This is a genomic window from Streptomyces sp. NPDC006309, from assembly GCF_040613095.1.
Lineage (GTDB): Bacteria > Actinomycetota > Actinomycetes > Streptomycetales > Streptomycetaceae > Streptomyces.
Genome location: NZ_JBEXRO010000004.1, coordinates 170790 through 227584, shown reverse-complemented (window position 1 = coordinate 227584; position 56795 = coordinate 170790). Strand labels below are relative to the sequence as shown.

Annotated in this window: 53 protein-coding genes (1 of these 53 only partly in view); 29 read left to right on the top strand and 24 right to left on the bottom strand. The window is 72.7% G+C overall.

Annotation, left to right across the window (positions count from 1 at the left end; genetic code table 11):
• The 6 genes from ABZ117_RS08075 to ABZ117_RS08050 form a co-directional block, all read right to left on the bottom strand.
• On the bottom strand, positions 1–77 hold the start of the coding sequence (locus ABZ117_RS08075; protein WP_356818524.1) for an FG-GAP and VCBS repeat-containing protein. The gene continues 1297 nt to the left of window position 1, outside the view; only the first 77 of its 1374 coding nucleotides appear in the window; its start codon is at positions 75–77; its stop codon lies off the left edge, out of view.
• Between the two features lie 125 nt (positions 78–202).
• Positions 203–982, bottom strand: a complete 780-nt coding sequence (locus ABZ117_RS08070; protein WP_356818522.1) for a succinate dehydrogenase iron-sulfur subunit — start codon at positions 980–982, stop codon at positions 203–205.
• Positions 982–2736 carry a succinate dehydrogenase flavoprotein subunit gene (sdhA, locus tag ABZ117_RS08065; protein WP_356818520.1) on the bottom strand — a complete coding sequence of 585 codons (1755 nt, stop codon included), beginning with the start codon at positions 2734–2736 and terminating at the stop codon, positions 982–984. Before sdhA ends, ABZ117_RS08070 begins: the two co-directional genes overlap by 1 nt.
• A 19-nt stretch (positions 2737–2755) precedes the next feature.
• On the bottom strand, positions 2756–3250 hold the full coding sequence (locus ABZ117_RS08060; RefSeq protein WP_121787255.1) for a succinate dehydrogenase hydrophobic membrane anchor subunit: 495 nt from the start codon (positions 3248–3250) through the stop codon (positions 2756–2758).
• Between the two features lie 8 nt (positions 3251–3258).
• Positions 3259–3639 (bottom strand): succinate dehydrogenase, cytochrome b556 subunit, encoded by a 381-nt coding sequence (gene sdhC, locus ABZ117_RS08055; protein WP_356818519.1) that lies wholly within the window; start codon positions 3637–3639, stop codon positions 3259–3261.
• Between the two features lie 189 nt (positions 3640–3828).
• Complete coding sequence (locus ABZ117_RS08050; protein WP_356818517.1) at positions 3829–4377, bottom strand: 2-oxo-4-hydroxy-4-carboxy-5-ureidoimidazoline decarboxylase; 549 nt, start codon at positions 4375–4377, stop codon at positions 3829–3831.
• 208 nt (positions 4378–4585) lie between these two features.
• Here ABZ117_RS08050 and ABZ117_RS08045 point away from each other — a divergent pair, with 208 nt between their 5' ends.
• The 9 genes from ABZ117_RS08045 (at position 4586) to leuE (ending at position 14058) form a co-directional block, all read left to right on the top strand.
• Positions 4586–6202: a family 20 glycosylhydrolase gene (locus ABZ117_RS08045; RefSeq protein WP_356818824.1), complete on the top strand. Its 1617-nt coding sequence runs from the start codon at positions 4586–4588 to the stop codon at positions 6200–6202.
• A gap of 155 nt (positions 6203–6357) precedes the next feature.
• Complete coding sequence (locus ABZ117_RS08040; RefSeq protein ID WP_356818515.1) at positions 6358–6993, top strand: hypothetical protein; 636 nt, start codon at positions 6358–6360, stop codon at positions 6991–6993.
• Between the two features lie 131 nt (positions 6994–7124).
• On the top strand, positions 7125–7550 hold the full coding sequence (locus tag ABZ117_RS08035) for a hypothetical protein (RefSeq protein WP_356818513.1): 426 nt from the start codon (positions 7125–7127) through the stop codon (positions 7548–7550).
• A gap of 136 nt (positions 7551–7686) precedes the next feature.
• Positions 7687–8328, top strand: coding sequence for an RNA polymerase sigma factor (locus ABZ117_RS08030; RefSeq protein ID WP_356818512.1), 642 nt, complete (start codon positions 7687–7689; stop codon positions 8326–8328).
• Positions 8329–8445: 117 nt separating this feature from the next.
• Positions 8446–9279: a hypothetical protein gene (locus tag ABZ117_RS08025; RefSeq protein WP_356818510.1), complete on the top strand. Its 834-nt coding sequence runs from the start codon at positions 8446–8448 to the stop codon at positions 9277–9279.
• A gap of 298 nt (positions 9280–9577) precedes the next feature.
• A complete protein-coding gene (locus ABZ117_RS08020) occupies positions 9578–10240 on the top strand; it encodes an RNA polymerase sigma factor (RefSeq protein WP_356818508.1) in 663 nt (220 codons plus the stop codon).
• A complete protein-coding gene (locus ABZ117_RS08015; protein WP_356818506.1) occupies positions 10240–11454 on the top strand; it encodes a hypothetical protein in 1215 nt (404 codons plus the stop codon). The genes ABZ117_RS08020 and ABZ117_RS08015 overlap by 1 nt, the downstream gene beginning before the upstream one ends.
• A 302-nt stretch (positions 11455–11756) precedes the next feature.
• Positions 11757–13337, top strand: a complete 1581-nt coding sequence (locus ABZ117_RS08010) for a methylmalonyl-CoA mutase family protein (protein WP_356818504.1) — start codon at positions 11757–11759, stop codon at positions 13335–13337.
• A 70-nt stretch (positions 13338–13407) separates the two neighbouring features.
• On the top strand, positions 13408–14058 hold the full coding sequence (leuE, locus tag ABZ117_RS08005; protein ID WP_356818502.1) for a leucine efflux protein LeuE: 651 nt from the start codon (positions 13408–13410) through the stop codon (positions 14056–14058).
• 42 nt (positions 14059–14100) lie between these two features.
• On the opposite strand, the gene ABZ117_RS08000 is transcribed toward leuE, so the two are convergent.
• The 3 genes from ABZ117_RS08000 to ABZ117_RS07990 all read right to left on the bottom strand — a co-directional run bounded on the left by ABZ117_RS08000 (position 14101) and on the right by ABZ117_RS07990 (position 17784).
• A complete protein-coding gene (locus ABZ117_RS08000) occupies positions 14101–15291 on the bottom strand; it encodes an acyltransferase (RefSeq protein WP_356818500.1) in 1191 nt (396 codons plus the stop codon).
• 184 nt (positions 15292–15475) lie between these two features.
• On the bottom strand, positions 15476–16810 hold the full coding sequence (locus tag ABZ117_RS07995; protein ID WP_356818499.1) for an alpha-2,8-polysialyltransferase family protein: 1335 nt from the start codon (positions 16808–16810) through the stop codon (positions 15476–15478).
• Positions 16807–17784: a glycosyltransferase family 2 protein gene (locus tag ABZ117_RS07990; protein ID WP_356818497.1), complete on the bottom strand. Its 978-nt coding sequence runs from the start codon at positions 17782–17784 to the stop codon at positions 16807–16809. Before ABZ117_RS07990 ends, ABZ117_RS07995 begins: the two co-directional genes overlap by 4 nt.
• A gap of 198 nt (positions 17785–17982) precedes the next feature.
• On the opposite strand from ABZ117_RS07990, the gene ABZ117_RS07985 reads away from it, so the two are divergent.
• The 12 genes from ABZ117_RS07985 (at position 17983) to ABZ117_RS07930 (ending at position 32063) form a co-directional block, all read left to right on the top strand.
• Complete coding sequence (locus tag ABZ117_RS07985) at positions 17983–19320, top strand: DUF6716 putative glycosyltransferase (RefSeq protein ID WP_356818495.1); 1338 nt, start codon at positions 17983–17985, stop codon at positions 19318–19320.
• Between the two features lie 23 nt (positions 19321–19343).
• The gene (locus ABZ117_RS07980; protein WP_356818493.1) at positions 19344–20588 is read left to right on the top strand and encodes an N-acylneuraminate cytidylyltransferase; all 1245 of its coding nucleotides are present in this window, start codon (positions 19344–19346) and stop codon (positions 20586–20588) included.
• Between the two features lie 11 nt (positions 20589–20599).
• On the top strand, positions 20600–21538 hold the full coding sequence (locus tag ABZ117_RS07975; RefSeq protein WP_356818491.1) for an N-acetylneuraminate synthase family protein: 939 nt from the start codon (positions 20600–20602) through the stop codon (positions 21536–21538).
• 46 nt (positions 21539–21584) lie between these two features.
• The gene (locus tag ABZ117_RS07970) at positions 21585–22763 is read left to right on the top strand and encodes a hypothetical protein (protein ID WP_356818489.1); all 1179 of its coding nucleotides are present in this window, start codon (positions 21585–21587) and stop codon (positions 22761–22763) included.
• Between the two features lie 346 nt (positions 22764–23109).
• Positions 23110–24345 carry an amidohydrolase gene (locus ABZ117_RS07965; RefSeq protein ID WP_356818487.1) on the top strand — a complete coding sequence of 412 codons (1236 nt, stop codon included), beginning with the start codon at positions 23110–23112 and terminating at the stop codon, positions 24343–24345.
• A gap of 290 nt (positions 24346–24635) precedes the next feature.
• Entirely contained in the window at positions 24636–25688 is a 1053-nt protein-coding gene (locus ABZ117_RS07960; protein WP_356818485.1) for a BMP family ABC transporter substrate-binding protein, read from the top strand.
• A 198-nt stretch (positions 25689–25886) separates the two neighbouring features.
• Entirely contained in the window at positions 25887–27413 is a 1527-nt protein-coding gene (locus ABZ117_RS07955) for an ABC transporter ATP-binding protein (protein ID WP_356818823.1), read from the top strand.
• Positions 27410–28534 (top strand): ABC transporter permease, encoded by a 1125-nt coding sequence (locus ABZ117_RS07950; RefSeq protein ID WP_356818484.1) that lies wholly within the window; start codon positions 27410–27412, stop codon positions 28532–28534. Before ABZ117_RS07955 ends, ABZ117_RS07950 begins: the two co-directional genes overlap by 4 nt.
• Positions 28534–29820, top strand: a complete 1287-nt coding sequence (locus ABZ117_RS07945; protein ID WP_356818482.1) for an ABC transporter permease — start codon at positions 28534–28536, stop codon at positions 29818–29820. The genes ABZ117_RS07950 and ABZ117_RS07945 overlap by 1 nt, the downstream gene beginning before the upstream one ends.
• Positions 29817–30224 (top strand): cytidine deaminase, encoded by a 408-nt coding sequence (locus ABZ117_RS07940; protein WP_121787236.1) that lies wholly within the window; start codon positions 29817–29819, stop codon positions 30222–30224. Before ABZ117_RS07945 ends, ABZ117_RS07940 begins: the two co-directional genes overlap by 4 nt.
• A 78-nt stretch (positions 30225–30302) precedes the next feature.
• Complete coding sequence (locus tag ABZ117_RS07935; protein WP_356818822.1) at positions 30303–31580, top strand: thymidine phosphorylase; 1278 nt, start codon at positions 30303–30305, stop codon at positions 31578–31580.
• Positions 31581–31673: 93 nt separating this feature from the next.
• Positions 31674–32063: an STAS domain-containing protein gene (locus ABZ117_RS07930; protein ID WP_356818480.1), complete on the top strand. Its 390-nt coding sequence runs from the start codon at positions 31674–31676 to the stop codon at positions 32061–32063.
• On the opposite strand, the gene ABZ117_RS07925 is transcribed toward ABZ117_RS07930, so the two are convergent.
• Positions 31947–32960, bottom strand: coding sequence for a sigma-70 family RNA polymerase sigma factor (locus ABZ117_RS07925; RefSeq protein WP_356818479.1), 1014 nt, complete (start codon positions 32958–32960; stop codon positions 31947–31949). The genes ABZ117_RS07930 and ABZ117_RS07925 overlap by 117 nt on opposite strands.
• 106 nt (positions 32961–33066) lie before the next feature.
• Entirely contained in the window at positions 33067–34356 is a 1290-nt protein-coding gene (locus tag ABZ117_RS07920) for an MFS transporter (protein ID WP_356818477.1), read from the bottom strand.
• Positions 34357–34418: 62 nt separating this feature from the next.
• Here ABZ117_RS07920 and ABZ117_RS07915 point away from each other — a divergent pair, with 62 nt between their 5' ends.
• Positions 34419–35378 (top strand): LysR family transcriptional regulator, encoded by a 960-nt coding sequence (locus ABZ117_RS07915; protein ID WP_356818475.1) that lies wholly within the window; start codon positions 34419–34421, stop codon positions 35376–35378.
• Positions 35379–35517: 139 nt separating this feature from the next.
• Here the strand turns inward: ABZ117_RS07915 and ABZ117_RS07910 are convergent, their stop codons facing one another.
• A complete protein-coding gene (locus tag ABZ117_RS07910; RefSeq protein WP_356818473.1) occupies positions 35518–36279 on the bottom strand; it encodes an alpha/beta hydrolase in 762 nt (253 codons plus the stop codon).
• Between the two features lie 133 nt (positions 36280–36412).
• On the opposite strand from ABZ117_RS07910, the gene ABZ117_RS07905 reads away from it, so the two are divergent.
• Both ABZ117_RS07905 and ABZ117_RS07900 read left to right on the top strand, forming a co-directional pair.
• Positions 36413–37600: an adenosine deaminase gene (locus ABZ117_RS07905; RefSeq protein WP_356818471.1), complete on the top strand. Its 1188-nt coding sequence runs from the start codon at positions 36413–36415 to the stop codon at positions 37598–37600.
• 150 nt (positions 37601–37750) lie between these two features.
• The gene (locus ABZ117_RS07900; RefSeq protein WP_356818470.1) at positions 37751–38134 is read left to right on the top strand and encodes an ATP-binding protein; all 384 of its coding nucleotides are present in this window, start codon (positions 37751–37753) and stop codon (positions 38132–38134) included.
• Between the two features lie 84 nt (positions 38135–38218).
• Here the strand turns inward: ABZ117_RS07900 and ABZ117_RS07895 are convergent, their stop codons facing one another.
• The 5 genes from ABZ117_RS07895 to afsQ1 form a co-directional block, all read right to left on the bottom strand.
• The gene (locus ABZ117_RS07895; protein ID WP_356818468.1) at positions 38219–38422 is read right to left on the bottom strand and encodes a PspC domain-containing protein; all 204 of its coding nucleotides are present in this window, start codon (positions 38420–38422) and stop codon (positions 38219–38221) included.
• Between the two features lie 110 nt (positions 38423–38532).
• On the bottom strand, positions 38533–39096 hold the full coding sequence (locus ABZ117_RS07890; protein ID WP_356818467.1) for a VanZ family protein: 564 nt from the start codon (positions 39094–39096) through the stop codon (positions 38533–38535).
• A gap of 938 nt (positions 39097–40034) precedes the next feature.
• A complete protein-coding gene (locus ABZ117_RS07885) occupies positions 40035–40637 on the bottom strand; it encodes a hypothetical protein (protein WP_356818466.1) in 603 nt (200 codons plus the stop codon).
• Positions 40634–42223, bottom strand: a complete 1590-nt coding sequence (locus ABZ117_RS07880; protein ID WP_356818465.1) for a HAMP domain-containing sensor histidine kinase — start codon at positions 42221–42223, stop codon at positions 40634–40636. The genes ABZ117_RS07885 and ABZ117_RS07880 overlap by 4 nt, the downstream gene beginning before the upstream one ends.
• Entirely contained in the window at positions 42220–42897 is a 678-nt protein-coding gene (afsQ1, locus tag ABZ117_RS07875) for a two-component system response regulator AfsQ1 (RefSeq protein WP_031024517.1), read from the bottom strand. The genes ABZ117_RS07880 and afsQ1 overlap by 4 nt, the downstream gene beginning before the upstream one ends.
• Positions 42898–43138: 241 nt before the next feature.
• Between afsQ1 and ABZ117_RS07870 the strand changes: the two genes are divergently transcribed.
• On the top strand, positions 43139–43918 hold the full coding sequence (locus ABZ117_RS07870; protein WP_356818464.1) for a SigE family RNA polymerase sigma factor: 780 nt from the start codon (positions 43139–43141) through the stop codon (positions 43916–43918).
• 148 nt (positions 43919–44066) lie between these two features.
• Here ABZ117_RS07870 and ABZ117_RS07865 read toward each other — a convergent pair whose 3' ends face one another.
• Complete coding sequence (locus ABZ117_RS07865) at positions 44067–44669, bottom strand: uridine kinase (protein ID WP_356818821.1); 603 nt, start codon at positions 44667–44669, stop codon at positions 44067–44069.
• Between the two features lie 159 nt (positions 44670–44828).
• On the opposite strand from ABZ117_RS07865, the gene ABZ117_RS07860 reads away from it, so the two are divergent.
• Entirely contained in the window at positions 44829–45230 is a 402-nt protein-coding gene (locus ABZ117_RS07860; RefSeq protein WP_356818462.1) for a hypothetical protein, read from the top strand.
• Between the two features lie 246 nt (positions 45231–45476).
• On the opposite strand, the gene ABZ117_RS07855 is transcribed toward ABZ117_RS07860, so the two are convergent.
• From ABZ117_RS07855 to deoC, 3 genes are read right to left on the bottom strand one after another with little or no spacing between them, the layout of a single operon-like run.
• Positions 45477–46367 carry an aldehyde dehydrogenase family protein gene (locus ABZ117_RS07855; protein WP_356818461.1) on the bottom strand — a complete coding sequence of 297 codons (891 nt, stop codon included), beginning with the start codon at positions 46365–46367 and terminating at the stop codon, positions 45477–45479.
• The gene (locus tag ABZ117_RS07850) at positions 46360–47811 is read right to left on the bottom strand and encodes an aldehyde dehydrogenase family protein (protein ID WP_356818459.1); all 1452 of its coding nucleotides are present in this window, start codon (positions 47809–47811) and stop codon (positions 46360–46362) included. The genes ABZ117_RS07855 and ABZ117_RS07850 overlap by 8 nt, the downstream gene beginning before the upstream one ends.
• A 5-nt stretch (positions 47812–47816) precedes the next feature.
• The gene (deoC, locus tag ABZ117_RS07845) at positions 47817–48806 is read right to left on the bottom strand and encodes a deoxyribose-phosphate aldolase (RefSeq protein WP_356818820.1); all 990 of its coding nucleotides are present in this window, start codon (positions 48804–48806) and stop codon (positions 47817–47819) included.
• A gap of 174 nt (positions 48807–48980) precedes the next feature.
• Between deoC and ABZ117_RS07840 the strand changes: the two genes are divergently transcribed.
• Positions 48981–49691, top strand: coding sequence for a PH domain-containing protein (locus ABZ117_RS07840; RefSeq protein WP_356818457.1), 711 nt, complete (start codon positions 48981–48983; stop codon positions 49689–49691).
• An 842-nt stretch (positions 49692–50533) separates the two neighbouring features.
• Here ABZ117_RS07840 and ABZ117_RS07835 read toward each other — a convergent pair.
• The 3 genes from ABZ117_RS07835 to ABZ117_RS07825 form a co-directional block, all read right to left on the bottom strand.
• Positions 50534–52180, bottom strand: coding sequence for a phospho-sugar mutase (locus ABZ117_RS07835; RefSeq protein WP_356818455.1), 1647 nt, complete (start codon positions 52178–52180; stop codon positions 50534–50536).
• A gap of 282 nt (positions 52181–52462) precedes the next feature.
• Positions 52463–53287, bottom strand: coding sequence for a purine-nucleoside phosphorylase (locus ABZ117_RS07830; RefSeq protein ID WP_356818453.1), 825 nt, complete (start codon positions 53285–53287; stop codon positions 52463–52465).
• A gap of 169 nt (positions 53288–53456) precedes the next feature.
• Positions 53457–53894, bottom strand: a complete 438-nt coding sequence (locus ABZ117_RS07825; protein ID WP_356818452.1) for a gamma-glutamylcyclotransferase — start codon at positions 53892–53894, stop codon at positions 53457–53459.
• A 96-nt stretch (positions 53895–53990) separates the two neighbouring features.
• On the opposite strand from ABZ117_RS07825, the gene ABZ117_RS07820 reads away from it, so the two are divergent.
• Together ABZ117_RS07820 and ABZ117_RS07815 are read left to right on the top strand one after the other, a co-directional pair.
• The gene (locus tag ABZ117_RS07820) at positions 53991–55439 is read left to right on the top strand and encodes an NAD(P)H-quinone dehydrogenase (protein ID WP_356818450.1); all 1449 of its coding nucleotides are present in this window, start codon (positions 53991–53993) and stop codon (positions 55437–55439) included.
• A gap of 167 nt (positions 55440–55606) precedes the next feature.
• Complete coding sequence (locus ABZ117_RS07815; protein WP_356818448.1) at positions 55607–56539, top strand: DeoR/GlpR family DNA-binding transcription regulator; 933 nt, start codon at positions 55607–55609, stop codon at positions 56537–56539.
• The last annotated feature ends 256 nt before the right edge of the window (positions 56540–56795 follow it).

Genomic DNA, 56795 nt, shown 5'->3' with positions numbered 1-56795 from the left:
AGGGCGAGCAGTCCGCCGGTCAGCGAGGCGGCCGTGGCCGTCGCGACGGCGATGACGAGCTTTCTGTGCGTGCGCATGTGTCTCCTTGATCGCGTACACACATGCAGACCCGCGACGGTGGGGAACGGTTGTACGGCGAGGGCCCCGCTCCGCGGTGCGTGACCGGGGGACGGGGCCCGAAGAGCCGCAGGCGTACGGCGGATCAGTAGCGACGCGTGATCAGCGCGCGCTTGACCTCCTGGATCGCCTTGGTGACCTCGATACCGCGCGGGCAGGCGTCCGTGCAGTTGAAGGTCGTGCGGCAGCGCCACACGCCGTCGCGGTCGTTGAGGATCTCCAGGCGCTGCTCGCCCGCCTCGTCACGGCTGTCGAAGATGAAGCGGTGGGCGTTCACGATCGCGGCCGGACCGAAGTACTGGCCGTCGTTCCAGAACACCGGGCAGGACGACGTGCACGCGGCGCACAGGATGCACTTGGTGGTGTCGTCGAAGCGCTCGCGGTCCTCGGCGGACTGCAACCGCTCCCGGGTCGGCTCGTTGGTGTCGTTCGTGATCAGGAACGGCATCACGTCCCGGTACGCCTGGAAGAACGGCTCCATGTCGACGACCAGGTCCTTCAGGACCGTGAGGCCCTTGATGGGCTCCACCGTGATCGGCTTCTCGGGGTTGATGTCCTTGATCAGCGTCTTGCAGGCGAGGCGGTTCTTGCCGTTGATCCGCATCGCGTCCGAGCCGCAGATGCCGTGCGCGCACGAGCGGCGGAACGTGAGACTGCCGTCGATGTCCCACTTGATCTTGTGGAGGGCGTCGAGGACACGTTCCTTCGGGTCGATCTCCAGCTGGAAGTCTTCCCAGGCCGCCTCGGCCGAGACCTCCGGGTTGTACCGGCGGACGCGGACGGTGACCGTGATGTAGGGGGAGTCGGCGAAGCCGGGCTCGGGCCGACCGGCCGCGTCCGCCTTGTCCAGAACAGGGGTAGCCATCAGTACTTACGCTCCATCGGCTGGTAGCGGGTCTGGACGACCGGCTTGTAGTCGAGACGGACGGTTTCCGAGCCGTCGGCGCCGACCTCGCGGTACGCCATGGTGTGGCGCATGAAGTTGACGTCGTCGCGGTTCGGGTAGTCCTCGCGGTAGTGACCGCCGCGGGACTCCTTGCGGGCCAGGGCCGACACCGCCATGACCTCGGCCAGGTCGAGCAGGTTGCCCAGCTCGATCGCCTCGAGGAGGTCGGTGTTGAACCGCTTGCCCTTGTCCTGGATCGCCACGTTGCGGTAGCGCTCCCGCAGCTCGGCGATCTTCTCGACGGCCGTCTTGATCGTCTGCTCGGTGCGGAAGACCATGACGTTGGCGTCCATGGTCTCCTGGAGCTCGCGGCGCAGCGTGGCCACCCGCTCGCTGCCCGTGGAGTTGCGCAGCCGCTCGATCTGCTCGACGACGAAGGACTCCGGGGCCTCCGGAAGCTCGGCGTAGTCGGCCTTCGCGGAGTACTCGGCGGCGGCGATGCCCGCGCGGCGGCCGAAGACGTTGATGTCCAGCAGCGAGTTGGTGCCCAGGCGGTTGGCGCCGTGCACGGAGACGCAGGCGACCTCGCCGGCCGCGTACAGACCCGGGACGACGGTGGTGTTGTCCGCCAGGACCTCACCCTCGACGTTCGTCGGGATGCCGCCCATCGCGTAGTGCGCGGTCGGCTGGATCGGGATCGGGTCCGTGTAGGGCTCGATGCCGAGGTACGTCCGCGCGAACTCCGTGATGTCCGGGAGCTTGGCGTCCAGCTGCTCCGGCGGCAGGTGGGTGAGGTCCAGGTAGACGTGGTCGCCCTCGGGACCGCAGCCGCGGCCCTCGCGGATCTCCGTGTAGATGGAGCGCGAGACGACGTCACGGGAGGCGAGGTCCTTCATGACCGGCGCGTACTTCTCCATGAAGCGCTCGCCGTCCTTGTTGCGCAGGATGCCGCCCTCACCGCGGGCGCCCTCCGTCAGCAGGATGCCCATGCGCCAGATGCCGGTCGGGTGGAACTGGAAGAACTCCATGTCCTCCAGCGGGAGCCCGCGCCGGTAGACCGCCGCCTGACCGTCACCGGTCAGCGTGTGGGCGTTCGACGTCACCTTGAAGAACTTGCCGGTGCCGCCGGAGGCGTAGATGACGGCCTTGGCCTGGAAGATGTGGATCTCCCCGGTGGCCAGCTCGTACGCCACCACACCGGCCGACCGCTTCACGCCGTCGACCTCGGTCATCAGCTGGTCGAGGACGTAGAACTCGTTGAAGAACTCCACGCCCTCCTTGACGCAGTTCTGGTACAGCGTCTGGAGGATCATGTGGCCGGTGCGGTCCGCGGCGTAGCAGGACCGGCGGACCGGGGCCTCGCCGTGGTTGCGGCTGTGACCGCCAAAGCGGCGCTGGTCGATGGTGCCGTCCGGGGTCCGGTTGAACGGCAGGCCCATCTTCTCCAGGTCGAGGACGGCGTCGATGGCCTCCTTCGCCAGGATCTCGGCGGCGTCCTGGTCGACCAGGTAGTCACCGCCCTTGACCGTGTCGAAGGTGTGCCACTCCCAGTTGTCCTCCTCCACGTTGGCCAGCGCGGCGGCCATGCCGCCCTGCGCGGCGCCCGTGTGGGAGCGGGTGGGGTAGAGCTTGGTCAGGACCGCGGTGCGGCTGCGCTTCGTCGCCTCGATGGCGGCGCGCATGCCCGCGCCGCCGGCGCCGACGATGACGGTGTCGTACTTGTGGATCTTCATATCTCTCGCAGCCCCGTGCCTAGCGGATGTTCGGGTCGAAGGTGAAGATCACCAGCGTGCCCAGCAGGATGGTGAACACCGTGGCGGTGTAGAGCAGGCCCTTGAGCCACAGGCGGCTGTTCGGCCGCTCGGCGTAGTCGTTGATGACCGTGCGCAGACCGTTGGCGCCGTGCAGCATCGCCAGCCACAGCATCAGCAGATCCCAGACCTGCCAGAACGGGGACGCCCAGCGGCCGGCCACGAAGGCGAAGCCGATCTTGGAGACACCGCCGTCCAGCACGAGCTGGATCAGCAGGTGGCCGAGGACGAGGACGACCAGCACGATGCCGGACAGGCGCATGAAGACCCACGCCGCCAGCTCGAAGTTGCCCCGGGTCGACTTCGGGGACTTCTTGGTCCGCTTGCGCGGCGCCTCGATCAGCGGGGCCGGGTTGTCGACGGTGTAGACGGGGGCACCCTCGACCGGGCCGACTCCGGACGCGGCGGTTTCAGTCGTGACTGAGTTGTTCGACATCGGCGGCGTCAGCTCCCAAAGAGGACACGGGCGGCGTGGCCGAGGACCGGGTACAGCGCCCCGGCCATCAGGACCAACCAGACGACCATCACGGCCCAGAACATCTGCTTCTGGTAGCGCGTGCCCTTCGACCAGAAGTCGACGGCGATGACACGCAGGCCGTTGAGCGCGTGGAAGAGGATGGCGGCGACGAGGCCGTACTCCAGCAGCGCGACGACCGGCGTCTTGTACGTGGCTACGACCTTGTCGTAGTCCTCGGGGGAGACACGCACGAGAGCGGTGTCCAGCACATGAACGAACAGGAAGAAGAAAATGAGGACGCCGGTGACTCGGTGAGCCACCCAGGACCACATTCCTTCCCGGCCGCGGTACAGCGTTCCAGCCGGCACGGAAGAACCCTCCGGGAGCGGGGATTAGGGCCGCGCCGGCTTCACTGTCGGTCGGGCCCGGCCGGGTACGGTCCACCGGCCCCCAGCATCGTAGCGAGGCGTCGCGCCGTGGCTGACGGGGGGCCCGGTTGTGTGATCGAACCGGCACGCGGTTGGGCTAGCGGGGCGCCACCGGCGCGAGTGATGTGGTCATTTGCCGGATAAGGGGGCGTTTGCGCTGGCCGCACAGCTTGCAGCGGTCCCGAGGAACTGGCCCAGACGCCCCCGGGCGAGGCGTCGCAGCTCCTCCGCCGCGATGACCCGCTCCTCCTCCGGATCGTTGGTCAATCGTGACCGGATCGCTTCGAGGATGCGGTCGAGCGCCTCGTCCGGGGGTGCGTCACCGAGATAGATCACGAACCCGTGTCCGAATCGAGCCTCGTAGGCCGCCTGTGCCGCGCTCAGCGCCATGTGGGCCGCCGAGTACGTGTCCTCGGGCAGCTCGGGGAGGGACTCGCCCGCCAGCGCCTCCGCCAGATCGCCCGGCGACAGGTCGTACGCCGCCTCGTCCGCCGCCGCCAGCAGGGCGTCCAGGTCGGGGTACGGGCGGTGGTCCGCGAGCCGGCGCGACCAGCGCGGGCTGCGCAGGCAGCGCAGGAGGAGGGCGTGGACCTCGTCGGCGGCGGCCGCGTTGAAGGCGTCGAGGGGCCTGGGGAGATACGGCAGGCGGTGGGCGGGCAGCGTGGGTCCTCGCGTCACAGGTGGTGTGGCAGGGGAGTTTGTGAAAGTTGTGGTCAGGTTATCGAGATCGGTGACGGTGTGTCCCTGCGATGCGTGAATTTCACTCGAACGGAAGAGTTTCCGAACACCTCGATGACCGGTGCGCCGGAGAGAGCCGTACGGTGGCAGGGTGACCCAGCACAGGCGCCGGGGATCGGCGCGGCAGGTGGTACCGAGACGCGCGGTGGTGGCCGCCGCGTTCGTCGGGACGGTCGCGCTCGGCACGGGTGTCGGCGTGTGGGCCTCCGACGGCGGCGGCGGGAAACCGGACGGGAGCGCGCCACGGCCGACGGCCGGGCGGGTGTCCGGCGCGGACCCCACCGGCCCCGGCGGCACGGCCACCCCGTCGGCGAGTCCGACGCCCAGCCGGTCCTACCCGCTGTCACAGGCGCCGCGCACGATACCCGCGGTGCGCTCCCACACCCCGGCGCGCGGCCCCGGCTGGCAGCCGCGGCACGGGGAGCGGGTCGTGGTGAGCGATCCCGCGCTGGCCGACGAGGGCCGGCTCATAGCCGGGGAACTGGGGCTGGCCTACGCGGGCCGGAAGAACGCGGGCGACGTACGGGCCGGGGACGTCCGGCTCACGCTCGGCGGCGGGGGCGGGAACCAGGAGTCCTACGCCCTCACCGTCCGCGGCGGGCGGGTCGACATCAGCGGGCCCGGCGAGGCCGGGGTCTTCTACGGCACCCGCACCCTGAAGCAGGAGGTCCACGGCGGCGGTACGGCGCCGGAGGGCGTCGTCCGGGACCGGCCGGCCAAGCCGGACCGCGGGTTCATGCTCGACATCGCGCGCAAACCGTTCTCCGAGACCTGGATCGAGGACCGGATACGCGAGCTGGGGGACCTGAAGTTCAACGAGCTGGGACTGCACTTCTCCGACGACCAGGCCTTCCGGATCGAGTCCCGCACCCACCCGGAGATCGTCTCCCCGGACCACCTGACCAAGGCGCAGGTCAGACGGATCGTGGACCTCGCGGCCGCCCGGCACATCACCGTCGTGCCGGAGATCGACTCGCCGGGGCACCTCGGGGCGGTCATCGCCGCCCACCCGGACCTCCAGCTGCGCAACGCGAGCGGGGTCCCCACCAAGGGCGCCGTCGACATCTCCAAGGACGCCTCCGCGCGGATCGTCGACGACCTGCTGAACGAGTACGCGGTGCTGTTCCCCGGCGGCCGGTGGCATCTGGGCGGTGACGAGTACCAGGCGCTCACGGTGAAGGACCCGCAGACCTCGTACCCGCAGCTGGCCGCCGCCGCCCGGCAGGCCCACGGCTCCGGCGGCACCGTCGCCGACCTCGCCACCGACTGGCTGAACGACCGCTACGCCACCGTCCGCGCCCACGGCAAGACCGTCCGCGCCTGGAACGACGGCTTCTTCCGGAACACCTCCGTCCAGCCCGAGCAGGGCCTCCAGGTCGCCTACTGGACCGGCAAGGAGATCGGCGCCCGGCAGCCGGCGGAGTACCTGGACGCGGGGCGGAAGGTCCTCAACTACAACGACGAGTTCCTCTACTACGTCCTCGGCCAGCCGCAGACCTTCGTCTACCCGACGGGACAGCGGATCTACGAGCAGTGGAACCCGCGGGTGCTGCGCGGCACGACCGCCGTACCGGCCCGCTACGACGCGCAGATCCTCGGCGGCTCGTTCGCGGTGTGGTGCGACATCGCCGGCGCGCAGACGGAGGCCCAGGTCGCCGCGGGGATCCGGATGCCGCTGCGGGCCACCGTGCAGAAGCTGTGGGACCCGGGCACGCCCGCGCTGTCCTGGACCGACTTCCGGAAGCTGGCCGACCGGCTGGGCTGAGGGCTGGGGGCCATCGCCGGCCCCCGCCGGCGCCGCCGCCCGGCACGGCTCGCCTTTGGCTGAAAATCTACTGATGTGACACTCCCGCGCCGTCGCACGCAGTAAGGGGAAGTGCGGGCTCCGTACCGGTCGGCGCCCTGGCGAGGGAGACATTCATGAGCCTGGTGGAACTGATCGCTCAGGCCGACGCACGCGGACTGGCCGCCAGCGGATTGGCTTGTATGGATCGGTGTCTGCCGCTGCTCGGCGGCGACGACGAACTGCTGCGCCCGCTCTGGGCGAGCCTCGCCGACGGCTCCGACTGGGGCGGGAGCCTGGAGAAGGCCCGCGCGGCGCTCGGCTCCGCCGTGGACGTCGGGTCCGCCCGGTCCGCCCGGTCCGCCGCGTCCGGGTCCGCCGGGGACGCCGGGTCCGGGTCCCCCCGGGCCGCCGGGGACGAGGCCGCGCGGCTTGCCCGCCGCATGCTGGACGCAGCCCCCGCCGAGTGGACCGCCGACGCCGTACGCCCCTGGGCCGACGCCTGCTCGGCCGCCTCGCTGCGCATCCACCGGCTGCTCGACCCCGCCGCGGACGCCGCCACGGACCCGGGCGCCGCGCCTGCGGGGGACACGGCGGACCTGTCCCCGCTCGTGGCCGCCGAGCTGCGCCGCCAGACGGCGGTGCTGGAACTCCTCGCCGGGCACGGCGTGAACGGGCTGCGCGGGGCGCTGGAGGTGTCCGTCGAGGGCCGGCGCGTGCTGCGCGCGGTGGTCTCCCGCCGGGCGCGGGGCGCCACCGGACCGGGGTCCTGAGAGGGTTTCGTGCCCGTACCGCGGTGGACCTGGGGCGGTTCCGTGACCGTCGGCGGGACACCGCCGGACCGGGTGACGGAAATCCCGCCCGGCTCGCTCTTCCCTATGTGACAGCCCATACGACAGACCACGTGACAGGCCAGGTGACGAAGCGGGCGACGGACCCGTACGCGACGACGCGACAGGAGACCAGGCCGCAGGCCGCGGCGAAGCCCGTGCGGTGGGCGGCGGACGCGGTGGCCACGATGCGCGAGGGCGCCCGTGTCCGGCTCGACTACTCGGCGCAGAGCCTGTGGCGCGTCGACCGGATGATCGAGGAGATACGCCGGGAGGAGCCGCCGTACGCGGCCGTCGAGAGCGTGCTGCGCGGCCTCGGCGCCTACGCCGGTGAGGTGATCGTCCGCCAGACCGGCGCCGAGTGGTGGGCGAGCGGCGGCGACCACTGGCTGCGCACTCCCGACGGCCGGCTGTGGGACCCCGTCGACGAGGCCCGCCGCTGCTTCGACGGCCACGGCTCGCTCCGGCTGCTGTGCCGCGACGCGACCGCCCGCGGCTGACCGGCCCCGCCCCGCTGTGACACTTCCGTCCGGACCGACGCTGATGATCGTGGAGGGCGGTGACACGGCCGGACGTGTCGGACCGTGAGGCAGGCGCCACGCAGTGGCCAGGAACTCGGCACGAACGAGGACGGTCTTGGGCCAGGGAGGGGAACCCCGCCGCCCGCAGCCGCGGGACGGGGAGCTGGGCGCGGCCGTGGCGCGGGCCCAGGACGGTGACGAGAGCGCTTTCGCGGTGGCCTACCGGATCGTGCAGCCCGGCCTGCTGGGCTATCTGCGCGGCCTGGTCGGCGAGGACGCGGAGGATGTCGCGTCCGACGCCTGGCTGGAGATCGCCCGGGACCTCGGCCGGTTCCGCGGCGACGGCGCCGGCTTCCGCGGCTGGACCGCGACGATCGCCCGGCACCGGGCCCTGGACCATCTGCGCCGGCAGCGGGTACGGCCCCGGGCGGCGCAGCTCGGAGCGGACGCCCCGGAGCTGCCCGGCCCGCACAGCACCCACGACCAGGCCCTGGAGTCGCTGTCCACCGCACGCGCGCTGGACCTGGTCCGGGCGCTGCCCCGGGACCAGGCCGAGGCGGTGCTGCTGCGGGTGGTCGTCGGCCTCGACGGACCGGCCGCCGCCCGCGTCCTGGGCAAGCGGCCCGGCGCGGTCCGCACGGCCGCCTACCGGGGCCTGCGCCGCCTGGCCCGCCGGCTCGGCCCGGCCCACCCGGCGGACGACACGGGCGGCGGTGTGACGGATGGCGATGCCCCGGCGCTGGGGGAGTCGGGATGAACGCCTCGGCACGCGGGACGTATGAACAGGCGTACGGCGTGTGCGGGCCGCTGTGCGGGTCTGCGGGCGGGCCGGACGAGCGCGGGAACGGCGACGGGAACAGGAACGGGAACGGGCATGGGTGAACGGCACAGCGGCGAGTGGCTGCCCGGCCGCGGGTCCGCGCACCCTCGCGCCGGCGCCACCGTCTCCGCGCCCGAGCGGACCGACGCGCCCCGGCCGGACCCCGGGTTCGAGACCTGGTTCGCCGCCGCGCTGCGCCCGGACGCCGTCGACCCCGAGGCCGAGCGCAGCGCCGTCGCCGCCTTCCGGGCCGCCCGTGCGGCGGGCGCGCACGGCGCGCGGACCCGGGCGCGGGACGACTGGCGGCCGGGCCGGCCGCACCGTACCCGCCGCTCGCTGCGGACCACGCTCTCGCTGGCGCTGGCGAGCCTGACGCTGGGCGGGGTCGCCGTCGCGGCGATCGGCTCCGGCGCGTCCGGCACGCACGCCGGCCGGGACGCCCCGCGCCCCGCGCACCCGTCACCGGCCGCCCCGCGCACCCCGGCCGCGTCGGGCGTGTCGGCCGACGGGTCGGCAGCCGGGCGGGCGGACACCGGATCCGGCGACCCCGCCACGCCACCCGGGCACCCGGCCACCGCCCGGGACACCCTGGCCCACTGCCGTGTCTACGCACAGGCCGGGAAGCGCGGCGGCGCCCTGGCGGCGACGGCCTGGCAGCGGCTGGTCACGGCCGCGGGCGGCCCGGGGAAGGTCGCGGCCTACTGCGCCGCCCGGACGGCACGCGCGCAGGAGGGGACGCCCGGGAAGGCGGGCGGTACGGGCGCCACCGGCAAGGACCGGAACCAGGGCCAGGGCCAGGATGCGGGCCAGAGACAGAACCGGAGCCGGGACGAGGGCGGGAACGGCGGCCGGGGGAAGCCGGCCGGCTCGGCGGGCGGCAGGCGGTAGGCACGGCCGGCCCCGCGAAGGCCGAAGGCAACGGCCGGGGCCGCCACCCCCCACAGGAGAGGCCCCGGCCGTCGCGCGGACGGGCCGCGCACGGCCCGTACTTTCTTCAGCGCCGTGCACACGGTTTCTGTCACACCCCGCCACACCTCGGGCACAGTCCGCCCCGGCCGGACCTCACCCTGCGCACACCCGGGCCCGGTCACGAGTTAGTTGCATCTTTCACAGACATGGACGAGAGACGGTTTCACGCCGTAACGTGCCATTCGCGCCGACCGAAGCCAGGCGTAAAGGGAGTGCGGTGCTGGGGGACGACGCGGAGCTGACCGCCGCGGTGCGTGCGGCGCAGACCGGGGACGAGACCGCGTTCCGCGCGGTGTACCGCGCGGTGCAGCCCCGGCTGCTGGGATACGTACGCACGCTGGTCGGTGATCCGGATGCCGAGGACGTGGCCTCCGAGGCCTGGCTCCAGATCGCCCGCGACCTGGACCGGTTCGAGGGTGACGCCGACCGGTTCCGCGGCTGGGCCGCCCGGATCGCCCGCAACCGTGCGCTGGACCACATACGCATGCGGGGCCGCCGCCCCGCCATCGGCGGTGACGAGACGGAGCTGACCGGCCGGGCCGCCGAGTCCGACACGGCCGGTGAGGCCATCGAGGCCCTGTCCACCGACAGCACCCTCTCCCTGATCGCCCGCCTCCCGCAGGACCAGGCCGAGGCGGTCGTCCTGCGCGTGGTCGTGGGCCTGGACGCCAAGACCGCCGCGGAGACGCTCGGCAAGCGCGCTGGTGCCGTCCGCACCGCGGCGCACCGCGGTCTGAAGCGCCTCGCGGAGCTGATCGGCGCGGATCCGGAATCGGCGGGCGGGCTCGACGCACTTCCGCCCCAGCGAGAACCACACCGTGGCGCGGTGACGTCCGCAACTGTGACGCATACGCGTGCGCGGACGCAGAAGGACATGTGATGGCCGACGAGCAGTACAGGTGGCTGAACCGTGCGACGGCGGAACGCCTACTGCGCGGTGAGTCCCCGGAAGCCGTCGACGCCTGCGCCCGTGACCAGGCAGAACGTCTCTCCCAGGCACTCGGCGCGCTGTCCGGGCTGTCCGCCGAGGCGGCCCCCGGCATCGGTGAGCTGCCCGGTGAACAAGCCGCCCTGGCCGCGTTCCGCAAGGCGCGCGAAGCCGCCGCCGCCGACCGGACCGCCGCCGCGCCTACGTCGGGCGGCGCCCGCGCGTCCGTGCCCTGCGCCGACGCGGGCCTGGTCCGCATCGGCCCGGGGAGCCGTACCGGAATTCCGTCCCGGCGCCCCCGCTGGGCCCGCCCGGTGCGCCTGGCGGTCGCCGCGGCCGTGGCCGCGGGCACGCTCGGCGGAGTGGCCGTGGCCGCCGGGAGCGGAGTGCTGCCCACGCCGTTCGGTGACGGGAAGCCCGGTCCCGCCGCGTCCGTCTCCGCCGACGAGACCTCCGAGGAGTCGCTCGCCCCGGCGGCCCCGCAGACCACCCCGGACTACGCGACGGGCCCGGGCACGAGTCCGGGCACGGGTACACCGGGCGGCAGTCCGGGAGACCGCCGCGCCGACGCCTCCGGCGGGTCGTCCGGTCCGGCCGGCGGTACCGGCCCGAGCGCCGCCCCGGGCTCCGCAGCGCCCTCAGCGACGTCCGGTACCGGCTGGGACGGCGCCGCCGCGGCCTGCCGGGCCCTGCGGGACGGCCGGGAACTGGACGCCGGCCGCAAGCGCGTGCTGGTGAACCTGGCGGGCGGCTCCGCCCGGGTGACCAAGTACTGCAAGGTCGTGCTGGGCGGTGCCGGCTCCGCCTCCGGCGGCACGGGCGGCGGGACCACGACCGGCGGCCAGGGCCAGGGCAACGGAAACGGCAACGGCAACGGCAGCGGCGGGGACAAAGGCGGGGACAAAGGCGGGGACAAGGACAAAGACGGGGACCAGGGCCACGGCAAGGGCGGCGGCGGTGGCAAGGACCACGGCGGCGGCAAGGGGCACGGCAAAGGCGCCGGCGGTGCGAGCGGCGGCAAGGGTGCCGGCGGTGCGAGCGGCGGCAAGGGCGGCCGGCACCGCGGCGCCGTCCCCGTCCCCTCCGGTCACGCCCCGGCGCACCCCGGCGAGCCGGGCAACGCCCCCGCGGCCCCGTCGCCGACTCCGACATACACCGCGCTCTGACCGACGCAACCCCACCTGACCTGCGATTTCGCAGGCGCCGAAAATTTTTCGGCGCGAGGTGTGACGTTTTTGGAGCGGCTTACGCAGTACTGAGTGAGCCGACTGGTCATCGGCCGTCGCACTGAGCCGGGGTTCCCCCCGTACCCACGGCTCGTGCACCTGGCGCGGGCGGGACACGTTCCCCCGGTCCCGCCCGCGCCCCGCAGCCTCCTCCCCTCCCTCCACCCCGCGACGCGCCCCGCGTGACCGGCGCCGGACCACGGTGCATGGTGAGGAGTAGCGGTCGTACTGCGGAGGCATCCATGGCGCGTGATTCTGAGTCGGGCCTGCCCATCGAGCCGGTCTACGGGCCGGCCGAGCTGACCGGCTGGGACCCGGGCGAGAAACTGGGTGACCCGGGCGCGTACCCCTTCACCCGCGGGGTGTACCCGACGATGTACACCGGCCGCCCCTGGACCATGCGCCAGTACGCGGGCTTCGGCACGGCCGCGGAGTCCAACGCCCGCTACCGCCGGCTGATCGACCACGGCACCACCGGCCTCTCCGTCGCCTTCGACCTGCCCACCCAGATGGGCCACGACTCCGACGCGCCCCTCGCGCACGGTGAGGTCGGCAGGGTCGGCGTCGCGATCGACTCGGTGGAGGACATGCGGATGCTGTTCGACGGCATCCCGCTGGACCGGGTCTCGACCTCCATGACGATCAACGCGCCCGCCGCGCTGCTCCTGCTCCTGTACCAGCTGGCGGCCGAGGAACAGGGAGTCCCGGCGGACCGGTTGACCGGCACCGTGCAGAACGACGTGCTGAAGGAGTACATCGCGCGGGGCACGTACATCTTCCCGCCCCGGCCCTCGCTGCGGCTGACGGCGGACATCTTCCGGTACTGCACCGCCGAGATCCCGAAGTGGAACATGATCTCGATCTCCGGCTACCACATGGCCGAGGCGGGCGCGAGCCCCGTCCAGGAGATCGCGTTCACCCTCGCCGACGGCATCGCGTACGTCCGTACGGCGGTGGCGGCGGGCATGGACGTCGACGACTTCGCGCCCCGCCTGTCCTTCTTCTTCGTGGCCCGCACGACCCTGCTGGAGGAGGTCGCCAAGTTCCGCGCGGCGCGGCGGATCTGGGCCCGGGTGATGAGGGAGGACTTCGGCGCGCGGAACCCCAGGTCACTGATGCTGCGCTTCCACACCCAGACGGCCGGGGTCCAGCTGACGGCCCAGCAGCCGGAGGTGAACCTGGCCCGCGTCACCGTCCAGGCCCTGGCCGCGGTCCTCGGCGGCACCCAGTCCCTCCACACCAACTCCCACGACGAGGCGCTCGCCCTGCCCACGGACAGGAGCGCCCGGCTGGCACTGCGGACGCAGCAGGTGCTCGCTTACGAGACGGACGTACCGGCGACGGTCGACCCCTTCGCCGGGTCCTACGCGGTCGAGCGGATGACGGACGACGTCGAGGCGGCCGCCCTGGACCTGATGCGGAAGGTCGAGGACCTGGGCGGCGCGGAAGCGGCGATCGAACGGGGTTTCCAGAAGGCCGAGATCGAACGCAACGCGTACCGCATCGCCCGGGAGACCGACTCCGGCGAGCGGGTGGTCGTCGGCGTCAACCGCTTCCGGCTGGACGAGGAGGAGCCGTACGAGCCCCTGCGGGTCGACCCGGCGATCGAGGCACGGCAGGCCGAGCGGCTCGCCGTACTGCGGGCCGGGCGGGACCAGGGGGCGGTGGACTCGGCGCTGGACGCGCTGAGGAAGGCGGCCGAGGGGGAGGACAACGTGCTGTACCCGATGAAGGAGGCGCTGCGGGGGCGGGCGACGGTCGGTGAGGTGTGCGGGGCACTCCGGCAGGTCTGGGGCACCCACACACCCCCCGACACCTTCTGAGCCGGACGGTTCCCCGAGCGCGGCACCCGCACCCGGACCGAGTGTCGTACCCCCGTGCGACACTCCTGCCATGTTCGGAGTCGTCGACCTTCCCACCTACCTGGCGGGCCTCGTCCTCATCGTTCTGCTGCCCGGTCCCAACTCCCTCTACGTCCTCTCCGTCGCCGCCCGCCGCGGGGTGCGGGCGGGTTACACGGCCGCCGCCGGGGTGTGGTGCGGCGACACCGTGCTGATGACGCTGTCCGCCGCCGGCGTCGCCTCGCTGCTCCGGGCGAACGCCCTGCTGTTCGGGATCGTGAAGTACGCCGGTGCCGGATATCTGACCTGGCTGGCGGTCGGGATGCTGCGGGCCGCGTGGCAGATGTGGCGGACCCGGCGGGAGCCCACCGTGGCGGACGCCGCGCCCGCGAAGCCCGCGGACGAGCGGCCCTTCCGGCGCGCCCTCGTCGTCAGTCTGTTCAACCCCAAGGCGATCCTCTTCTTCGTCGCCTTCTTCGTGCAGTTCGTGGACCCCGGCTACGCGCATCCCGCCCTGTCGTTCGTCGTCCTCGGCGCCTTCGCCCAGCTGGCCAGCTTCCTCTACCTCAGCGCGCTGATCATGGGCGGCACCCGCCTCGCCGCCGCCTTCCGGCGCCGCAGACGGCTGTCGGCGACGGCCACCTCGGCGGCGGGCGCCCTGTTCCTCGGATTCGCCGTGAAGCTGTCCCTGGCCGGGGCGTGATCACCGCACCGGAGCCGCGGGGCCTGGGCGCCCGGCGCCGCGTCAGCCGCGGGGCCTGCTGTCCGCCGGGGCGCTGGGTTCCCGGGGGAACGCCGGTGCGCCGGCCTTCTTCAGCGCCCTCCTCAGCCGTGGACCGAAAGGTTTCTCCACCCACCGGTGGATCAGCCACGCCAGCAGCAGCATGCCCAGCACGGTCAGGGCGAGCGCCGGCCACGGCGGCAGGCCGAGCCCCCGGTGCAGCACCCGGATGACGAACCAGCCCAGGTGCTCGTGCACCAGGTAGAAGGGGTACGTCAGCGCGCCCGCCGTGACCAGCCAGGGCCAGGAGGCCCACCGCGTCCAGCCCAGTGCCACGGCGGCCACCGCCCCGAAGGCGACGGTGACGATTCCCAGGATGACGTGCGGGTCCCGGTGGAAGTCGCCGTGCGCGCCGGCGTGCCACAGGGCGCTCGTGGCGGTGCTCTGCCCGAGCAGCCAGGACACCGCGACGATGCCCCACAGCAGCAGGTCGCTGCCGAAGCGGTGGATCAGGTACAGGGCCAGGCCGCCGATGAAGAAGGGGGCGTACTCCGGGATGAGCAGCTGGTCCGTGAGCGCGTTGCCGGAGGTGCGGCTGACCGCCGCCGCCAGCGTCCAGACGCAGCAGAACACCACGACCCGGCGGTAGGTGACACCGCGTGCGACGACGAACAGGGCGAACAGCGCGTAGAACCGGACCTCGGCCCAGAGCGTCCAGCACACGCCGAGGACGCGGGTGACGCCCATCGGTTGTTGCAGCATCGTCAGGTTGACGAGGAACTCGTCCGTCCGCACGGGATGGACGACGACGGGCAGGGCGACGGCCGCCGCGGTGACCAGTACCAGGGCGACCCAGTAGGCGGGGTACAGGCGGGAGACGCGGGAGCGGAAGAAGTCGCCGAGGGTGCGGCCCCAGCTGCTCATGCAGATGACGAAACCGCTGATGACGAAGAAGAACTGCACACCCAGACAGCCGTAGGCCGCCGCCTGGGACAGGGTCGGGAAGACGTGGGCCGGGCTCTGGTGCCAGGACGCCGAGACCGCGCCGCCGCGTCCGGCGTAGTGGTAGAGGCAGACCATCAGGGCGGCCACGAGCCGCAGGCCGTCCAGGGCGAGCAGGCGGCCCCGGTCCTGGCGGCGGCCGGGGACGGACGCGGCGGCGGCCGTCCCGGGCACCGGCGGGGCGTCGGTGAGCGTGGTGGGCGAAGGAGGCATGATGCTCGACATTTTCCCGAACAAACGTTGCCCGGCTCGGATATTCATGTGAATTTCCGTGGCGCGTCGAGCGGTATTTCCGTCTGCCGGGCATTGTTCGCCCGGTCACCCCTGTCCGTTAACCCGTTCTTCGTTTCTACTTCTTGTCTTCTCTCCCTGCCCGGCCGTGCCGGGCAGGGAGAATTCAGCGTCGTACGGACCGGCGCAGACTGCGCGCCTTGCGCGCCACCCGGCGGACCGTCGCATTGCGCGGGATGAACGCCAGCTGGGCGGGCACCCCGCCGGGCAGCGCCAGCGCCGTCAGCCGTTTGCGCTTGAAGTAGCGCAGTATCCGCTCGTTCAGGTTCCGCCCGAGCCAGCTCTCGGTCTCCGCGCGCAGCCCCGGCAGAATCTTCGGCTGCATGGCGAAGCCCACCGCACGCACCAGCGCGCCGAGCGTCTCCACGTCCATGCCCGGGCGCTGCCCGGCGACGGCCGCCCGGTCGGTCAGCTCGGGCAGCAGCGCGTCGACGACGGTGACCGGGACGCGGTTGCTGTTCTCGTACGGTGTCAGCCGCTCCAGCAGCAGTTCGGTGCCCACCCGGGCGACCGGCAGGCCGTACAGCGCGGAGGCCGTGAGCAGGGCGGTGGAGAAGCAGCCGACGACCAGCGCGGGACGCATCCGCTGGTACAGCACCTCCGCGAGGACCGGCGTGTCCAGGACGGTCAGCTCGACCTCCAGCCGCTCCGCCTCCGTCTCCAGGGAGCGGACGAAGCGGGCCGGAGCGGACGGGTGCGGCTTGAACACCACCCGCGTGTGCCCCAGCCCGGCCACCCCCCTCAGCATCCGCACGTGCAGGTCCTCCTCCTGCTCGGGCGTGAGGATGTCCAGCGCGGACAGGTACTGGCCGAGCAGCAGCGCGGGCTCCTCGGTCTCCGGCAGCTCCGCACCGGAGGAGGCCAGGGTGGCGAGGACCTTGGTGAAGGCCGGCGACGGCACGATCTCGCCGGGTACGCCGAACTCGGTGAGCAGCAGCGGCTCCAGGCCCGGCACCAGGTCCAGGTGCAGGACGCGGTCCACGCGGGTGCCGACCAGCGGGTCGATCTTGTTGCGGGTGGGGCCGTAGCTCATCAGGCCGTCGGCGTAGACGGTGACCGGGGCGCCGGTGAAGATCTGGGCGAGCGCCAGCGACGGACTGACCTGGATCGACTCGACCGCCAGCTCGACGTCGTCGGTGCCGAGCCGCCACTCGTGGCGCAGATACCGCTCCCACAGCGGCAGGTCGTCGCCGCGGGGAGTCCAGCCGCCCGGGTGGAACGGGAAGATCGCCGCGTTGTACGACACCACCTCGTCGAACCTGTCGCGCAGCCGCTCGAAGCCCGGCATCTCGTCCAGGGCGGGCGAGGTCTCGGGTGTGGCCGCGTTGTTGCAGACCAGGAGGATGCGCCGGTCGGCCGGGCGGAAGCAGCCGGAGTCCAGGGCGGCGGCGAGCGTGGCCGTGCCGTACAGCGTCGACGCCTGGAAGATCTGGGTGGTCACGCGGCGGCTCCCACGGGGGCGGGACGGCGGCGCAGCCGGCGCAGCCGGGTGGCGCGCTGGAGGTCCATGGAGTCCAGTGCCTCGTCCAGCACGTCCTGCGGCATGCGCCGCAGGGCGGCGGCGCTCAGGGACTTCAGTTGCTTGGCCACCGCCGGCTCGAACCTTTCGATGGATCCCAGGTGATGGGAGATGATCGCGCAGTAGGTGCGGACGGCCTTCGGCAGCAGCGCGCCGGCCTCCCGGTCGGCTGCGGTCTCCGCGACTACCTGGTCGAACGCGCGGATGAAGTCGAGCTGCCGGACATCACCGATCTGGGTGAGCGACGAGGCCACCCCGCGCCGGTAGAACACGCCGAGCATGCTCACCGCGGCGAAGGACTCCGCCTCCCGGTGCAGCTTCCAGATCCACGGCCGGTCCTCGGCCGTGCGCAACCCGTCGGTGAAGTGCAGCAGCCCCTTGTCCAGGAGCCGCCGGTGGTAGACGCCCGCCCAGGCGTAGGCGTAGTCCACGGAGGTGGAGCGGTCGGCGGGCAGGATCGCCTCCCGCGGGTCCAGCACCGTGTTCCGGCGGCCCACCGGCACCCGGTGCACGCTGCGCGACCGGGCGGTGCACTGCACATGGTCGGTGCGCAGGAAGTCGCAGCCCAGTTCCTCGATGGCCGTGACCAGCCGCGGGAGGTAACCGGCGGCGAGCCAGTCGTCGCCGTCCAGAAAAGTCAGGTACTCGCCGCGCGCCCGGTCGATACCGGTGTTGCGCGCGGTCGCCAGCCCTCCGTTCCGCTCGTGCCGGACCAGGACCGCGCCCGGCAGCTCGCGCTCGGCGTGCGCGAGGATCTCTGGTGTCCCGTCGCGGGAACAGTCGTCGACGAGAATGAATTCGAAGTCCTCACGCGCGTTCGCCCGCAGGCTCCTGAGCGTGTCGGGCGCGTATTGCTGCACGTTGTAGAACGGCACGATGACGGAGAGCTTGACCACGTCAGGGACGTTAGGGCGCGGCCCGTCATTCGTCTTGACCGTCTGCTTGATACCCGGTGAACGACACATGGCGAAGCTGTGAACCAGGCTTTTTCGACACCGGATCACGGCCCGATTCCCCATTCGGCGATGTGCTGTTAACCGTTTGTTGTGCCCGGGTTGGGCGGAACGGCGGAATGGCTTTCTAGCGTCCTCGGTGTGCCAGCAAGTGCAACGAAGTCTCTCCGGGTCGCCGTCCTCGCGGACTCCGACACCCGGTGGAAGTGGGGCGCGCTCACCGCGCGCCGGCTCACTCCACCGGCTGCCGAGGTCCGGCTCGACGGCTACCTCCTGCGAGGGCGCGCCACCCCCACCGCCCGCCAGCTGAACGAGATCGGCGTCCGGGCGGACTCCCTCCGTGAGGTCACCGCCGTCGAGTTCCTGCGGGCGATGACCGAGGACCCCGACGAGCGGTACGACGTCCTCGTCCTCGCCCTGGTCGGCGGCGGCGTGCAGGCCGTGCTGCACGGACTCAGGAACGCCTGGGGGGCCGGGAGGCGGCCCGTCGTCGTCACCGGTTACGTCGGCGTCGTCTACGAGAAGCTGACCGACGGACTGCTGCTGCGGCACGGCGCGGACCTCGTCCTCGCCAACTCCCGCCACGACGCGGACCGGTTCCGGGCCGTGTACGAGGGTGTGGGTGCCGACGCCGCGGCCGTCACGGAGGTGGCGCTGCCCTTCCTCGGCGGTGACCCCTACACCGGCGGACACGAGCCCCGCACCGTCGTGTTCGCCGCTCAGCCGTCCGTCCCGGACAACCGCCGGGACCGTACCTACCTGCTCGGCCGGCTCATCGAGCACGCCCGCAAGCACCCCGAACGGGAGGTGCTGCTGAAGCTGCGCTCCAAGCCCGGCGAACACACCACCCACATCGAGGAGCTGCCGTACCAGAAGCTGGTCCAGGGCATCGACCTGCCAGCCAATCTCCGCCTGGTGTACGGCCACATGGGCGACGTGCTGGACCGCACCGACCTGCTGGTCACGGTCAGTTCCACGGCCGCCCTGGAGGCCCTGCACCGCCGGATCCCCACGGCGATCCTCACCGACCTCGGGGTGCGCGAGACGCTCGGCAACCACCACTTCACCGGCTCCGGCTGCCTCGCCTCCTGGAACCAGCTCGACGCCGGCCACCAGCCGGTGCCGGACGAGGAGTGGGTGGCCCGGCAGGGCGTCGCCGCCGGCGGCACCTCCTGCGGCGCGGGGTCGTACGCCACCGCGTTCGACGCGGCCCGCGCGCGCATCGCCGAACTGCTGGAGCGGTCCGGGCACCTGCCGCCCCTGAACCCCTACTACACCCCCGAGACCGCGCCCGGCTACCTGCCCGGCATCCTCGCCCGCCACCACCTCGGCCCCGACGGCGCCCCGCTGCCCGGCGCGCCCACCGCCGACAGGGCGCCCGGACCCGTCCGCCAGATCGTGCGCCGCGCCGCGCGCGGCGCCTACCGGCACGGCGTCCAGCGGGTCGCCCCGGTGATCCGGCGCATGGGCGAGCTGTGACCTCTTCCCAAGGAGTAGACCCCATGTCCCACTCGGAAGCGGGCCCGGGCGCCCCGGTCCGCCGGGTGCTCGCGGTGATCCCCGCGCGCGGCGGCTCCAAGGGCGTGCCCGCGAAGAACCTGGCCCCCGTCGGCGGTGTCCCGCTGGTGGCGCGCGCGGTGCGCGAGTGCCGGGCGGCCCGGCTGGTGACCGACGTGGTCGTGTCCACCGACGACCAGGCCATCGCCGCCGCCGCCCGCGAGGCGGGCGCCGAGGTCGTGCTGCGGCCGGCCGTCATCGCCGGTGACACGGCCACCTCGGAGGCCGCCGTCCTGCACGCCATGGACACGCACGAGGCGCTGCACGGCGCCGCCGTCGACGTGGTGCTGCTCGTGCAGTGCACCAGCCCGTTCCTGGTCCGCGAGGACGTCGACGGGGTGGCCGCCGCCGTCGCCGAGGCCGGCGCCGACACCGCCGTCACCGTGGCCGCCTTCCACGGCTTCGTGTGGCGGGACGGCCAGGACACCGCGGACGCCGCCGGTGGCACGGGCGGCCACGGCGTCAACCATGACAAGTCCTTCCGCCCCCGCCGCCAGGACCGCCCCCAGGACCTGCTGGAGACCGGCGCCGCCTACGCGATGGACGCGGCCGGCTTCCGCACGCACCAGCACCGCTTCTTCGGCCGTACCGAGCTGGTCCGCACCGACCCGGCCCGGGTGCTGGAGATCGACGACCCGCACGACCTGGCCCGCGCCCGCGCCCTCGCCCCGCTCTTCGACGCGGACCGGCCCGGCGCGCTGCCCACCGCCGACGACATCGACGCGGTCGTGCTCGACTTCGACGGCACCCAGACCGACGACCGGGTGCTGATCGACTCCGACGGACGGGAGTTCGTCGCCGTGCACCGCGGCGACGGGCTCGGCGTCGCGGCCCTCCGCAGGAGCGGCCTGAAGCTGCTGATCCTGTCCACGGAACAGAACCCGGTCGTCGCCGCCCGCGCACGCAAGCTGCGCGTCCCCGTGCTGCACGGCATCGACCGCAAGGACCTCGCGCTGAAGCAGTGGTGCGAGGAGCAGGGCATCGCGCCGGAGCGCGTGCTCTACGTCGGCAACGACGTCAACGACCTCCCGTGCTTCGCCCTCGTCGGCTGGCCCGTGGCGGTCGCGAGCGCCCACGACGTCGTACGCGGCGCCGCACGCGCGGTCACCACCGTCCCCGGCGGTGACGGCGCGATCCGGGAGATCGCCAGCTGGATCCTCGGCCCCTCTCTCGATTCCCTCCCCAAGTAAGGACACCCCTGATGAGCAGCAACTCCCGTATCCGCACGTTCGGTCCGCGCGAGGCCGGCCCCGGCCGCCCCGTCTACATCACCGGTGAGATCGGCATCAACCACAACGGTGAGCTGGAGAACGCCCTCAAGCTGATCGACGTGGCCGCCGAGGCCGGCTGCGACGCCGTGAAGTTCCAGAAGCGCACCCCGGAGATCTGCACCCCGCGCGACCAGTGGGACATCGAGCGCGACACCCCCTGGGGCCGGATGACCTACATCGACTACCGCCACCGGGTGGAGTTCGGCGAGGACGAGTACCGCCGGATCGACGAGTACTGCAAGGAGAAGGGCATCGACTGGTTCGCCTCCCCGTGGGACACCGAGGCCGTCGCCTTCCTTGAGAAGTTCGACGTCCCCGCCCACAAGGTGGCCAGTGCCTCCCTGACCGACGACGAGCTGCTGCGCGCCCTGCGCGCGACCGGCCGCACCGTCATCCTCTCCACCGGCATGTCCACCCCGAAGCAGATCCGCCACGCGGTGGAGGTCCTGGGCTCGGACAACATCCTCCTCTGCCACGCCACCTCCACCTACCCGGCCAAGGCCGAGGAGCTGAACCTCCGCGTGATCAACACGCTGGAGAAGGAGTACCCGAACGTCCCGATCGGCTACTCCGGCCACGAGACCGGCCTCCAGACCACGCTGGCCGCCGTCGCCCTCGGCGCCGTCTTCGTCGAGCGCCACATCACCCTCGACCGCGCCATGTGGGGCTCCGACCAGGCCGCCTCCGTCGAACCCCAGGGCCTGACCCGGCTGGTCCGCGACATCCGCACCATCGAGGCCTCCCTCGGCGACGGCGTCAAGAAGGTCTACGACTCCGAGCTGGGCCCGATGAAGAAGCTGCGCCGCGTCGCCGGCGCCGTCGCCGAGGCGGAGATCGCCGCGGCGGCGGGCGAGCCGGTCTCGGTCTGAGCACCTTGACCGCCTTACTGCCCTACGACGGGACGGTCGTACCCCGATGAGCCCCCGCGCCGGTCACCCCGGCCACCCCGCCCACACGCTCGCCTTCGTGGAGAGCCCGGTACAGCTGCTGAACGTACTGGAGTGGGCGCACGCCCACGGCCTGCGCGGCACCGCCGAGCAGGCCCGGCCGGTCGTGCCAGCCCAGGCCCGGCCGACCGTGCCCGCCCGGGCCGGGCGGGCCGGACCGGCCGGCGAACCGGCGCCGCCGGCCGGCGCGCAGCTCACCCTCGTCGTCCTGTCCCCGACCGACCCCATGACCCGGGGCCAGCTGCGCCGCATGGCCGACCTGGCCCGGGACGAGGGGTACCGGGTGCGCTGGGAGGAGGCGCGGGGCGGTACGACGGCGCCCTTCCACACCATCGGCGGCCTGGCCGGCTCCCTGCGCCGGGCCGAGCGGATCGTGATGGGCGACCCCTTCTCCCGGTACGTACAGCTCCTGCTGACCATCACCCGCGCCCGCGACCTCGTGGTCGTGGACGACGGCACGGCGACGATGGAGTTCGTCGCCCAGCTGGCCCGCGGGGAACGCCTGGTCCGCTGGCACCGCAAGGGCGGCCGCCCCGGCGCCCGCGACCTGCTGTTCGCGCCGGTGTCCTCCTCGGCCCGCCGCCGCCTCACCCCCAGCGCGCGCCGCCGGGTCGAGGTGTTCTCCTCCATGCCGGTGACGGAGATCCCGGACGGCGTCACCGTCACCGCCAACGACTTCACCTGGACCCGCGCCCGCTTCGGCCCGCCCCGCATCACCAAGGGCGCGGACCTGGTCGGCACCTCCCTGGTGGAGACCGGCGTCGTGGACGGCGACCGCTATCTGACGGCCGTCCGAGACCTGGCCAAGGCGCACGGGGCCACCCGTTACTTCGCGCACCGCCGCGAGAGCGCCGAGAAACTGCACCGGCTGGCCGTCGAGACCGGCCTGGAGATCGTCCGCCCGGACCTCCCGCTGGAGCTGATCGCCCGCCGCGGCCCGATCGGCCGTACGGTCCTCAGCTTCCCCTCGACGGTCGTCCACACCCTCCCGCTGGCCCTGGCCGGCACCGGCGTCCGCGTGGCGGTCTGCGACATCGACCCCACCTGGCTCACGGACACCGCCTCGCCCCGGGCGCAGGGCTTCCTCTCCGGCGTCACCGGCACGGCCCGGGACATCCACCGCCTGACGGCGATCAGCCCGGCCTAGCACCGACACGGGGGCCGAAGAGTGCCCCCGCAAGGACGAGGACACCTGGATACCGCCGAAGCGGGACTGGAAGATCGTCGAGTACGGCCCGGACACCGGGCGGGAACGGGGTGGGCCGTCCGGGTGGGGGCCGCCTGGACGGGGCGGGGTCCGGTTCGTGGACATGGCGCGCGTGACACCGGTGATGCGTGGTATGCGTGGAGGGAGGAAACAGAGGTTTTACCCAACAGAGTCCGCCGCCATGCGTCCGACGGCCAGATTTTATTCCCCTGACGGGCTGAAGTTTTGTTGAACGAGGGGTAGTTGACCGGCCGGGCGTCCTACCCTTCAGAGGGTGAAGCAATTGATGTCCTCAGAGTCCGAGGCCGGCCTCCCGGGCGATGTGCTCCCCGGCGTGCTGAGCGAGTCCCTGCACGCCGAACTCGTCGCGTTCCGGCGCGACTTGCACATGCACCCGGAGCTGGGCAACCAGGAGTTCCGCACCACCGCCGCGATCAAGGAGCGGCTCGAGCGGGCCGGCCTCAAGCCGCGCGTCCTCGCCACCGGGACCGGACTCCTCTGTGACATCGGGCTCGCGGAGGGTGAGCAGCCGGCCGTACCGCTGCTCGCGCTGCGCGCCGACATCGACGCGCTGCCCATCCCGGACACCAAGGCGGACTGCCCGTACCGGTCGACCGTGCCCGACCGGGCGCACGCCTGCGGGCACGACGTCCACACGACCGTCGTCCTCGGCGCCGGCCTCGTCCTCGCCGACCTGCACGCCAAGGACCTGCTGCCCCGGCCGGTACGACTGATCTTCCAGCCCGCCGAGGAGGTCCTGCCCGGCGGTGCCCTGAGCGCCATCGAGGACGGCGCGCTGACCGGCGTGAGCCGGATCCTCGCCGTGCACTGCGACCCCCGGGTGGACGCCGGGCGGATCGGTCTGCGGCACGGCGCCATCACCAGCGCCTGCGACCGGCTGGAGATCGCCCTCGACGGGTCCGGCGGCCACACCGCCCGCCCCCACCTGACCACCGACCTGGTCACCGCCGCCGCCCGCGTCGCCGTCGACGTGCCCGCGCTGATCGCCCGCCGGGTCGACACCCGCGCCGGTCTCGCCCTCACCTGGGGCCGGATCGAGTCGGGGCACGCCCCGAACGTGATCCCGCAGCACGCCGAGCTGTCCGGGACCGTGCGCTGCCTGGACCTGGAGGCATGGCGGCACGCCCCCGACATCGTGCACGCGGCCATCGACGAGGTCGCCACGCTGCACCGGGCCAAGTCCGAGATCAACTACGTGCGCGGAGTGCCGCCCGTCGTCAACGACCGGGAGTCCACCGAGGTGCTGCGCCGCGCCATGGTCGCCCGGCGCGGCATGAAGTCCGTGGAGAGCACCGAGCAGAGCCTCGGCGGCGAGGACTTCTCCTGGTACCTGGAGCAGGTGCCCGGCGCGATGGCCCGCCTCGGCGTGCGCCGGCCCGGCGAGCGCACGGTGCGTGACCTGCACCAGGGCGATTTCGACGCCGACGAGTACGCGATCAAGGTGGGCGTGGAGATGTTCACCGCGGCGGCCTTCCTGGACACCGGCGTGGCCCGCGGCTGAGCCCGGGACCGGGCGGAGCGGCCCCCTCGGGGGCCGTCTCCGGCCCGGCGCAACACGGATACAAGCCATTCGTGCACAGCGCGCTACAGCGGCGCGACAAGGCCGGGAGCGCGAGTTCAGGCACTGTTTGCCTCGAATCGATAACGGCTTCGCGAGAGGTGTTTTTCTGACATCTACGCGCGTTACGATGCCGCGAAGCCGACGCCGAAGTGGCGTCCCGGCTCGAGCACCGACACGGTGCTCACATCAAGCGCCGACATGGCGCTCAGGTCAGGTGAAGGAGCCTTCCCGTGCGCCGGGTAGCCAAGCTTTCCGCTGCGTGTATCGCGTCCGCAGCACTCGCAATGACTGCCACTGCCTGTGGCAGCACCTCCTCCGACAACGGAAGCCCGTCGTCCTCCGGGAACGGCAAGGGCGTCAAGATCGGCCTCGCGTTCGACGTCGGCGGCCGTGGTGACCGCTCCTTCAACGACTCCGCCGCGCGCGGTGCCGACCAGGCCAAGAAGGAGTTCGGCGGTGACATCAAGGAGCTGACCGCCAAGACCTCCGACACCGAGGCCGACCGCGAGCAGCGCCTGTCGGACCTGGCGGACGCCGGCTACAACCCCGTCGTGGGTGTCGGCTACGCGTACGCCGCCTCGATGACCAAGGTCGCGGCGAAGTACCCGAAGACCAGCTTCGGCATCGTCGACTCGGTCGTGGACGCCAAGAACGTCGACAGCATCAACTTCACCGAGGAGCAGGGCTCCTACCTGGCCGGTGTCGCCGCCGCGCTGAAGACCAAGTCGAAGCACGTCGGCTTCGTCGGCGGTGTCGACGTCCCGCTGATCAAGAAGTTCGAGGCGGGCTACGTCCAGGGCGTCAAGGACACGAACTCCAAGATCAAGGTCGACACCCAGTACCTGTCCCACGGCTCGGACACCTCCGGCTTCGCCAGCCCCGACAAGGGCAAGGAGGCCGCGCAGGGCATGCTGGACAACGGCGCCGACGTCATCTACACGGCGGCCGGCTCCTCCGGCAACGGCGCGATCGAGGCCGTCAGCGGCAAGAAGGGCGCCTGGGCCATCGGCGTGGACTCGGACCAGTACAACATCCCGGGTCTGGCCAAGTACAAGAACGCGATCCTGACCTCCATGGTCAAGAACGTCGACGTCGGCGTCTACGACTTCATCAAGTCCGTGCACGACGGCAAGCCGCTGGCCGGCACCAACAGCTACTCGCTCGCCAAGGACGGCGTGAAGCTGGCCACCAGCGGTGGCTTCATCAGCGACATCCAGGCCAAGCTGGACGCCGCGAAGAAGAAGATCGTCGACGGCTCGATCAAGGTCAAGACCACCCCGTGACCTGACGGGTCCCACGGACCCAGGCTCGGCGCGGGGGCGCCTGTCGGAGCCCCCGGCCGAGCCATAACAATGTGTCAACTCTACGCGTGTAGCACGGAGTTGCCGCGCTAGCGTCGCCGACGCCTGCCCCCTCCCCGCAGCCCCTTTCCCCGAGGAGAGTGCGCCATCAACGCGTCCAGCCCTCCCGCTGCCGTCGAACTGCGCGGCATCACCAAGCGTTTCCCCGGCGTCGTCGCCAACCGCGACATCGACATCACGGTCCGCACGGGCACCGTCCATGCCCTGTGCGGTGAGAACGGCGCCGGCAAGTCCACCCTGATGAAGATCCTCTACGGCATGCAGCAGCCGGACGAGGGCACCATCACCGTCGCCGGCGAACAGGTCGTCCTGCACAACCCCGGCGACGCCATCGCCCGCGGCATCGGCATGGTGCACCAGCACTTCATGCTCGCCGACAACCTCACCGTGCTGGAGAACGTCGTCCTCGGCGCGGAGAAGCTGCACGGCATCGGGGGCAAGGCACGCGCCAGGATCAACGAGATCTCCGACGCCTACGGGCTCGGCGTCCGCCCCGACGCCCTGGTCGAGGAACTCGGTGTCGCCGACCGCCAGCGCGTGGAGATCCTCAAGGTCCTCTACCGCGGTGCCCGGACCCTCATCCTGGACGAGCCCACCGCCGTCCTGGTGCCGCAGGAGGTCGACGCCCTCTTCGCCAACCTGCGCGAGCTGAAGGCCGAGGGCCTCACCGTCATCTTCATCTCCCACAAGCTGGGCGAGGTGCTCTCCGTCGCCGACGAGATCACCGTCATCCGGCGCGGCACCACCGTCGGCACGGTCGAGCCGAAGGGCACCACGCCCAGGCAGCTCGCCGAACTGATGGTCGGCAGCGAACTGCCGACGCCCGAGACCGAGGAGTCCACGGTCACCGAGGTGCCGATGCTGACGCTGGACGGCGTGCATCTCACCCAGACCGACCTCGACGGCGTCGAGCGGGTCATCCTGGACGAGGTCTCCTTCACCATCCACAAGGGCGAGGTCCTGGGCATCGCCGGCGTGGAGGGCAACGGCCAGTCCGAGCTGGTCGAGGCGATCATGGGCATGCGCCGGCCCGACGCCGGCGTCGTCCGTCTCGACGGCACCGACATCTCGCAGGCCCCCACCCGCGACCGCCGCGAGGCCGGCATCGGCTACATCCCCGAGGACCGCCACCGCCACGGCCTGCTGCTGGAAGCACCGCTGTGGGAGAACCGCATCCTCGGCCACGTCACCGAGAAGCCCAACTCGCGCGGCGCGCTGCTCGACCCCAAGGCGGCGCGCGCCGACACCCAGCGCATCGTCGAGGCCTACGACGTCCGCACCCCCGGCATCGACGTCACCGCGGCCTCGCTGTCCGGCGGCAACCAGCAGAAGCTGATCGTCGGCCGCGAGATGAGCCACCACCCCAAGCTGCTCATCGCCGCCCACCCCACCCGTGGTGTGGACGTCGGCGCGCAGGCCGCGATCTGGGACTACATTCGCGAGGCCCGCCGCGACGGCCTGGCCGTGCTGCTCATCTCCGCCGACCTCGACGAGCTGATCGGGCTCTCCGACACCCTGCGGGTGATGTACCGCGGCCGCCTGGTCGCCGACGCCGACCCCGCCACGATCACCCCCGAAGAGCTGGGCTCCGCCATGACGGGTGCGGCCACCGGGCACCTGGAGCACACAGAGGACGACGCGCGATGAAGAAGCTGACCTCACGGATCGACAAGGAGCGGCTGCTCCTCGGGATCGCGGCGCCGCTGCTGGCGGTCGTCGCCGCGCTCGTCGTCACCGCCCTGGTGATCGCCGCGACCGGCAAGAACCCCGGCCCCGCCTTCCACGACATGGTGACCTACGGCTTCGCCAGCGACAGCCAGGTCTTCATCCTGAACAAGGCGACGACGTACTACCTGGCGGGTGTCGCGGTGGCCGTCGGCTTCCGCATGAACCTGTTCAACATCGGCGTCGACGGCCAGTACCGGCTCGCCGCGTTCGTCGCCGCCGTCCTCGGCGGGGCGCTCACCGTGCCCGGCTGGCTGGCCATCCCGCTGATCATCATCTGCGCCATGGCGACCGGCGCCCTGTGGGCGGCCATCGCCGGCGTCCTGAAGGTGACCCGCGGTGTCAGCGAGGTCATCGCGACCATCATGCTGAACTCGATCGCCACCGCGATCATCGGCTACCTGCTCCAGCCCGGAAAGCTCGGCCAGCTCGACGAGGCGGGCACCCTGGTGTCCACCAAGCCGCTGCCGTCGTCCGCGCACTTCTTCAACATCGACACCGGCCCGGCCGGTGTCCTGGACGGCTTCATCGTCGTCGCCGTGCTCGTCGGTGTCGCGTACTGGTTCGTGCTCGGCCGCACCAGGTTCGGCTTCGACCTGCGCACCGTGGGCCAGTCCGAGAGCGCCGCCTCCGCGAGCGGTGTCTCGGTGAAGAAGATGATCGCCACCAGCATGATCATCTCGGGTGCGGTGGCCGGCCTGATCGGCATGCCGACCCTGCTGAACGAGAGCCACCAGTACGACAACAGCTTCCCCAGCGGGATCGGCTTCACCGGCATCGCCATCGCGCTGCTCGGCCGCAACAACCCGATCGGCATAGCCCTCGGCGCGCTGCTGTGGGGCTTCCTGGAGCGCACCACCAACCACCTGGAGTTCCAGGGCTACGACAAGGAGATCCTCGGCGTCATCCAGGGCGTCATCGTCCTCTGCGTCGTGATCGCCTACGAGGTCGTACGGCGCTACGGCATCAAGCGCCAGCAGCAGAAGGTGGGCGCCGAACTCGCCGCCCAGGCCGCCGCGACGAAGAAGCAGGAGGTGGCGTGATGACTGCCACGATGACCGACGCGCCGCCGCCGGCGGCTCCCAGGGCACCGGGCGCCCCCCAGCGTTCCGGCCGCTCCCTGGGCCTGACCCTCATGATCGTCGCGGGCGCGCTGCTGCTCCTCGCCGCAGTCCGCGTGATCACCGGCGCCAACCAGCTCGACTCCGCCGGACAGGTCGCCGCCGCGCTGGCCCTCGCCGTCCCGATCGGCCTCGCCGGTCTCGCCGGCCTGTGGTCCGAGCGGGCCGGTGTCGTCAACATCGGCCTCGAGGGCATGATGATCCTCGGCACCTTCGGCGCCGGCTGGATCGGCTGGCAGTCCAGCCCCTGGCTCGGCCTGCTGTGCGGCATCGGCTTCGGTGTCCTCGGCGGTCTGGTGCACGCCGTCGCCACCGTGACGTTCGGCGTCGACCACATCGTCTCCGGTGTCGCCGTCAACCTGCTCGCGCTCGGCGCCACCCAGTACCTCGCCAAGCTGTTCTTCGCCGGCGGCTCGGCCGCGGAGGCGGGCGGCAACCCCAAGCAGTCCCCGCCCGTGAACTCGCTGCCCGACGTCACTCTCCCCGGTCTCTCGGACGCCCTCGCGTCGGTCGAGAAGCACCACTGGTTCCTCGTCTCCGACCTGGCCGGCATCATAGGCGGTCTGATCACCAACCTGTCCGTGGTGACGCTCCTGGCCGTGCTGCTGTTCGTCGGCAGCTGGTGGCTGCTGTGGCGCACCCCGTTCGGGCTGCGGCTGCGCTCCTGCGGTGAGAACCCGACCGCCGCGGAGTCGCTCGGCGTCAACGTCTACCGCTACAAGTACGCGGCCGTGGCCGTCTCCGGCGGTCTCGCCGGCCTCGGCGGCGCGTTCCTCGCGCTGGTCACCTCGCACACCTACCTGGAGGGCCAGACCGGAGGCCGCGGCTACATCGGCCTCGCGGCCATGATCTTCGGCAACTGGCGCCCCGGCGGCCTCGCGATGGGCGCGGGCCTGTTCGGCTACTCCGACGCGCTCCAGCTGCGCAACGGCGGCGTCACCGTCCACGCCCTGCTCCTGCTGCTGGTCGTCCTGCTCGCGCTGCTGGCCGGCTGGAAGCTGTACAAGAAGGCCCTGTGGCAGGGCGTGATCAGCGCCGTCATGGCCGCGCTGGTCCTGGTCTGGTACCTGGTCACCGACGAGGTCCCCAGCGACTTCGTGGGCGCCACCCCGTACGTCGTCACGCTGCTCGTGCTGTCGCTGTCCGCGCAGCGCCTGCGGATGCCGAAGGCGGACGGCATGCGCTACCGCAAGGGCCAGGGCAAGTGACGGCGACACCGGCGGACGGGTTCGACTGGGAGGCGCTGCGCGCCGAGGCGCGGGAGGCCATGTCCCACGCCTACGCCCCCTACTCCGGCTACCCGGTCGGCGTGGCGGCCCTGGTCGACGACGGCCGCACGGTCACCGGCTGCAACGTGGAGAACGCCTCCTACGGCCTCGGCCTGTGCGCCGAGTGCGGCCTGGTCTCGCAGCTCCAGCGCACCGGAGGCGGCCGGCTCACGCACTTCACCTGCGTGGACGGCACCGGCGCCCTGCTGGTCCCGTGCGGCCGCTGCCGCCAGCTGCTCTACGAGTTCGGCGGCCCGGACCTGCTGCTCGACACCCCCGCGGGCGTCCTCCCGCTCGCCGAGATGCTGCCCCAGGCCTTCGGCCCGGACCATCTCACCAAGTAACTCCCGTACGGCCCCCCTGAACCGCTCAGGGGGGCCGTGCACTTCGCACCTCCCGGAAGGAAGCCATCAGCCATGGCCATGGACGTCATCTCCGTCATCCGCACCAAGCGGGACCGCGGTGAGCTGAGCGACGAGCAGATCGACTGGGTCATCGACGCGTACACCCGCGGCGAGGTCGCCGACGAGCAGATGTCCGCGCTCGCCATGGCGATCCTGCTCAACGGCATGAACCGCCGCGAGATCGCCCGCTGGACCGCGGCCATGATCGCCTCCGGCGAGCGCATGGACTTCTCGGCGCTCTCCCGTCCGACGGCCGACAAGCACTCCACGGGCGGCGTCGGCGACAAGATCACGCTGCCCCTGGCCCCGCTGGTCGCGGCCTGCGGCGCCGCCGTGCCCCAGCTCTCCGGCCGCGGCCTCGGCCACACCGGCGGCACCCTGGACAAGCTGGAGTCCATCCCCGGCTGGCGCGCCCTGCTCTCCAACGAGGAGATGCTGCACGTCCTCGACACCACCGGCGCGGTGATCTGCGCGGCGGGCGACGGCCTGGCCCCCGCGGACAAGAAGCTGTACGCCCTGCGGGACGTGACCGGCACCGTCGAGGCGATCCCGCTGATCGCCTCCTCGATCATGTCGAAGAAGATCGCGGAAGGCACCGGCAGCCTGGTCCTGGACGTGAAGGTCGGCACCGGCGCCTTCATGAAGACGCTGGCCGACGCCCGCGAGCTGGCGTCCACGATGGTCGGCCTCGGCACGGACCACGGCGTGCGGACGGTGGCGCTCCTCACCGACATGTCCACCCCGCTCGGTCTCACGGCGGGCAACGCCCTGGAGGTCCGCGAGTCGGTCGAGGTCCTCGCGGGCGGCGGCCCGGCGGACGTCGTGGAGCTGACGGTCGCCCTGGCGCGCGAGATGCTCGACGCGGCCGGCATCAAGGACGCGGACCCCGCGAAGGCCCTGGCCGACGGCTCCGCGATGGACGTGTGGCGCCGGATGATCGCCGCCCAGGGCGGCGACCCGGACGCCGAGCTGCCCACGTCGAAGGAGCAGCACGTCATCAAGGCCCCCTCCTCCGGCGTGCTCACCCGCCTGGACGCCTACGGCATCGGCATCGCCGCGTGGCGCCTGGGCGCCGGCCGCGCCCGCAAGGAGGACCCGGTGCAGGCGGCGGCGGGCGTGGAACTGCACGCCAAGCCCGGCGACACGGTGACCGAGGGCCAGCCCCTGCTCACCCTGCACACAGACACCCCCGAGCGCTTCGACTACGCGCTCCAGGCGGTGACGGGCTCGTACGACATCGCGGCCCCCGGCACCGACTTCACGGCGACGCCGGTGGTGCTGGAGCGCATCGCCTGACGTTTGTCTCCCCCTGCGGGTGAACGGGACCGGTGACCTCCGCCGGTCCCGTTCGGCATGCTGGGACTCGACGGCCCTCGCCACGGCACGGCGATGAGTTCCGTCCGTCCCGTCGGTCTAACGGACGTGGATGCCGAGATTCCCGCCGTTCTTGTGCTGCCCTGGCCCGTCAGCCGTGACGAGGTGAGCGGGCTGTGCGACGGCGTGCGGGCGCTGCTGGAGGACGGCGGCGGGGGACGTGTCGTCGTCTGTGACGTCGGCCGGCTCGGGCCGCCGGGACTCGCGGCCGTCGACCTGCTGGCGCGGCTGGAGCTGGCCGCCCGCCGGGCCGGCGGGCGGATCCGGCTGCGGGGCGCCGGCCCCGCGCTACCCGCCCTGCTGGACCTCGTCGGCCTCCGCTTCCAGATGGAGGGGCAGCCCGAACAGGGGGAACCAGCGCTGGGTGTCGAGGAAGCAGTGGAAACCGGTGATCCGGCCGTCTGAGATCTCCAGCACCTGCACCGCCCACGGGCTGAACCCGCCGTTTCCCGGGTCCGGCTTGTAGTGCGCGAAGCCCGGCAGGCCGTTGGCCTGCACCGGGAGCAGGCGGGAACCGGCGCAGGAGGCACCGATGGTCGTCATGAAGCCGGTGATGTCGGCGGTGCCGCGCAGCCACAGGTCGAACGGCGGCATCGTCATGACGGCGTCCTCGTGGAGCAGCGCCGTCAGCGCCGTCATGTCGTACCCCTCGAACGCCTTGACGTAGCGCTCCAGGAGTCTCTGCTGCTCCTCGTCCAGCGGGTCGGACACCGCGCCCTCGGCGCCCGCGTCCGCGCGCTCCGCGAGCGTGGCCCGGGCCCGCTGCAGGGCGCTGTTCACCGAGGCGACCGTGGTGTCCAGCAGCTCGGCGACCTCGCTCGCCCGCCAGGCCAGCACCTCGCGCAGGATCAGCACCGCCCGCTGCTTGGCCGGCAGCTGCTGGAGGGCGGCCATGAAGGCGAGCCGGACGGATTCCTTCGCGACGGCGGCCTCCGCCGGATCGCCGGCCGTCGGCAGCACACGCGCGTCCGGCATCGGCTCCAGCCAGGTGTTGTCGGGGCGCGGCGTGAGCGCCGCACGGGCGAGGGGGGTCGACTCGGTCAGGTCCATGGGCAGCGCCCGTTTGCTGCCGGCCGTCAGCATGTCCAGGCACACGTTCGTCGCGATGCGGTACAGCCACGAGCGCAGGGAGGACCGGCCCTCGAACTTGTCGTGACTGCGCCAGGCCCGCACCAGGGTGTCCTGCACCGCGTCCTCTGCCTCGAAGGAGGAACCGAGCATCCGGTAGCAGTACCCGGTCAGCTCGGTCCGGTGCTTCTCCAGTGCGACGTCCAGGTCCGCCGTCGCCGTGCTGTCGCCCATCGTCCACCCACCCCTGTGGCCGTGCTTCCGCGCGTCTTCGCGCCCCACCACCTGGAAGCTACCGCAGCCCACTGACAACGGCCCCCCGAGTGCGAAAAGGGCCTGCTCAGTGGGCGCCCACCGGCTCCCGCCGGGCCGCCACCCGGGCCGCCCGGCTGCCGAGCACGGTGATCGCGACGACGCCGATGACCGCGAGGAGGCCGACACCGACCGTGCCGGACCAGCCGTTCGAGCGGAACGCCACCGCTCCGACGGTGCTGCCGACGCTGGAGCCGATGTAGTACGCGGACTGGTACAGCGCCGAAGCCTGCGCGCGGCCGTGGGTGGCCGTCCTGCTGACCGCCGAGGAGGCCACCGCGTGCCCGGCGAAGAACCCCGCCGTGATCAGCACCAGGCCCAGCAGCACCAGCGGCAGGGATGCCGCCAGGGAGAACAGCAGGCCCGCCGCCGTCGTGCCGCCCGCCAGGTAGAGCGCGCCCCGGCGGCCGAACCGGCCCACCAGCCGGCCCGCGGTGGACGCGGAGACCGTGCCCACCAGGTAGACCAGGAAGATCGAGCCCACGATCCCCTGCGGCAGCCCGAACGGCTCCGCCGTCAGCCGGTACCCGATCACCGTGTACACGCCGCCGAACACCGTCATGAACAGCGCGCCGATCGCGTACAGGCGGCGCAGCAGCGGGTCGGAGAGGTGGCCGCGGACCGTGCCGAGCAGGACCCGCGGGCGCAGTGAGCCCGCCGTGAAGTGCCGCGGGGCCGGCAGCAGCAGCCGGAACGCCACCGCGCACCCGACCGCGAGCGCGCCGATCACACCGACCGAGACCCGCCAGCCCCACTCCTGCGCGACCCAGCCGGTGATCACCCGGCCGCTCATCCCGCCGACGCTGTTGCCCGCCACGAACAGCCCGATCGCCGTGACCAGCGCCTTCGGCCGCACCTCCTCGGCCAGATAGGCCTGCGCCGAGGCCGGGACCCCGGCCAGCGCGGCGCCCTGCACCGCCCGCAGCACGACCAGCGCGCCCAGCGACGGCGCGAAGGGAACCAGCATGCCGACCGTGACGGCGACGGCCAGCGAGGCCGTCATCACCGTACGGCGGCCGAACCGCTCCGACAGGGCGCTCATCGGCAGCACGAACAGGGCCAGCCCGCCGGTCGCGGCGGCCACCGTCCAGCTCGCCTCGCTCGCCTGGACCCCGAACTCCCCGGAGATCAGCGGCAGCAGGGCCTGGGTGGAGTAGAGGAGGGCGAAGGTCGCGACTCCGGCAAGGAAGAGGGCGAGGCTCATCCGGCGGTAGCCGGGGCCGCCCGGAGTCAGCCGGGAGTCGGAGCCGTTGCCGGCGGGAGGGACGGGGGAGACGGCGCCCACGCTGGCGGACGCCGGGGTACTGGCGGGAGACATGCCTCGACCGTAGGACGACCCCCCTCATGCGTCCAATGCATGGAATCGTCATAATCGTTCCCATGGCGCATCAGCAGAGGTCACAGGGGCGGCTGTCACCGTCCGGTGACACAGAAGACATGGCGGAGACGGTACGGCTGCTGGCCCCCCGCCTCGCCTACTTCGCCGGTGTGGCCCGCACGGAGCACGTCACCCGGGCGGCGCAGGAGATGAACGTCCCGCAGTCCACGCTGTCCCGGGCGATGGCCCGGCTGGAGCGGGACCTGGGTGTCGACCTGTTCGCCCGCCACGGCCGTACGGTCTCCCTGACCACCGCCGGCCGTACCCTCCTCGCCTCCGTCGAGCGGGCGCTCGCCGAGGTCGGGCGCGCCGCCGGGGAGATCCGCGCGGACGCCGACCCGGCCACCGGCAAGGTCGCCTTCGGCTTCCTGCACACCATGGGCGCCGAGACCGTCCCCGGCCTGCTGCACGCCTTCCGCGCCGACCATCCGCGCGTCCGCTTCAGCCTCGTGCAGAACTACGGTGAGGCGATGCTGGAGGGGCTGCGCGCCGGGGAGCTGGACCTCTGCCTCACCTCGCCCGTCCCCGACGCCCCCGACCTGGTCGCCCGCCGCCTGGACGAGCAGAAACTGCGCCTGGTCGTCCCCGCCGACCACCGGCTGGCCGCCCGCCGCCGCGTCCGCCTGGCCGAGGCGGCCGACGACACCTTCGTCACCCTGGAGCCCGGCTACGGCCTCCGGCGGATCACGGACGACCTGTGCCGCGAGGCCGGCTTCAAACCCCGCGTCGCCTTCGAGGGCGAGGAGGCGGAGACGCTTCGAGGGCTGGTGGCGGCCGGGCTGGGAGTGGCGCTCCTGCCACCGCCGACCGTCCCCCGCCCCGGGGTGGTGGAACTGACGGTCACGGCCCCGAGGGCGGCCCGCGAGATCGGCGTGGCCTGGCTGGCGGACCGCCCGGACACCCCGCCCGTGGCGGCCTTCAAGAAGTTCCTGCTCTCCCGCCGGGGAAGCCTGCTTCCCTAGGCGGGTCGACAAAGGCCGAGGGAAGGGTGGGGCCAAGGCAAGGGAAGGTCAGGGCCAAGGCCGAGAGGAGGTCAGGGCCGAGGGAAGGCCGGGGCCAGGGACACGGCCAGGTGTCCCGACCCGCACCGCCCGCTCCGCCTCAGCGGTTCAGTGACCTGCCGAACCCCGCCGCCAGCGGCATTCGCAGGCCGATCGGCGGCGGCGCGGCCAGCGCGTCCTCCACCGGCCGCGACACCCGGCAGCCGAACAGGGCCCCGAGGACGAAGTCCACTCCCAGGTTCACCACTTCTGCCCGGTGTCCGTGCAACCCGTGGCCGTCGGAGTGCACTTCGAACCGGCACACCTCCCGGTTCACCTTCTTCGCCCGCGCCGCGAAGCGGAACGACAGCTCGGGATCGGTGCGTTCGTCGTTGGTGCCGTGCACGATCAGCACCCGGCGCCCGACCAGCTGCTTCACCGGTTCGGCGGACACGGCGACATCCTCCTCCGGCAGCCAGGGGGCCAGGGCCACCACGGAGTTGACGGCCTCGTGACCGCCGGCCCGCAGCGCCGCACGCCCGCCCATGTCCACGCCGACCAGGCAGACCGGCACGTCCCCGTACCGTCGTACGACCTCGTCGGCGGCCCAGCCGGCGTCCGCCGCGAGATGCGCCTCGCTGCCGTTCCACCCCCGGTAGCGGTAGTGGACGGGATGGACGGCCAGGCCCTCGGCCCGGCCCGCGCGGGCGAACGCGCGGCCCAGGGAGCGGATCAGGGTCAACGCCCGCACGGGGGACGGCCGGCGGGCGGAGACCTCCTCCCCGCCGGGGAGCAGCAGCACCGCTCCGCTCACCGACGTCGGCTCCGGGCCGACTGCCCTTCCCAGCCCGGCCGTTCGGACCGGAGTCGCTTGCTGTCCCATGACAGAACAGTGTCAGAAGGCGCGGTGTACGAAACCCGTACGTGCGGTCACCGTTGCGTATCGACGGAAAAGCGCCGGGAACCGGCTGTGCGCGCCCCCAGCGTTCTACGCGCGTAGGAGTTAGAGTGCGGAAATGACGAGCCAGACTGCACCGACGGGGGCCGTGCCGGCGGCCATCCCGGTCCATGTTCCGACGCCGGACCAGATCCGGCGGGCGCCCAAGGTGGTGCTGCACGATCATCTCGACGGCGGGCTGCGCCCGGGGACCGTCGTCGAACTCGCCCGGGAGACGGGCTACGACGGTCTTCCCGAGACCGACCCCGGCAAGCTGGGGATCTGGTTCCGTGAGGCCGCCGACTCCGGATCGCTGGAACGGTACCTGGAGACCTTCCGGCACACCGTCGGCGTCATGCAGACGCGGGACGCCCTGGTACGGGTCGCCCGGGAGTGCGCCGAGGACCTCGCCGAGGACGGGGTCGTCTACGCCGAGGTGCGGTACGCGCCCGAGCAGCACCTCGACGGGGGCCTGACCCTGGAGCAGGTCGTGCAGGCCGTGAACGAGGGATTCCGGCAGGGCGAGCGGCTCGCCCGGGAGAACGGCCACCGGATCCGGGTCGGCGCGCTGCTGACCGCGATGCGGCACGCGGCCCGCTCCCTGGAGATCGCCGAACTCGCCAACCGCCACCGGGACTTTGGCGTGGTCGGCTTCGACATCGCCGGTGCCGAGGCCGGCTACCCGCCCACCCGGCACCTGGACGCGTTCGAGTACCTGAAGCGGGAGAACAACCACTTCACCATCCACGCCGGCGAGGCGTTCGGGCTGCCGTCCATCTGGCAGGCGTTGCAGTGGTGCGGCGCCGACCGGCTCGGGCACGGGGTGCGGATCATCGACGACATCGAGGTCCGCGAGGACGGCTCGGTCGTCCTCGGCCGTCTCGCCTCCTACGTCCGGGACAAGCGCATCCCGCTGGAACTGTGCCCCAGCTCCAACCTCCAGACCGGGGCCGCCTCCTCCTACGCCGAGCACCCCATCGGGCTGCTCCGCCGGCTGCACTTCAGGGCCACCGTGAACACCGACAACCGGCTGATGTCGCACACCACGATGAGCCGGGAATTCGAGCACCTCGTCGAGGCGTTCGGTTACACGCTCGACGACCTCCAGTGGTTTTCCGTCAATGCGATGAAATCAGCGTTCATCCCTTTCGATGAACGACTCGCGATGATCAGTGACGTGATCAAGCCCGGATATGCCGAGCTGAAATCCGAATGGCTGTTCCAGCAGACCGCTTCCACCAGCGGTTCCGCCGGGGCGCAGGGGTAGCCGCGCGACACCCGTCGACCCGGAATGCGGACACGTCTCCATCAAGTGGCCGTATTTCGGTGTTTGCGGCGGGTGAGCCGGCGTGTTTAGGTCGGGGACCGCTCGGATCGTTTGTGATCTCCCGTCTCCGTATTCAAGGACGCATTCACCATGAAGCAGTCTGCTGCCAAGACTCTGGGCGTCGCCGCCCTCGGTGCCGCCGTCGCCGCCGTGGGCGCGGGTGCGGCCAACGCGGCCCCGGTCACCCCGGACGCCGGCCAGACCCTGAACACCGTCACCAAGGCGCTGCCGCCCGAGCAGGTCGTCGACGCCCTGCCCGACAGCGGCGCGATGAAGGTGCTCAAGCCCGTGGCCAAGCGCGGTGTCGCCGCCGCGCTCCCGGTCGTCGGCAAGGGCCTGGCCGCCGCCCAGCCGGTCGCCGAGAGCACCCTCAGCAAGGGCCCGGCCGGACCGGTCGGCGGACTGCTCGGCGGACTGCCGCTCAAGGGTCTGCCCACGCACGGTCTGCCGGTCAACGGCATCCCGCTCGGCTGACGCCGGCCTCCGCACGACGCGGGCGGGGCGCTCCGGCAGGCCCGGAAGCGCCCCCGTGGTGTGCCCGTCCGCTCCGGCCCCGACTCACCAGGCGGGGGTGCGAGAGCCGTCCTCCGAGGGCAGCAGGATCCACAGCGCTATGTAGAGCAGGAACTGCGGGCCGGGCAGCAGGCAGGACAGCAGGAAGATCACCCGCATCGTCGTCGCGGAGGTGCCGAAGCGCCGTGCCAGCGCGGCGCACACTCCGCCGATCACGCGGCCGTGGGTGGGACGGGCAAGGGCGCTCATGAGGGCTCCTCCGTGGTCGCCGGCCCGTTTCCGGGCCGGGGGCGGGGTCGCCCGGGTGGCGTCCCCAGCTGTCTTCCACGGTAGGTGGACCAAGGGGACGAAGCATCGCTCTACGGGGCGATCCCGACCCTGGGAATCGTCGGGGTACGCCCCTGAGACAGCCCGTCCTGGACGGTGACCGACGGCCCGGCCGCGCCCGGTTCCCGCACGCCGCGCCGCCGCAGCCAGGCGCGGGCCGCGGGGACGACGGCCAAGTGGGCCAGGGCGACCCCCGCCGTGTTCAGCAGCAGCGAGTCGACGTCGACGACCCGGCCCGGCACTCCCGTCTGGAGCAGGGCGATGCCGAGGGAGACCAGGGTGCCCGTCGCGGCCGTACGGACCGCGGACGCCGGCGGGGACACGGCCAGCCTGCCGTGCGCCATCGGCAGCAGCACGCCCAGCGGGGCGAGCAGAGCGAGGCCCTCCCCGAGCGGTCGCACGGCCCCCGGCCAGCCCAGCGCCAGGTCGGCACGGATGCCGGCCAGCGGGCGCAGGTTCGGGGGCATCACCCAGGGGACGTCCAGAGGGCGCAGCATCAGCCAGGCGACGAGAGCGAGGTGTGCGACGAGGAGGACACCTCCCGTCACACGGATGCGTATCGCGGCGCTGCCGCCGATGGAGCCTTGACGCTGCACGCCCCCCTAGACGCCGGGCCGGGTGCGCTTGGTTCCGCAACGAAACATCCCGCCGCGAACCCACCGCGCCGGTCCGGACCGGCGCCCGCCCCCGGACCCCCTGCCGGACGTCGAGGTCCCCCCGGCCCGGTACGGGGCCCCGGGCGGCCCGCCCCGGACCGACACCCGCGCCCGGCCGGTCACGGGCCCGGGGCACGCACCGAGCCGACCACGGCCCGGCTTCGAGCCCCGGTTGCCCCGCCACGGACCCACGCCCTGTGCCCGCTCGGCGACGGCGCCCGGTGGGTGTGGAGGTCACCACGGGCCGGTACTGGCCCGCCGGGTGGCCCCGCCCCGGACGGACGCCGGGCCCGGCCGGTCGCGGTCCTCAGTGGGCGTCGGGGATACCCCGGCCCAGTACAGGCCCGGTCGGTCCACCACGGACTTCGCCCCCGCCCGGCTGGTTCACGTGCCCCGGGTGGGCGTCGGGGTTGCCCCGGCCCAGTACAGGCCGGCGGTCCGCCATGGACGATGCCGCCCGGCTGGTTCACGCTCCCCGGGTGTGCGCCGGGCCCATCACCGACTGGCGGTGAGCCCCTGAGTGCCCGTCACGGACGCATGCCCATACCCGGCCGGCGACGGCCCCCGCTGGGCGCCCAGCCCACCGCGGACCGGCACTGGGCCTTCGGGCGGCCCGCCACGGAGTCATGCCCACCACCGGCCGGCAGTGGGCCCCGGGCGGCCCGCCGCGGACGGACGCCTGTGCCCGGCCCGCCGCGGACGGACGCCTGTGCCCGGCCCGCCGCGGACGGACGCCTGTGCCCGGCCCGCCGCGGACGGACGCCCGCGCCCGGTCCGCCGCGGACGGACGCCCGCGCCCGGCCCGTGCCGGACCCATACGCGCGCCCGGCCCCCCCGCCGCAGCCCTCGCTGGCCGGTGGGTGTCCGTGGGGTGGGCGTCAGTGGTCGGTGATCGGGGTGGACGGGGGCTGGGACGTGCCCGGGTGTTCGCGGGCGTCGTCCGTGCACTCGTAGCGGCGCAGCGGGCCCCCGTCGGGGCCGCCCAGGATGACCGAGCCGTCGCCCTCCGTGGCCGCCGAGTCGGACAGGGTGCACACCAGTTGTGCCACGGCGTAGGAGGTGAGACGTGATGGTGCCGTGCTCAGGCGGAGCGTGTCGTCGGGGTCCTTCGGGCCGGGCCCGCTGACGCCGAGGCCGCCCGGTACCCGCGTCGTGTAGCCGGCGGAGCGCTCCGCCGCCGACGGTGACGCGGCCAGCTGGTCCAGCAGCCCCTGGGCGACCATCACCCGGCGCCGGGCGTCCGGGGTGCCGTCGGGTACCCGTACGGTCCGGTCGACGGCCACCAGGGACGCCCCGCACAGCAGGAAGACCTGCACCGGCACCCCGTGCGAGGACTGCGTGGACAGGTCGGGCCCGGCCAGCGAGCACTGCACCCCGGACGGCGCCGCCCCGAAGTCGGTCGGCACCTCCGTGGCCCGGATGCCGCAGCCGGTGAGCAGCGCGCCCAGGAGGGGCAGCGCCAGCAGGCGTCGTACGGTCATGACCCCTCCTTTCCCAGGTGGTCCGTGCCGGGCCCGGTGTCCTCGGCGTCCTCGCCGTCCTCCTCGGCGAGGGCGGCGGAGTCCTGCGGCAGCCACAGCGTGAACACGGCGCCGCCCTCGGGGGAGTTGGCGGCGGTGATCCCGCCGCCGTGGATGTGGGCGTTCTCCAGGGCGATGGACAGGCCCAGTCCGCTGCCCTCGGAGCGCGGCCGGGAGGCGCTCGCCTTGTAGAAGCGGTCGAAGACGTGCGGCAGGACGTCCTCGGGGATGCCGGGCCCGTGGTCGCGGACCTGGATCTCGACCGCGTCGTCCGCCTTCCGCACCGACACCCGCACCGGCGAGCCGCCGTGTTTGAGGGCGTTGCCGATCAGGTTGGCGAGGATGACGTCCAGGCGGCGCGGGTCGATGCGGGCGTGCAGGCCGCGCTCGGCGTCCAGTTCGACCGCGTCGAGCCAGGCGCGGGCGTCGATGCAGGCGGTGATCTGGTCGGCGAGGTCGACGTCGTCCAGGACCAGCCGGGCGGTGCCCGCGTCGAAGCGGGTGACCTCCATCAGGTTCTCCACCAGGTCGTTCAGCCGCCGGGTCTCGCTGACCACCAGCCGGACGGCGGGTTCGACCATCGGGTCGATGCCCCCGGCCTCCGACTCCAGCTCCTCCTCCAGCACCTCCGTGACGGCGGTGATGGCGGTGAGCGGGGTCCGCAGTTCGTGGCTCATGTCGGCGACGAACCGCCGGGAGGCGTCGTCCCGCGCGGCCATCTCCGCGACCCGTTTCTCCAGCGCCTCGGCGGCCTTGTTGAACGTCCGGGACAGGTCGGCGAGTTCGTCGGTGCCGGACACCTGGAGCCGCGTGTCCAGCCTGCCCTCGCCGAGCCGCCCCGCGGCCACACTGAGCCGGTGCACCGGCTTCAGCACGGTCGTCGCGGCGGCCTGCGCGAGCAGCGCGGCACCGATCAGCGCGAGTCCGGTGGCGATGCCCAGCGACCAGGCCAGCGAGTTGAGGTCCTTGGCCTCGGGCTCCAGGGACTTCGCCATGTACCCGGTGGTACCGCCGCCGATGACGCGCGTACCGGCCACCAGATAGGGCGTGCCGTGGTCCACGACCCGCTGCCAGTACAGGTGGTACGGCTCCTTGTTGGTGTCGGTCACCGGCTGGCGCCTGGTCACGGTCGCGCGCAGCGAAGCGGGTACGTCCTCCAGCGCGAAGCCGTTGATGCCGCCCGAGGTGCCGTACACCTTCTTGCCGTCGGCGTCCCCGGCGACCAGGAGCACGCTGAAGCGCTGGCTGCTGGCCCCCATCTGGCCGGCCGCCCGCTGGAGCTGGTCCTGCGTCGGGTGCACGGGCAGCGCGCCGGCGCGGTTCTGCATCTCCTGCCGGAAGTCGCGCAGCACCGCGTCCTGGGCGCGGGTGAGGACGGCCTCCCGGTTGAGCCAGTAGGCGATGCCCGACGCCGACACGGCGGCGGTGAGCGCGACCAGGCCGAAGACCAGCACCAGCCGCAGCCTGAGGCTGGTGAACCTCAGCCGGGTCGGATTCCCCCTGCGCCCCGCGGCCCAGCCGCGCAGCCCCCCGTGCGTGTCGGTCACTGAGGCGCGTCCAGGCGGTAGCCGACACCGCGGACGGTGCGGATCAGCGTCGGGGACGACGGTACGTCCTCGACCTTGGCCCGCAGCCGCTGCACGCACGCGTCCACCAGCCGCGAGTCGCCCAGGTAGTCGTGCTCCCACACCAGCCGCAGCAGTTGCTGCCGGGACAGCGCCTGACCGGGCCGCCGGCTCAGTTCGAGCAGCAGCCGCAGCTCGGTCGGGGTCAGCTGGAGGTCCTCGCCGTTCTTCGTGACGGTCATGGCCGACCGGTCGATGACGAGGCTGCCGAACGTCGCCGAGTCGCTGGACTCGCGTTCGCCGCGGCGCAGCACGGCCCGGATCCGGGCGTCGAGCACCCGTCCCTGCACCGGCTTGACGACGTAGTCGTCGGCGCCGGACTCCAGCCCGACGACCACGTCGATGTCGTCGCTGCGCGCCGTCAGCAGAATGATCGGCAGCTGGTCGGTGCGCCGGATGCGCCGGCACACCTCGAACCCGTCGATGCCGGGCAGCATCACGTCCAGCACGATCAGGTCCGGGCGCTGCTCACGCAGCAGCTTCAGACCGTCCTCGCCGCTGGCAGCGGTGGCCACCCGGTGTCCCTGGCGCGTCAGGGACAGCTCCAGGGCCGTACGGATGGCGTCGTCGTCCTCGATCAGCAACAGGGAAGGCACGGGCTCATTCTGGCCCATGGACGGGGTGTCGTACGACCCGTCGGCGCCCCTTCCTCACCGGCGCGACCACCTGTGCGCACGCCGTCACCGTCGTGGACGGGGCCCCTGTGACAGGTCTGTGACAGTCGGCGGACACCTCCATGAAGGTCCCCCGGCAGTCTTTTGGTCACGGGCAGGGGCCACCGGCCGCAACCGGCCCGGTACGACCGAGTCACCGGAAGTCCACCACGGGGAGCGCGAGATGAACACGCTGCACGGCATGAGCACCAGCGCAGTGGTCACGCGTCTGCACGACGTGTACCGGGGACCGGAGAAGGCCGGTGCCGGCACGGGCACCTCCCTGCTCGAGCGGAACCGCGAGCTCGGGGGAGGGCGGGGATGCGCCCGCGGCGGCACCGCGCGTCAGCACACCACGTTCATGACGGTGGTTGACGCGCACACGGGGGGGACGCACGGGGGAGCCGCGTACGGGGAGGACCCGGGGGAGCGTCGTTCGCTGACGGAGGCGGAGTTCACCGCCTACGTCCAGGAGCGCCGCGCCTCCCTGTACGCCACCGCCTACCACCTGACCGGGGACCGCTTCGAGGCCGAGGACCTGCTCCAGAGCGCGCTGTTCTCGACGTACCGGGCGTGGGAGCGGATCAGCGACAAGGCGGCGGTCGGCGGATACCTGCGCCGCACCATGACCAATCTGCACATCAGCGCCTGGCGGCGCCGCAAGCTCAACGAGTACCCGACCGAGGAACTTCCGGAGACGCCCGGCGAGACGGACGCGATGCGCGGCACCGAGCTGCGCGCGGTCCTCTGGCAGGCGCTGGCCCGGCTGCCCGAACTCCAGCGCACCATGCTGGTCCTGCGCTACTACGAGGGCCGCACCGACCCGGAGATTGCGGAGATACTCGGCATCAGTGTCGGCACGGTCAAGTCCAGCATCTGGCGGTCGCTGCGCCGGCTGCGCGACGACGAGGTCCTCAGCTTCGGCCGTGACGAGGAGAGCGCCTTCGGCGAACTGGTCGCCTGAGCACAGCGGCGACGAGGACGACGGGGGAGAACCGGGGACCACTGGGGGGTGGGCCCACGGGGTGACACGGGGGAGAAACAGGAGCGGGACCGGTGGGCCAGGGGGGCCGGCCGGTCCCGCTCCTGCGTGCGTCAGGGGCGGGCGGGTGTCACGCCGCCGTCTGCTGCCGAGCCTGCCGGCCCGTCGCCGCTGCCGCCAGCCGGCCGAGCGCCTCGTCCCGGTCACAGGGGTGCGCGCCCAGGGACACCTGGCGGGTGACGATCGAGCGTTCCGCGCGCATGAGCCGCCAGCCGCGGCGCAGCAGGAACGGCACCGACTTGCGGCCCTCCCTGAGGTCGCGCAGGAAGCGGCGGCGGAAGGTGGTGAACGGGCCCCGGGTCAGGCACAGGGCGTCCGCGAGCAGGCCCCGTTCCCGGCAGCGTTCGACGATCTCCGCGGCGAACACGCCCTCCGCGATGAACAGCGGGGCGCCGCCGATGCGCAGGGTCTCCTCGCCGGTACGGGCGCTCAGCGCGAGGTCGTACACCGGAACCGGCGTCGACCGTGCGGTGCACAGCCGGGCGATGGCCTCGACGGCGATGTCCGCGTCCCAGGACCCCGGGTGGTCCCAGTCGATGTCGGAACTCCCCGCCACCAGCGGCAGAGTCGGGTCGTCACCCTCCTTGTAGAAGTCGTCCAGGCGCAGGACGGGAAGCCCGGAACGGGCGGCGACGAGTGACTTGCCCGAGCCCGAGGGGCCGCACAGCAGCACGACACGGGCGGGGGGCGGAGGATGAATGCTCACGGAACACCAGTTTGACGCATGGGGAGCGCCCTGCCGACCCCGCGGGTCGGCTTTTGAGCGTGAGACACACCTCAACTACCCTGCGTGTCGACAGCCTCACCCTGCGCACCGAAGGTGGCACCAGCGATGGCCCGACACACCTCCCACCAGCACTCCGCCGCGCAGCGCGCCCTGATCGCCCTGGCGTCCGCAGGAGCGGTCCTCGGCGCGGGGGCGGCGACGGCGTCCGCCGACTCGGTCCCGGTCGCCGGCCTCTCCTACCGCCCCGTGGATCTCGGCACCATCGACCTGCAGGCGGGCACGCGCGCCGCGACCGGCATCCTCGGCTATGTCACCGGCCCGGTCGCCGGCCTCAAGCCCAACCCGCTCGCGGGCACCGGCGTGGACCCGCTGGACAACGGCGTGGGCACCCAGCTCGCGGACTTCCGGCCCCTCACCTCCAAGGCCCTGACGGGCCCGCTGGCCCAGGCCCCGTCGATCGGCAGCGTGCCGGTGGTGGGCGGGGTGCTGGGCGCGCTGGGCCACTGACGGCACCCTGGGGAGCGGCGCGGGGGGCCGTCCGGCCGGCCGGGACCGGACGGGGCCCGGCCGGGCGGGACCGGACGGGGCCCGGCCGGGCGGGGCCGGCCGGGCGGGGCCGGCCGGGACGCCCGCGGTTCCCCGCCGCGTCCCGCCGCGTCCCGCCGCGTCCCGCCGCGTCCCGCCGCGTCCCGCCGCGTCCCGCCGCGTCCCGCCGCGTCCCGCCGCGCCCCCCGCCCCGTCACTCCGCGTACGTCAGTACGACGAACCGGACGCGCCCAGCGACCCCGTCGGGTGCCAGACGGTCTTGGTCTCCAGGAACGCCGCCAGCCGGTCGGTCCCCGGTGTCCGGGAGTGGTCCACAGGCTGTGGACGCAGAACCCGCTTGAGGTTGTCCGCCGCCGCGATCTCCAGCTCCTTCGCCAGCACCTCGTCGGCGCCCGCGAGGTCGATCGCGTTGACGTCCTGGTGCGCGGCCAGCGGCGCGGCGATCTCCGCCGTACGGCCGGACAGGATGTTGACCACACCGCCCGGGACGTCGGAGGTGGCCAGCACCTCGGCCAGGGACAGCGCGGGCAGCGGGGCCTTCTCGGAGGCCACCACGACCGCCGTGTTGCCGGTCGCGATCACCGGCGCCAGCACCGACACCAGACCGAGGAACGACGACTCCTGCGGGGCCACGACGGCGACCACGCCCGTCGGCTCGGGGGAGGAGAGGTTGAAGTACGGGCCCGCGACCGGGTTGGCGCCGCCGAGCACCTGGGCGATCTTGTCGGTCCAGCCGGCGTACCAGACCCAGCGGTCGATCGCGGCCTCCACCTGCTCGGCGGCCGCGGACTTCGACAGGCCCTCCGCGTCGGCGACCTCGCGGACGAACTGCGCCCTGCGGCCCTCCAGCATCTCCGCCACGCGGTACAGGACCTGGCCGCGGTTGTAGGCGGTCGCGCCGGACCAGCCGCCGAACGCCTTGCGCGCGGCCACGACCGCGTCACGGGCGTCCTTGCGCGAGGACTGCGGAGCGTTCGCCAGCCACTTGCCCTTCGAGTCCGTCACCTCGTACACCCGGCCGCTCTCGGAACGCGGGAACTTCCCGCCGACGTACAGCTTGTAGGTCTTGAAGACGCTCAGACGGTTGTGATCAGACATCGAGGTACGCCTCCAGGCCGTGACGGCCGCCCTCGCGGCCGAAGCCCGACTCCTTGTAGCCGCCGAACGGCGAGGCAGGGTCGAACTTGTTGAACGTGTTGGACCAGACGACACCGGCGCGCAGCTTGCCGGCGACGGCCAGGATCCGCGAGCCCTTCTCGGACCAGATGCCCGCCGACAGGCCGTACTGCGTGTTGTTCGCCTTGGCGACCGCCTCGTCGGGCGTGCGGAAGGTGAGGACCGACAGCACCGGGCCGAAGATCTCGTCGCGCGCGACGGTGTGCGCCTGGGTGACGTTCGTGAAGAGCGTCGGCGCGAACCAGTAACCGGACGACGGCAGTTCGCAGGCCGGGGACCAGCGCTCGGCGCCCTCCGCCTCGCCCTGCTCGGTCAGCGTGGTGATCCGGGCCAGCTGCTCGGCGGAGTTGATCGCGCCGATGTCGGTGTTCTTGTCCAGCGGGTCGCCGAGGCGGAGCGTGGACAGGCGGCGCTTGAGGGAGTCCAGCAGCTCGTCCTGGACCGACTCCTGGACGAGCAGGCGCGAGCCCGCGCAGCAGACCTGGCCCTGGTTGAAGAAGATGCCGTTCACGATGCCCTCGACGGCCTGGTCGAGCGGGGCGTCGTCGAAGACGATGTTGGCGCCCTTGCCGCCCAGTTCGAGGGTCAGCTTCTTCCGGGTACCGGCGACGGTCCGCGCGATCTCCTTGCCGACCGCGGTCGAACCGGTGAAGGCGACCTTGTTCACGTCCGGGTGCGAGACGAGCGCGGCACCCGCGTCGCCGTAGCCCGGAAGGATGTTCACGACGCCCTTGGGGAGGCCCGCCTGGCGGCAGATGTCCGCGAAGAAGAGCGCGGAGAGCGGGGTGGTCTCCGCCGGCTTCAGGACGACCGTGTTGCCGGTCGCCAGCGCCGGGGCGATCTTCCACGCCAGCATCAGCAGCGGGAAGTTCCACGGGATGACCTGGCCGGCCACGCCCAGCGGCTGCGGGGCGGCGCCGAACCCGGCGTGCTCCAGCTTGTCCGCCCAGCCCGCGTAGTAGAAGAAGTGCGCGGCGACCAGCGGGAGGTCCGCGTCGCGGGTCTCCCGGATCGGCTTGCCGTTGTCCAGCGTCTCCAGGACCGCCAGCTCGCGGCTGCGCTCCTGGATGATGCGGGCGATGCGGAACAGGTACTTGGCGCGCTCGGAGCCCGGCAGCGCCGACCACTTCCCGAACGCGGCGCGGGCGGCCCGGACGGCGCGGTCGACGTCCTCGGCACCGGCTCGGGCGACCTCGGACAGCACCTCCTCGGTGGCCGGCGAGATGGTCTTGAACACCCTGCCGTCGGCCGCCTCCGTGAACTCGCCGTCGATGAACAGGCCGTAGGAGGGGGCGATGTCGACGACGGAGCGGGACTCGGGCGCCGGGGCGTACTCGAATGCGGAGGACCGCTTCTCGATGGTCATGGTGATCAGTCCACCGTTACGTAGTCGGGGCCGGAGTAACGGCCGGTGGCCAGCTTCTGCCGCTGCATCAGCAGGTCGTTCAGGAGGGAGGAGGCGCCGAAGCGGAACCAGTGGTTGTCCAGCCAGTCCGCGCCGGCCGTCTCGTTGACGAGGACGAGGAACTTGACGGCATCCTTGGAGGTACGGATGCCGCCGGCCGGCTTCACGCCGACCTGGACGCCGGTCTGGGCGCGGAAGTCCCGTACGGCCTCCAGCATCAGCAGCGTGTTGGCGGGCGTGGCGTTGACCGCGACCTTGCCCGTGGAGGTCTTGATGAAGTCCGCACCCGCGATCATGCCGAGCCAGGACGCGCGGCGGATGTTGTCGTACGTGGACAGCTCACCGGTCTCGAAGATCACCTTCAGCCGGGCGTCCGTGCCGCAGGTCTCCCGCACGGCGACGATCTCCTCGTACACCTTCAGATACCGGCCGGCGAGGAACGCGCCCCGGTCGATGACCATGTCGATCTCGTCCGCGCCGGCGGCGATAGCGTCCCGCACGTCGGCCAGCTTCACGTCGAGCGCGGCGCGGCCGGCCGGGAAGGCGGTGGCCACCGAGGCGACCTTCACGCCGGAACCGGCGACGGCCTCCTTGGCGGCGGCCACCATGTCGGGGTAGACGCAGACCGCGGCCGTGGTGGGGGCCGTCCGGTCGGTGGGGTCGGGGTGGACCGCCTTGGCGCCGAGCGCCCGGACCTTGCCCGGGGTGTCCGCGCCTTCCAGCGTCGTCAGGTCGACCATCGAGATGGCGAGGTCGATGGCGTACGCCTTCGCGGCGGCCTTGATCGAACGGGTGCCGAGAGACGCGGCGCGTGCCTCCAGGCCGACCGCGTCCACGCCGGGCAGCCCGTGCAGGAAGCGGCGCAGCGTGCTGTCGGACGCGGTGACGTCGGCGAAGGAGCTACCGCCCGCGCGCTCGGCAGTGGGCGACTGTGCTGTGGGTGCAGTACGGGGCATGGTCACCAGACGAGCATATCTACGCGCGTAGCGGCTGTACACCCCCGGCTCCCGCCCGCGCTTCCCACGCCTTTTGCCCGCACCGCCGCCCCTCGCCCTCGCGCAGATCACGGATGGGCGCCGGTTGCCGGGCACCTGGCCGCGCCGCCGGAGCCGTCGGGCAGAATCGGGACCATGACCACCCCCGACCACCCGTCACCCGCGTCCCAGCCGCCGGCACCCGCCGTCAAGGACCGGGTCTACCGCTCGCCCCTCGGCCTCACGGGCGGTGCGCTGCTGCTCGTGGTCGTGCTGTGGCTGGGCTTCGACGCGCTGTTCAAGGGCCACGGCCGGACCCCCTGGCTGGCACTCGCCGCGATGATCCTGGTCCTGCCGCTGCTGATCGCCTACACGCTCCGCCCGGCGGTCTTCGCCAACGAGGACCGGCTGCGCATCCGCAACCCGTTCCGCGTGATCACCCTGCCCTGGGGCGAGGTCGCCGGTCTGCGCTCCGGATTCACCAACGAGGTCGTCGCCAGGTCCGGCGCCAAGTACCAGCTGTGGGCCGTCCCCGTCTCCCTGCGGGCCCGCAAGAAGGCGGCCCGCCGCCGGCAGCGGGCGGCGGCCGACGCGGCGCGCGGTGTCACACCGGGCGGCGTCGGCTCCGGGGGCGGGGGGCTCGCACCGAGCGGCTTCGGCTTCGGCGGGTTCAGCCTGCACGGCGGCGAGACCGGACCGGCCCGGGCGGAGAGCGACCAGATCATCGACCAGCTGAACGAGATCCGGGACCGGCGCTGCGAGGCCGTCCAGGCCCAGGGCGAGCCGACGGTCCGCTGGGCGTACGAGGTGGCCGCGCCCGCGGTGGCGGGGGCCGTGCTGCTGGCGATCCTGCTGGTTGTGGGCTGAGGTCCCCCACGGGGGCAGGCCGGGCGGTCGGCCGGAAGACGAGGAGCCGGGGGCGAGTCCCGGAGGGCGGAGGAACCGGCAGGCACCGGGACCGCCGCAGAAGACCGTGCCGTACGGCGGAACCGGGCTCCCGCCGGTAACGGCCGCGCCGGTCAGCTCCGGTACGACGCCGTCCGCGCGCCGGTACGGCGGGAACGGGCCGGTGCGGAACGCCGGGCGGCGTGCGCGGGGCGGCCCCGGCCACTTGGGGGCGGTTGATGTCCGCCCTGTGCGGAAAGCCGAGCTGAGGGTGGACGGCGTGCCCCGCCGGGTGTGGCGGGAGCCACGGCGTGCCGTGCGACGGCGTCGGGCGGCGTGCGCGGAGTTGCGCGGGGCGGCATCGCGCGGCCCCCTCCACTTGGGGGCGGTTGATGTCCACCGTGTGCGGGCCGAGCTGAGGGTGGACGGCGTGCCCCGCCGGGTGTGGCGGGAGCCACGGCGTGCCGTACGACGGCGCCGGGCGGCGTGCGCGGAGTTGCGCGGGTCGGCGCCGGGCGGTCCCCGCCACTTGGGGGCGGTTGGTGACCGCCGTGTGCGGAAAGCCGAGCTGAGGGTGGACGGCGTGCCCCGCCGGGCGTGGCCGGAGTGTGAGCCGGGTCTGCCGCGCCCCTTCGGGCGGACGGCCGGTGAGATCACCGCCCTCGGGCGCGCCCGGCCGTGGCCGCCCGGACCGTGGCCGTGCTGCTCCTGGCCTGACGCCGCGGCGTCAGGCCAGGAGCAGCAGGACCGTTGAGGAACGTGACCTGAGCCCGTGACCGCCCGCTGGCAACCCCCCCCGGGGTACACCGGCGGGCGGCCCGGGACTAGATGCCGGCCGCCGCCGACAGGTCCCGCCTGACGGCGTTCAGCAGCTCGGCCGCGCGGGCGCGGGCGGCCGGCAGGCCGGCGTGGTCCCTGACCGGCACGACGACCTCCAGGTAGCACTTCAGCTTCGGTTCGGTGCCGCTGGGCCGGACGATGACACGGGCACCGGTGAGGGTGTAGCGCAGGCCGTCGGTGGGCGGCAGCCGGTCCGTGCCCAAGCTGAGGTCCTCGGCCCGGGTGACCGGCAGACCGGCCAGCTCGGCCGGCGGCTGCTCGCGCAGGCGGCGCATCGCGTCGGCGATGAGGGAGAGGTCCTGGACGCGGACCGACAACTGGTCGGTGGCGTGCAGGCCGTGCTCGACGGCCAGGTCGTCCAGGAGGTCGAGCAGCGTGCGGCCCTCCTCCTTGAGCACGGACGCCAGCTCGGTGATCAGCAGCGCGGCGGTGATGCCGTCCTTGTCGCGCACGCCCTCGGGGTCCACGCAGTAGCCGAGGGCCTCCTCGTAGCCGTAGCGCAGGCCGTCGACGCGGGCGATCCACTTGAAGCCGGTCAGCGTCTCCTCGTACGGCAGCCCCGCCTTCCCGGCGATCCGGCCGAGGAGGGAGGAGGAGACGATCGACTCGGCGAAGGTGCCCCGCGCGCCGCGCCGGACCAGGTGGGCGGCGAGCAGGGCGCCGACCTCGTCACCGCGCAGCATCCGCCAGTCGCCGCCGTCCTTCACGGCCACCGCGCAGCGGTCCGCGTCCGGGTCGTTGGCGATGACCAGGTCCGGGTCGGTGGCGCGGGCCCGGGCGAACGCCAGGTCCATCGCGCCCGGCTCCTCCGGGTTGGGGAAGGCGACCGTCGGGAAGTCCGGGTCCGGGTCGGCCTGCTCGGCGACCAGCACCGGCTCGGGGAACCCGGCGCGGGCGAAGGCGGCGAGCAGGACGTCCCTGCCGACGCCGTGCATCGCCGTGTAGACCGTGCGGGCGGTGCGGGGGGAGCCGGCGCCCAGGACGGCGTCCGTACGGGCCAGATAGGCGTCCAGGACCGCGTCGTCCAGGGTCTGCCAGCCGGACTCCGGGCGGGGTACGTCGTCCAGGGAGGCGATCGCGTCGATCTCGGCGGCGATCTCCGCGTCGGCGGGCGGGACGATCTGGGAGCCGTCGCCGAGGTACACCTTGTAGCCGTTGTCCCGGGGCGGGTTGTGGCTGGCGGTCACCTCGACGCCCGCGACCGCGCCGAGGTGCCGGATGGCGAACGCCAGCACGGGCGTGGGCAGGGGACGCGGGAGCACGGCCGCGCGCAGGCCGGCGCCGGTCATCACGGCGGCCGTGTCGCGGGCGAAGTCGGCTGACTTGTGGCGGGCGTCGTAGCCGATGACGACGAGCCCGGCGCCGTCGCCCCCGTGGGGGGTGCCGTTCTTCTTCAGGTACGCGGCGAGGCCGGCGGCGGCGCGGATGACGACGCCGCGGTTCATGCGCATCGGACCGGCGCCGAGTTCGCCGCGCAGGCCGGCGGTGCCGAACTGGAGGGTGCCGCTGAAGCGGGCCGCCAGTTCGTCCGTCTCGCCGGCGTCGATCAGCTTGGCGAGTTCCTCACGGGTCTCCGCGTCGGGGTCCTCGGCCAGCCATGCCTTGGCCCGGGCGATGAGATCGTCGTGCACCTTGGGATCAACCTCTCCTGTGTTTGCCTGGTCCGCTGGGGGCTCGCCCCCGGACCCCCGTCCTTGCCCCCCACCATCCGACCCGGACGGCCGGTGAGCGACCGAGCGCCCCCGGGCCCCCGGGCCACCGGCGGTACCGAAGCCCGAAGCCCGACGCGGCCACCGCCTCCGGTTTCGATGCCGGACGCGGCGACTGCATCCGCTCGGAGCCTGCCGCGCCCCGCTCGACGCCGGACGCGGCCACCGTGTCTCCTGACCGCGGCGCGAGTACCGCGTCGCGGCTCAGATGCGGCCCAGCACCTGGCCGAGCAGCTGGCCCATCCGGGCGGCCGAGTCGCGGCCGGCCTGGAGGACCTCCTCGTGGTTGAGGGGCTCGCCCGTCATGCCCGCGGCGAGGTTGGTGACCAGGGAGATGCCCAGGACCTCGGCGCCGGCCTCACGGGCGGCGATGGCCTCCAGGACCGTGGACATGCCGACCAGGTCCGCGCCGATGACGCGGGCCATGCGGATCTCGGCCGGGGTCTCGTAGTGCGGGCCGGGGAACTGGGCGTAGACGCCCTCCTCCAGCGAGGGGTCGATCTCCTTGCACAGGGCGCGCAGGCGGGGCGAGTAGAGGTCCGTCAGGTCGACGAAGTTCGCGCCGACGATCGGGGAGGTCGCCGTCAGGTTGATGTGGTCGCTGATCAGCACGGGCTGGCCGGGGCGCATGCCCTCGCGCAGACCACCGCAGCCGTTGGTGAGCACGATGGTCTTGCAGCCGGCGGCGACGGCGGTGCGCACCCCGTGGGCGACGGCGGCGACGCCACGGCCCTCGTAGTAGTGGGTGCGGCCCAGGAAGACCAGGGCCCGCTTGTCACCGAAGGCGTACGAGCGGACCTTGCCGCCGTGCCCCTCGACGGCCGGCGGCGGGAAGCCGGGCAGCTCGGTGACCTGGAACTCGGCGTCGGGTGCGCCCAGGGCGTCGACGGCCGGAGCCCAGCCGGAGCCCATCACGAGGGCGACGTCGTGGGTCTCGGCACCGGTCAGCGCGCGCAGGCGCGCGGCGGCGGCGTCGGCGGCGGCGTGGGGATCGCCCTGGATGTCGTCCGGAAGGAGAGATGCGTTCACGCCGTTGAGAGTAACCGGTCTTCGCCTACGCGCGTAGATGACAGACCCCACGGGAATCGGTTCGTTGCCTTGTCGTTTTCCACGAGACAGGGGGCGAATCAGTGGAAGGCGGAGGAAAACGGCGCAGAAAACGCAGGTCAGCCCGGAGGGCGGTCCCGGGCGGGACGGCTCAGCAGGGGCGCTTGCGCAGTTCCATCACATAGTCGTGCGGGGCCCCCGCCGACTCCGCCGCGTCGGCGATCTCGCCGAGGTAGCGGGCGGAGGGCAGGCCGCCCTCGTAGCCGTCCAGGACGTACGCCCACGACGGCTCCTCGCCGTCCAGGGTGTGCACGCGCACGCGTACCCGCCGGTAGATCCCGAGGCCGACGCCCTCCCACCGGTCGAGCGACTCCTCGTCCATGGGTGCGAGGTCGTACAGGCCGACGAAGACCTGCGCCAGCGGGTCCTCGACGATCGTCGCGAGCGCGCCCTCCCAGCCCAGCTGCTCGCCGCCGAAGGTCAGCCGCCAGCCGCTCAGCCAGCCGGTGGCGCGCAGCGGGGAGTGCGGGGCGCGGCGGGACATCAGCCGCGCGTCGAGGTTGCCGGCGTACGCGGCATAGAGCGCCATGGACAGAGGGTACGGCAGCCGCACCGCGCGCCTCCCGCGCCCCGGGAGTGCGCCCGTGACGCCCCCGGGCAGTGGCACCTTGAAGCGTGCGGGACAATGGGGTACGTGACTCGGATCGTGATCATCGGTGGCGGACCCGGCGGATACGAGGCGGCCCTGGTGGCCGCCCAGCTCGGCGCGGAGGTGACCGTCGTCGACTGCGACGGTCTGGGCGGAGCGTCGGTACTGACCGACTGCGTGCCGTCGAAGACCCTAATCGCAACGGCCGAGGTGATGACCACCTTCGACTCCTCCTACGAGGAGCTGGGCATCATCGTCGCCGACGACACCCCGCCCCTGGAGCAGGCGGCCCGGGTGGTCGGCGTGGACCTGGGCAAGGTCAACCGCCGGGTGAAACGCCTCGCGCTCGCCCAGTCCCACGACATCACCGCCTCCGTCACCCGCGCCGGCGCCCGCGTCATGCGCGGACGCGGCCGGCTGGACGGCATGCAGGCCCTCGACGGGTCCCGCAAGGTCGTCGTCAGCACCGCCGACGGCACCGAGGAGACCCTCGACGCCGACGCCGTCCTCATCGCCACCGGCGGACACCCGCGCGAGCTGCCCGACGCCCAGCCCGACGGCGAGCGCATCCTGAACTGGACCCAGGTCTACGACCTCACCGAGCTGCCCGAAGAGCTGATCGTGGTCGGCTCCGGTGTGACCGGTGCCGAGTTCGCGGGCGCCTACCAGGCCCTCGGGTCCAGGGTGACCCTGGTGTCCTCGCGCGACCGGGTGCTGCCCGGCGAGGACCCGGACGCCGCCGCCGTCCTCGAGGACGTCTTCCGGCGCCGCGGCATGAACGTCATGGCCCGCTCCCGCGCGCAGTCCGCCAAGCGCGTCGGCGACCACGTCGAGGTGACGCTGGCCGACGGCCGGGTCATCACCGGCTCGCACTGCCTGATGGCCGTCGGCGCCATCCCGAACAGCGCGGGGCTGGGTCTGGAGGAGGCCGGCGTCAAGCTGCGCGAGTCCGGGCACATCTGGACCGACAAGGTGTCCAGGACGACCGCTCCCGGCGTCTACGCGGCCGGTGACGTGACGGGTGTGTTCGCCCTCGCTTCCGTCGCCGCCATGCAGGGACGCATCGCCATGTACCACTTCCTCGGGGACGCGGTGACCCCGCTGAACCTGAAGACGGTGTCCTCCAACGTCTTCACCGACCCCGAGATCGCCACCGTCGGCTACACGCAGGCGGACGTCGACTCGGGCAAGATCGACGCCCGGGTGGTGAAGCTGCCCCTCCTGCGCAACCCGCGCGCGAAGATGCAGGGCATCCGGGACGGCTTCGTGAAGATCCTCTGCCGGCCGGGCACGGGCATCGTCGTCGGTGGTGTGGTCGTGGCGCCGCGCGCCTCGGAACTCATCCACCCCATCTCGATCGCCGTCGACAACAATCTGACCGTCGAGCAGATCGCGAAGGCCTTCACGGTGTACCCCTCCCTTTCGGGGTCGATCGCGGAGGTCGCCCGGCAGCTGCACACCCGCAAGGCGGGCGCCGAGGCTTGACCGGCCGGATCCGGCGTGCCGCCGGTCACGAAGAGTCGTGGCGTGTGCGTGCGGCATAGTCGGGGCGGATAGGCCCTATACCACCTCCGCCCCCACCATGCGAACAACTTCTGTTATTCGGCGCATACTGCTGAAACCAGACGGTCGCTGGGGTTACTGTCAGTTTCGTGTTCGCTGCTGAACGTCGCCAATTGATCCTCGAAATGGTGCGAGCGAACGGTGCCGTGTCGCTCCGTGAACTCGCCCGCGTCGTCCAGACCTCTGAAGTGACCGTACGGCGGGACGTGCGCGCACTGGAGGCAGAAGGACTCCTCGACCGCCGGCACGGCGGTGCGGTACTGCCGGGCGGGTTCACGCGAGAGTCCGGCTTTCCGCAGAAATCCCATCTCGCGACCGCCGAGAAGACGGCCATCGCCGACCTCGCCGCGGGCCTCGTCGAAGAGGGCGAGGCCATCGTGGTCGGCGCGGGTACCACCACGCAGGAGCTGGCCCGCCGGCTCGCGCGGGTGCCCGGACTGACCGTCGTCACCAACTCCCTGCTGGTGGCCCAGGCCCTCGCCCACGCCAACCGGGTGGAGGTCGTGATGACCGGCGGCACCCTGCGCGGCTCCAACTACGCCCTCGTCGGCTCCGGCGCCGAGCAGTCCCTCCAAGGGCTGCGCGTGTCCAGGGCCTTCCTGTCCGGGAGCGGGCTCACCGCCGAGCGCGGGCTGTCCACGTCCAACATGCTCTCGGCCTCCGTCGACCGCGCACTCGTCCAGGCCGCCGCGGAGGTCGTGGTCCTCGCCGACCACACCAAGCTCGGCACGGACACCATGTTCCAGACCGTGCCGACGGACCTCATCACCCGCCTGGTCACCGACGAGCCGCCACCGCACGACGACCGCGCATGCACGGAGTTGCAGGCGCTCGCCGACCAGGGGGTGCAGATCGCCGTGACCGGGGCGAACGGGAACTCGGGGGGTGACCAAGGGCCCGCGGCGCGGCGCGCTCCCCTGCCGGGGCCCAGAAGGGGGCACGTGCCGCTCCGCTCCGCGGGGCTGGGGGAGCAGCCGGCCGGGTCCGACCGGGGCCGGGTGGCGGACCTGCGCCGCCGGTAGCCGCCGCACGCCGCGCACGCGTGACGGGCGTACCGGAACCGCCGTACGGCGCGTACGGGTGACGGGCGTGCCGGAACCGTCGTACGGCGCGTACGGGTGACGGGCGTGCCGGAACCGTCGTACGGCCCGCAGGGGTGACGGGCGTACCGGAACCTCCGTACGGCCCGCACGGGTGACGGGCGTCCCGGAACATCCGTACCGCCCGCACGGGTGTCGGGCGTGCCGGAACCGTCGTACGGCGCGTACGGGTGACGGG

What these genes read in the sequence shown, in the direction of transcription:
- ABZ117_RS07930 (WP_356818480.1), top strand. Translation starts at nt 31,674, where the DNA reads ATGAGTTCCGTCCGTCCCGTCGGTCTAACGGACGTGGATGCCGAGATT.
- ABZ117_RS08015 (WP_356818506.1), top strand. Translation starts at nt 10,240, where the DNA reads ATGGCCGACGAGCAGTACAGGTGGCTGAACCGTGCGACGGCGGAACGC.
- ABZ117_RS07840 (WP_356818457.1), top strand. Translation starts at nt 48,981, where the DNA reads ATGACCACCCCCGACCACCCGTCACCCGCGTCCCAGCCGCCGGCACCC.
- leuE (WP_356818502.1), top strand. Translation starts at nt 13,408, where the DNA reads ATGTTCGGAGTCGTCGACCTTCCCACCTACCTGGCGGGCCTCGTCCTC.
- ABZ117_RS07870 (WP_356818464.1), top strand. Translation starts at nt 43,139, where the DNA reads ATGAACACGCTGCACGGCATGAGCACCAGCGCAGTGGTCACGCGTCTG.
- ABZ117_RS07915 (WP_356818475.1), top strand. Translation starts at nt 34,419, where the DNA reads ATGGCGCATCAGCAGAGGTCACAGGGGCGGCTGTCACCGTCCGGTGAC.
- ABZ117_RS07860 (WP_356818462.1), top strand. Translation starts at nt 44,829, where the DNA reads ATGGCCCGACACACCTCCCACCAGCACTCCGCCGCGCAGCGCGCCCTG.
- sdhA (WP_356818520.1), bottom strand. Translation starts at nt 2,736, where the DNA reads ATGAAGATCCACAAGTACGACACCGTCATCGTCGGCGCCGGCGGCGCG.
- ABZ117_RS07965 (WP_356818487.1), top strand. Translation starts at nt 23,110, where the DNA reads ATGTCCTCAGAGTCCGAGGCCGGCCTCCCGGGCGATGTGCTCCCCGGC.
- ABZ117_RS07885 (WP_356818466.1), bottom strand. Translation starts at nt 40,637, where the DNA reads ATGACCGTACGACGCCTGCTGGCGCTGCCCCTCCTGGGCGCGCTGCTC.
- ABZ117_RS08060 (WP_121787255.1), bottom strand. Translation starts at nt 3,250, where the DNA reads ATGTCGAACAACTCAGTCACGACTGAAACCGCCGCGTCCGGAGTCGGC.
- deoC (WP_356818820.1), bottom strand. Translation starts at nt 48,806, where the DNA reads ATGCCCCGTACTGCACCCACAGCACAGTCGCCCACTGCCGAGCGCGCG.
- ABZ117_RS08040 (WP_356818515.1), top strand. Translation starts at nt 6,358, where the DNA reads ATGAGCCTGGTGGAACTGATCGCTCAGGCCGACGCACGCGGACTGGCC.
- ABZ117_RS07895 (WP_356818468.1), bottom strand. Translation starts at nt 38,422, where the DNA reads ATGAGCGCCCTTGCCCGTCCCACCCACGGCCGCGTGATCGGCGGAGTG.
- ABZ117_RS07855 (WP_356818461.1), bottom strand. Translation starts at nt 46,367, where the DNA reads ATGTCTGATCACAACCGTCTGAGCGTCTTCAAGACCTACAAGCTGTAC.
- ABZ117_RS07945 (WP_356818482.1), top strand. Translation starts at nt 28,534, where the DNA reads ATGACTGCCACGATGACCGACGCGCCGCCGCCGGCGGCTCCCAGGGCA.
- ABZ117_RS07900 (WP_356818470.1), top strand. Translation starts at nt 37,751, where the DNA reads ATGAAGCAGTCTGCTGCCAAGACTCTGGGCGTCGCCGCCCTCGGTGCC.
- ABZ117_RS08025 (WP_356818510.1), top strand. Translation starts at nt 8,446, where the DNA reads ATGGGTGAACGGCACAGCGGCGAGTGGCTGCCCGGCCGCGGGTCCGCG.
- ABZ117_RS08000 (WP_356818500.1), bottom strand. Translation starts at nt 15,291, where the DNA reads ATGCCTCCTTCGCCCACCACGCTCACCGACGCCCCGCCGGTGCCCGGG.
- ABZ117_RS07950 (WP_356818484.1), top strand. Translation starts at nt 27,410, where the DNA reads ATGAAGAAGCTGACCTCACGGATCGACAAGGAGCGGCTGCTCCTCGGG.
- ABZ117_RS07975 (WP_356818491.1), top strand. Translation starts at nt 20,600, where the DNA reads ATGAGCAGCAACTCCCGTATCCGCACGTTCGGTCCGCGCGAGGCCGGC.
- ABZ117_RS07970 (WP_356818489.1), top strand. Translation starts at nt 21,585, where the DNA reads ATGAGCCCCCGCGCCGGTCACCCCGGCCACCCCGCCCACACGCTCGCC.
- ABZ117_RS08070 (WP_356818522.1), bottom strand. Translation starts at nt 982, where the DNA reads ATGGCTACCCCTGTTCTGGACAAGGCGGACGCGGCCGGTCGGCCCGAG.
- ABZ117_RS07980 (WP_356818493.1), top strand. Translation starts at nt 19,344, where the DNA reads ATGTCCCACTCGGAAGCGGGCCCGGGCGCCCCGGTCCGCCGGGTGCTC.
- ABZ117_RS07820 (WP_356818450.1), top strand. Translation starts at nt 53,991, where the DNA reads ATGGGGTACGTGACTCGGATCGTGATCATCGGTGGCGGACCCGGCGGA.
- ABZ117_RS07825 (WP_356818452.1), bottom strand. Translation starts at nt 53,894, where the DNA reads ATGGCGCTCTATGCCGCGTACGCCGGCAACCTCGACGCGCGGCTGATG.
- ABZ117_RS07910 (WP_356818473.1), bottom strand. Translation starts at nt 36,279, where the DNA reads ATGGGACAGCAAGCGACTCCGGTCCGAACGGCCGGGCTGGGAAGGGCA.
- ABZ117_RS07850 (WP_356818459.1), bottom strand. Translation starts at nt 47,811, where the DNA reads ATGACCATCGAGAAGCGGTCCTCCGCATTCGAGTACGCCCCGGCGCCC.
- ABZ117_RS07920 (WP_356818477.1), bottom strand. Translation starts at nt 34,356, where the DNA reads ATGTCTCCCGCCAGTACCCCGGCGTCCGCCAGCGTGGGCGCCGTCTCC.
- ABZ117_RS07935 (WP_356818822.1), top strand. Translation starts at nt 30,303, where the DNA reads ATGGACGTCATCTCCGTCATCCGCACCAAGCGGGACCGCGGTGAGCTG.
- ABZ117_RS08010 (WP_356818504.1), top strand. Translation starts at nt 11,757, where the DNA reads ATGGCGCGTGATTCTGAGTCGGGCCTGCCCATCGAGCCGGTCTACGGG.
- ABZ117_RS07905 (WP_356818471.1), top strand. Translation starts at nt 36,413, where the DNA reads ATGACGAGCCAGACTGCACCGACGGGGGCCGTGCCGGCGGCCATCCCG.
- ABZ117_RS07925 (WP_356818479.1), bottom strand. Translation starts at nt 32,960, where the DNA reads ATGGGCGACAGCACGGCGACGGCGGACCTGGACGTCGCACTGGAGAAG.